Origin of the sequence: Planococcus maritimus (assembly GCF_001687625.2) — a bacterium.
Classification (GTDB): domain Bacteria; phylum Bacillota; class Bacilli; order Bacillales_A; family Planococcaceae; genus Planococcus; species Planococcus maritimus.
Window position 1 is genome coordinate 1,250,952 of record NZ_CP016538.2, and the last position, 57,671, is coordinate 1,308,622.

Sequence of the window (57,671 nt, forward strand, 5' to 3'; positions counted from 1 at the left end):
GGCTCCTTATAACCATATTCCACACTTGGTCAGTCCAGTCATCACTGACGTTAAGGCTGCTACAGCTTCATTGAAGTGGGCAGTGGAAGAAATGGAACGCCGTTACCAGCTGTTTGCGCACACAGGGGTCCGTGATTTGGATCGTTACAATAAAATGGTTCATGAAAAGGGACAGCCGGCACAGCATCTACCATATATCCTGATCGTCATAGACGAACTGGCTGACTTGATGATGATGTCACCATCGGATGTAGAAGATTCTATTTGCCGCATTGCACAAAAAGCACGTGCTTGCGGAATCCATTTAGTTATCGCTACCCAGCGTCCGTCGGTGGATGTTATTACTGGATTGATCAAGTCCAATATTCCAACGCGTATTGCTTTCTCGGTATCGTCTCAAGTCGACAGCCGGACAATCCTGGATACTCAAGGGGCAGAACGGCTTCTTGGACGCGGAGATATGCTTTACTTAGGAAATGGCATGGCTGCACCTAGCCGCTTGCAAGGAACGTTTGTAACAGATGATGAAATCGAAAAAGTCATCAATCATGTCCGTGCACAAGGTCAACCGGAGTATATCTTCAAAGAAGAGGAATTAATGCAGCGCAGCCAGTCTCCTTCTGAGCAAGATGATTTGTTTGAAGAAGCCTGCCGTTTCATCATGTCACAAGGAAGCGCCTCGACTTCCTTGCTGCAGCGGAAATTCCATATTGGTTATAACCGAGCAGCGCGCTTGATGGACCTGATCGAAGAATATGGTTTCATTTCAGAACAGAACGGCAGTAAAGCAAGAACGGTGCTAATTACGGAAAGCGATATTGAAGAAGTGTTCCGTTAAACCTAGCTGTCTCTGAAATTACAGGAATTATTGATTATTTCAGTGCCTCCCCACTTTGTGATATAATCGGAGCATTGTGAAAAACCACTCGGCTATTGATTCCGCACAGGCGGTTTGACTAGACTAATTTTCCACTCCCACAGGAGGTTCATTTATGACAGTATTACATTTTACGGGCATTAAAGGCTCGGGCATGAGCGCGCTCGCCCAAATCATGCACGATATGGGCGAATCGGTGCAAGGCTCTGATATCGCGCAACATTTCTTCACAGAAGAACGGCTGCGCGAAAGAGGCATTACGATTTTGCCTTTCGATCCCGAAAATATTTCGAAAGAGATGACGATTATTGCGGGGAATGCGTTTAACGACGAGCATCCAGAGCTGGTCAAAGCCCGTGAAAGCGGAGCGACTATCATTAGATATCATCAATTCCTTGGCGACTTGATGAAGCAATACGTCTCAGTTGCCATTACAGGAGCACATGGTAAAACTTCGACGACCGGATTGATGGCACATGTTCTAAACGGCTATAAACCCGTCTCATATCTGATTGGAGACGGTACAGGCTCAGGGCAGGAAGAATCCCATTTCTTCGTGGCAGAGGCGTGTGAATACCGCCGTCATTTCCTGGCGTATCACCCGGACTATGCCATCATGACCAATATCGATTTTGACCACCCTGATTATTTCGGGAGCGTTGATGATGTTTTCAAAGCGTTCCAAGAAATGGCGCAACAAGTGAAAAAATGCATTATCGCTTGTGGAGATGATGAATACCTTCAGCAAATTCAAGCGCCAGTGCCTGTTGTCTACTATGGCTTCGGCGAAGAAAATGATTTCCAAGCACGCAATATCGTCAAATCGACAGAAGGAACAACATTTGACGTAGTCATCCGCAATGAGTTTTTCCATACTTTCACTATTCCGATGTACGGGGATCATGCTGTTCAGAATGCCTTGGCAGTTATTTCACTGTGCCAATATGAAAGCATTCCGGCAGATATTATTCAAGGCCAATTTCTCAGCTACGAAGGAGTTAAACGCCGCTTTACGGAAACTATTATTGATGATCGCGTACTAATTGACGATTACGCACATCACCCGACAGAAATTCGCGCGACTTTGCAATCGGCAAGCCAGAAATATCCGGATCGCGAACTGATTGCGATTTTCCAACCGCATACTTTCAGCCGTACCCAGACATTCCTTCAGGAGTTTGCTGATTGTCTGCAAGAAGCAGACCATGTCTATTTATGCGATATTTTTGGTTCTGCGAGAGAAGAAGCGGGCACATTGACGATTCGGGACCTTCAAGAGAAAATTGACAGCAGCCAGCTATTGTCACTAGAAGATGTTGAGAAGCTAACGAAACATAATAATGCAGTATATCTTTTCATGGGAGCTGGAGATGTAACGAAATTTCAGCAAGCGTATGAAGAAGTTTTAACAACGCCTAAAAAAGCCTAACCATCACGTATGGTTAGGCTTTTCCTTTGAATACGACAAGAAATAAGAAAAAAATTACGGATAGGGAAGGGCATTTAAAAGCTTTTGCCGAATAATATTAGAGGCGTGTTTAAACCCATATAGGGCAGGGTAGAAACAGGTATACGAAATTTAACAAAACCGAAGGAGGAAACAGAATGGATTGGTCAATTTTGCTTTACATTGCCGCGATTGTAGCCGCTGTTGGATTTTTAGTTCTATGTATAGCGCTGGCAATGACTTTGAACTCACTCAAGAATACATTAAAAGAGGTTTCTGGAACTGTTTCAGGGCTGGAGAACCAATTGCAGGGAGTTACGTTGGAGACAACAAACCTTTTGCATAAGACGAATGAATTGGCAGAAGACATTTCTGTTAAATCAGAGAAACTGAATGGTGTCGTCGATGCAGTCAAAGGTGTCGGAAACTCAGTGACGGACTTGAACTCTACGGTCCGCAGCATCACTTCACGCGTTGGCGTGCAAGTCGAAGAGAACGAAGACAAAATTGCCCAAGTAGTTCAGTGGAGCAATGTTGCCATGGGCATTGCAGACAAATGGAAAGAACGCAAAGCCTATCAAACACGCAGCACTGAACAATACGCGCCGGTTCCTGGACAGAAGAAATTGCCAGGCAGCAGCGATCAATATTAAAACAATGAAATCATAAACATAATGGAGGAATGGACAATGGGAAAAAACAAAAACACGTATTCAAAACCTGACTATAACGAATCCCAATATAATGGCGAGTATTACACGCAAGGTGGCAAATATAGCGACCAAGGCGGACAGTACGAACAAAGCCAGTATGTGCCTCAATCATACGGTTCATCAAGCCGTTATGACGACCTATATGATTACGAAGAGTCAACTGGTGGATCTGGCTTCCTAACGGGCATGATCGTAGGCGGCTTAGTAGGTGCGGCAGCAGCATTGTTTTTCGCTCCTAAAGCCGGTAGAGAACTGCAAGCAGATCTGAAGACACAAGCTAATACCATTAAAGAAAAAGCGCAACAGTCGAGAGAATCAGGCGATTCAAACGACGGCCAAGGCTTCACGCAACAATTGAAAGAACAATCGACGAAAGTAGTCGACAAAGTAAAAAATCTTAAAGCTAGCAATTCCCCGATGGATGACGGCACGGCTTCGTCTGAGGGCGAAGAAAGTGTAGAATTGCTCGAAACTGTACAAAACAAAGTCGATAGCGGTGACAAAGCCGGTAACGATGCGTTTACATCTACAGCCAATGCATTGAAAGAAGCGGTTGAAGAAGTGAAAGAAGAAAACAAATCGAGCCATAACGATTCGAAGACATCTGCAGCGACGAATGCCGCCGCAAACTCTCAAGGTTCGGCCGATTCGACTTCTTCATCAAACGCTAAAAGCTCTTCAGCGGCTAAGGGATCTTCAAATTCACAAGGCAATCAAAACAAAAAGAATTAATTTTGGGAGCGGTTAAAATGGAAAATTTTGTACATGTGAGAAACTTGGATGAGCTTAAGCAAGCGGTAGGCAACGAGCAGCATTATTGGTTGCTCAAGCACAGCAGCACTTGCCCAATCTCAGCAGGCGCTTGGAAAGAATACGCTGAGTATGCATCATTGCACCCCCAGCAAGTATTTCTTTACCTAGTCGTCCAGGAAGACAAGGAACTTTCGACGGCTATGCAGGAAATTACGGGAATTCGCCATGAATCTCCTCAACTTTTCCATTTTGCCAGCGAACAAGTTGATTGGCATGCGAGCCACAATAAAATTAAAAACGAAGCGATGAAGGAATTCATTGCTTAATTAGAAAGTGCGGATGGAGTGATTCCATCCGCTTTTTCTATGCAAAAAATTATTTTGTGAAAAAGCTATATGTCCCGCCACGTGTACATTCCGGCCTTCATTTTATGAGTGAAAACGCTTTAGCGCGTTGAATCGCTAAACATATTTCGTGACTTTGCTGAATAGTTTGCTTATAATGGTCATATCGTGTTAATATGACAGCTATTATAGCGTCACTCTTGAAAGGGGAAGTTGAGAATGAGTCAGACAGAATTAGAACAGCTTAGAGAACAAGTGGATGCAGTGAACCTGCAAATTCTATCTCTTATCAATGAGAGAGCTTCCGTGATCCAAGAGATCGGAAAGATTAAGGAAAAACAAGGTGCAACGAAATACGATCCATTGCGCGAGCGCCACATGTTGAATCTATTAAAAGAAAATAACAAAGGCCCACTCGATCAAAAGACCGTTGATCATATTTTCAAGGAAATTTTCAAATCTGCACTTGATATGCAGGAAGAAGATAGCCGCAAAGCACTTCTCGTTTCACGCAAGAAAAAGGCAGAAGACACGATCGTTTCTGTTAATGGCGAAAAAATCGGCGAAGGCGCACCATCGTTCATCTTTGGTCCGTGTGCAGTAGAGTCCCAAGAGCAAGTCGACCAAGTAGCACAGGCCATTAGCGATAAAGGCTTGAAATTGATCCGCGGCGGCGCATACAAGCCACGTACATCGCCATATGACTTCCAAGGGCTAGGCTTAGAAGGATTGAAGATGCTCAAAAAAGCAGCAGATCAATACAAGCTCGGAGTTGTTTCTGAAATTGTCACACCTCATCATTTGGAAGAAGCGCTTGATTACGTAGACGTTGTTCAAGTTGGCGCACGTAATATGCAGAACTTCGAACTATTAAAAGCGGTTGGACAGATCAACAAACCGGTGCTCTTGAAGCGCGGCATGTCTGCCACTGTTGATGAGTTCATTAAAGCAGCTGAATATATTATCGCGAACGGAAACGACCAGATTATCCTTTGCGAGCGTGGCATCCGCACATATGAAAAAGCGACACGCAACACGCTTGATATTTCTGCCGTGCCAATCTTGAAACAAGAAACGCATTTGCCGGTATTCGTAGATGTTACGCATTCTACAGGACGCCGCGATCTTTTATTGCCTGCTGCTAAAGCAGCAATCGCGATCGGAGCTGACGGCGTGATGGCGGAGGTCCACCCGGATCCTGCAGTCGCACTGTCTGATGCTCAGCAGCAAATGAGTTTGCCGCAATTCGATGAATACTACGATTCATTGATGAAATTCATGAAGCAGTATGAATTGAAAATATAAGAAAAAGCCGGACGCGTTCCGGCTTTTTTTATTGTTCATAAGCAGTAAGCGATAAGGGCATGAAAACGTCCGAAAGATGGACAGTTTCATGAACTTTCCCTGTAAGCGCTGCAACAATACATAATAAGAGTTGATATTCATAAAGCGGTTATCGTATCATTGAATGAAAGAATGGAACAGGAGGGCGCAAAATGACCGTTACGATTTATGATGTGGCACGTGAGGCAAACGTTTCCATGGCTACCGTATCCCGTGTAGTGAATGGCAACCAAAATGTAAAACCGGCCACAAGAAAAAAAGTACTGAAAGTGATTGAAGAACTCGGCTATCGTCCGAATGCCGTAGCTCGCGGATTGGCGAGCAAAAAAACCACAACGGTCGGCGTCATTTTACCAGATATCTCAAACAGTTCGTATTCTGAACTGGCACGGGGCATCGAAGATATTGCGACGATGTATCGCTACAATATCATCTTGTCCAACTCCGATCAAAATCCAAACAAAGAATTGCAATTACTTGAAACAATGCTTGGCAAGCAAGTGGATGGCATCGTATTCATGAGCGATGTGATTTCTGATGAATTGCGCAAGGAAATGGAGCGATCGCCTACACCGATCGTTTTAGCAGGGTCGCTTGATGATACGGCAACGATTGCTTCTGTAAACATTGATTATTATGCGGCGGCATATGAAGCGGTGCAAAAATTCATCGACAGCGGCCATAAGAAAATCGCTTATATTTCGGGACCCTTGTCCTCTGAAATTAATCGTGAACACAAGTTGAAAGCCTATCAGGATGCTTTGAAAGAAGCGGGCCTTGGCTATGATGAGCGGTTGGTCGTCGAATGCAATAACACATACGAGGAAGGCTTAGCGGCTGTGCGTACATTGGAAACGGTTGAACCGACGGCGTATTTTGTCAGCAATGACGAAATGTCGATCGGTGTTATCCATGCAGTGGAAGCACTCGGCAAAAAGATTCCTGAAGATGTGGAAGTCATCACTTACGAAAACTCGAAACTTGCCCGTATGGCGCGTCCAATGTTAACTGCTGTGGCTCTGCCGCTATACGATATCGGTGCTGTCGCGATGCGCTTGTTAACAAAGTATATGAATGACGAAGAAATTGAAGAAAATCAAGTCGTGCTGCCTTATCGTTTGGAAGAACGGCAGTCAACAAAAAACGAGTAATCGGCTAATACTATAAAAAACGCCCTTGCATTAGGATTGAATTCAATCCCGTTGCAAGGGCGTTTTTTTAGCTGAGGAATATTCCGAACTAATAAGGTGCAATTTATTGATTGCGGATCATGTAAAGAGCTTTATCGAGCATTTGCTGATTTTTTTCCGTGATTTCTGTCTTCCTTGGAATGGGCTTATACATGTTTTCGGGATCTGACCAGGTCTCGATTAAAGGGACAGGAGATTCTGCTTGCCAACGCTTGAGCCATGCTTCAGGCAGTTTCCCGTGCGGCAAAGGCTGACTGTTCATTTCCATCCATAGCATTGACCAGGCGCGCGGTACGACCCGCCAGATGTCATACCCGCCGCCACCGACCGCTATCCATTTGCCATCGCAGAATTCATGCGCCAGTTCATGGGCGATTTTGGGGATTTCGCGGTAGATTTCCATTGTGCTGCTCAAGTGAGTCAAGGGATCTAGATAATGTGCATCTGCGCCGTTCTGGCTTAAAATGACATCGGGCTTGAAATGCTCGATGATTTCGCGCATAGCGGTCCGGTAAATGTCCAGAAACGATTCGTCCTCCGTGAACGCGTCGATCGGGAAGTTGAATGAAGTGCCATAGCCTTGGCCGCTTCCGCGCTCATTGATATTGCCAGTGCCAGGGAACAGGTAGCGGCCAGTTTCATGAATAGATACCGTACAGACGTCGGGGTCGTCGTAAAAACACCATTGCACTCCGTCTCCGTGATGTGCGTCCGTGTCGATGTACAAAACGCGTGCGCCGTATTTCTGTTTCAAATAATGGATGGCGACTGAGCTATCATTATAGATGCAAAAACCCGATGCCTTCCCGCGAAAGCCATGATGAAGACCGCCACCAAGGTTTAATGCATGTTCGGCTTTGCCCTCCATTACTTGGTCAACCGCAGTCAAAGTGCCGCCGACCAAGCGGGCACTCGCTTCGTGCATATTTTCGAAAATCGGCGTATCTTCTGTCCCGATGCCATAACCTTCGCCGGCTTCCGGTGTGACTTCGCCGCGGCTCGCTTTTTTGACGATGTCGATATAGCGCTGGTCGTGCGCGAGCAATAATTCTTCATCTGTTGCAGTCCGTGCAGGCACAATCAAATCCTCTGGAAGGGCTTTCATTTCCCTCAGCAAGTCAATCGTTAAAATGAGCCGTTTTTGGTTGAACGGATGCGTTTCAGAAAATTTATACCCCAATTGATCTTCTGAATAGATGAAGACTGCGTGTTTTTTCATTCCTGTAAGAGATTCGGCCATAGGACATCGAAACCTTCTTTTCGCAAATCTTCAATAATGGAAATGGGGTTCATCGTTTTGATACGGAAAGCCAATATCTTATTTGCATTGTCTTCCCGGTCCGGATAGACGAGGACGCTTAATACATTAACTTTATGCTCATAAAACACTTTGCTCACTTCGTATAGAGCACCAGAGCGGTTGGGCACTTTAATTTCGATTTGAGACCCGGGTTGATGCGCACCAGTCAACTCGATATACGTATATAACAAGTCGGTCTCTGTTAGAAAGCCCACAAGTTCATTTTGGCTGACGACCGGCAAGCAGCCGATTTTTTGCTCATAGAACAATAAAGCAACCTCCTCTACGAAGTCTAACGGGTGAGCGATCATCGGATCCTTTGTCATAATTTCGGATACTTTCTTTTTATACGGTTCGCCTTTTGGGGAGACCGTAAACATGGAAGGCATCGCGTCTTTTAAATCACGATCGGTGACGATGCCGACAACTTTTCCATCGTCAACGATGGGGGCGTGGCGAATTCGTTTTTCTTCAAACAAATCCAGCACGTCTTGGACGGTCTGGTCTGAACGCAGCGTGAATACGTCTTTCTTCATGATTTCTTCTATCAGCATACAAACACCCCTTTAGTAATCAGTACATATAGCGGTTCATGAAACGCAGCTGGTCGAACTGTTGGATCGAGTCTGTATCGACACGCGAACCGATGCGTGCCATTAGCGTATTGGCTGGATGTGAGCTAATTTCTGGATCGTCGGTAGCGAAATATTCAAGTCCACCCGCTTGCATCATTTTTTCCATGATTTTACGGTACTCCCAAACATTCAGTCCAGTACCTTTTAAATCCCAATGCCAATAATATTCTGTCGTGATGACGATAAAATCGTTGAAAGCATCGTCCATCATCGACACTTGCAACAGCGCTTTGCCGACTCCGGCGCCCCGATACTTCGGGATGACTTCGATTGCCCCGAGCTCAATCAAATTTTCCATTTTCCCTTCAGACCAACGCTCGAGCGGATCGGGGTAGAGGTATGTGACATACCCAACAATCATATTCTGGTCACGCGCAATCAAGATGCGCCCTTCTGGCAAATCAGCAATATCTGTAATGGCTTTGTGCTGCTGTTCTGGAGGCCGGAAAGCCGTCAAGTCTTCATGGAAATCGAGCTCTTTTAACTCTCTAGAAGGGACTGGCCCTTCGATGATGATACGTCCGTGTTTCGTTTTTAATTCCATCGCATTATACGTCTTCTTATGTTCCATCATTTCACCGCCTGTGGTTGCAATTAGCTTTATTATACATGAAGGGGGAAAGGAAAAGAAAGTTGCTTGGATAAATACACCGTATTTTCTAAAGAATTAAAATTATTAGCATTTCCCTTCCAGCTTGATGTAGAATATAGAGAAACAATAGGAAAGGATGATTTATGTGAGAGTGGAAGCGTTACCAGCAAAACCAGGAAAGCATCATTTACATAATTACGAAGAGCAGTCAGCGAATTTTGACTGGTCCGAAGTTGAAAAAGAGTTCAGCTGGTCGAAAACCGGGAAAATCAATATGGCCCACGAGGCGATTGATCGCCATGCTGAATCGGACCGTAAAAACAAAGTTGCTCTCTATTATAAAGATCAATACCGCAATGAAACCTATACATTTTATGAAATGAAACGCATGACGAACCGTGCAGCAAATCTATTGAAATCACATTCCGACTTGGAAAAAGGGGACCGTATCTTTATCTTTATGCCCCGTTCTCCTGAATTATACTTCCTTATGTTCGGCGCGTTGAAGATGGGTTTGATTGTCGGACCTTTATTCGAAGCATTTATGGAAGGGGCCATTTACGATCGTCTTGAAGATAGTAATGCCAAAGCGATTATTACGACACCGGAATTGCTTCCGCGCATTCCGAAAGATCGCCTTCCTAATTTGAAAACGATCTTCCTCGTCGGGGAAGAAGGGGCAGAAGAAACGGATGGCCATGTCGACGTCTTGAAGCATCTGGATTCCTGCTCGGATCAATTCGATGTAGAGTGGCTGGAAAAAGAAGATGGCTTAGTGCTTCATTATACTTCCGGCTCTACCGGCAAACCTAAGGGTGTCTTGCATGCGCAATATGCCATGGTGCAACAGTATCAAACCGGTAAATGGGTACTGGATTTTCAAGAGCAGGATATCTACTGGTGCACAGCTGACCCCGGATGGGTAACCGGCACAGCATATGGCGTGTTCTCTCCATGGCTCAATGGTGTCACAACCGTTATTCTAGGCGGACGCTTTTCTCCTGATGCTTGGTACCAAGCTATTGAAGATTACGGCGTTACGGTCTGGTATAGCGCACCTACAGCATTCCGTATGCTGATGGGAGCAGGAGACGCTTTAGTGAAAGAATACAATCTTTCAACTTTGCGCCACGTCTTGTCTGTTGGGGAACCGCTAAATCCAGAAGTCGTCAAATGGGGCGCGCAAGTTTTCGATAAACGCATCCACGATACGTGGTGGATGACGGAAACAGGCGGACAAGTCATTTGCAATTACCCGTCGATGGCAATCAAGCCAGGTTCAATGGGCAAACCGATCCCTGGGATTCAAGCAGCGATCGTTGACGATCAAGGCACGGAATTGCCAGCCAACCAAATGGGCAATCTGGCGATCAAAAAAGGATGGCCGTCCATGATGCGGCAAATCTGGAACAATCCGCAGAAATACGACTCCTATTTCTTGAATGATGAGTGGTATGTGTCCGGCGACTCGGCCTATATGGATGAAGACGGGTATTTCTGGTTCCAGGGCAGAGTCGATGATGTCATCATGACTTCTGGCGAACGGGTCGGCCCGTTTGAAGTAGAAAGCAAACTGCTGGAGCATCCAGCGGTAGCCGAGGCAGGTGTCATCGGAAAACCAGATCCAGTACGCGGAGAAATCATCAAAGCCTTCGTTGCGCTCGTAGAAGGCTATGAACCGTCCGATGAATTGATTGAAGAAATCCGTCAGTTCGTTAAAAAAGAACTGGCTGCACACGCAGCACCGCGTGAAATCGAATTTAAAGACAAGCTTCCGAAAACACGAAGCGGCAAAATCATGCGCCGCGTCTTGAAAGCGTGGGAATTGGATCTGCCAACTGGTGATTTGTCCACAATGGAAGACTAGTAAAAGCCCCTCTGCTAAATGCAGAGGGGCTTTTGTTATGCTGCGTCTTCTTCACTTTCAGGAGCTTCAGTGTCTGGTTCTGAAGGTTCTTCTGGTTGCTCTGGTTGCTCTGGTTCTTCGGGTTCTTCTTCTTCCTCTTCTTCTTCAGGTTCTTCTTCAGGTTCCTCCGGTTCCTCTGGTTCTTCTGGAGCAGGAGTTTCTTCGGCCGGCTTTTCTTCCGGTTCCGGTTCTTCTTCTGGTTCTGGTCTTTCAGTTTCTTGAGGTGGAGCTTGTTCTTTTTCCGGTTCCGGCTCAGGAGCTGGTTCCGGTTTTGGCGCTTCGATCGTTACGCCGTTGGAAGCAGCCGATTGACGGCCTGTAATGTCCACTGCGACAACTGTATACGTTCCAGGGCCAGGCGCACTATAGGAGTTGCTGCTCGATTCTGACACAGAAGAAACTCTACTGCCGTTTCGGAATACACGGTAACCGACGACATCATTGGAAGCGGAGTCGCTCCACGTGATGGTGCGCCCGTTGATCGACGTTCCAACCGGGGCAGGGGCTGCACTGTCTGCATCAAATGTGGCACTTGAAACGACGTTGCTGAATCGTGAACTGCCCGGGAATAATTTCCCTGCATCTCCACCAAATGGAGCGAGCATGCGGTCAACATATTCCTCAGACACGCCGAGGCCACCACCAGATATAAATTCACTTGGTGTACTTGATAAGGCAGCATAGCGCTTGCCATTGATGGTCGTATACGATCCACTGCTCAAGCTGTCATCGCCAGCTTTTGGCGTCATGATATCCGCGATGAACAAATCGGAACGGACCAAGCCGGCTTTTTTACAAGCATCGTTTGGCGCAAATCCGGAGATGCCGCAGAATGAGCGGGAGACGACGCCTTCAGGTTCTTTAAATGTATCACCAGAACCAATTGCATCTGGTGCCACATCATAAGTTGTGTTCATTAAGTTTGCCCACAATTGATTGACGCGGACGGATGGCTGTAAGTTTTGGTTTCGGAAGTTATCCAAAGAGTATTTTTCTTTGTCGTAGCCAAGCCAAACACCCATTGTGATGTTCGGGTTATAGCCGACGAGCCAAACGTCTCGTGTTTCTTGGGTCGTTCCTGTTTTGCCTGCGAAGTCTGCGTTGAATTTCAACATGCCGTTCGCACGGCTGGCCGTTCCGCGGTCCGTTTTGAAAACATCACGCAGCATATCGGTCAATACATACGATGCTTGTGGCGTGAAAACGTCTTTTGCTTCGGCTTCGTGTTCATAGATGACATTGCCATCTGCATCTTCAATTTTATCGATCATGGTCGTTTCCATATGCTTGCCGCCATTGGCGAGTGCGGCATAAGCGTTCGCAACTTCTTCAACAGAACCTTCGATACCGCCGCCGAGTGCTGAAGAAACGACGCCATCGTTTTCCTCTACGCGCGAGAAGCCATTGTCGATCAAATATTGAATCGGCATATCGTCACGCATTTGCGCAAACAAACGCAATGCGGGAAGGTTTTGCGATTGCGCAAGGGCGTCACGCGCCGGCATGATGCCTTGCTCGCTTGTCGGGATGAAGTTTGTCGGTTCATAACTGTCGCCGTTGTCATTCATCGTGAACTTCACATCGACCACTGGGCTGCCAGCGCCGATCAAGCCATTTTCTAAGGCCGGGCCATAAACAAGTAAAGGCTTAACCGTCGATCCGATCGATCGGTAGGCTTGTGTTGCGTGGTTCAGTTTTTCAATTTCGTGATCACGCCCGCCGACAAAGCTCAAGATGCGGCCGGTGTCGTTTTCCAAGGTGACACTGCCGACTTGTACAGGCAATTGGCGGGTTTTGGTTTCGCCGTTTTCATCAATATAGTCCTCGGACAAGGTCGTGCCGTATCCTTGGTACGCTTTTTGTGCTTTATCTTGTGCGATGTACAGGTCTTTATTGATACTCGAATGGATACGGTAGCCATTCGACCGCACTGCACGGTTAGCTAAAATCGCATATTCTTCGTATAAGTTTTGGTCTTGGTCAAGTGTTTCAGGGTCGACGCCGTTTTGTTCCGCCAACACATCCATAATGATACGAGTTGCACGTTTTTCCAACTCAGTCGTCACGAAAGGATGGTCTTCGTATGAACGGGTTTCGCCCGTTCTAAAGTCTGCGACGATGTCGTAATCCAGCGCTTCTTGGTATTCAGCTTCTGTGATATAGCCTGTTTCAAGCATGCGGTAGAGCACCGTTTTCATACGGTTGAGACCAGGTTCCAAAGCCTCCCCTTTTTTAGGGACCCCACCTGCCGCATAAGGCGTATAGCTAAATGGCGCTTTCGGGATGCCGGCGATGAATGCCGCTTGCGGCAAGTTCAAGTCGCTCGCTGGCACATTGAATATGCCTTTTGCCGCAGTCTCGATCCCGGCAATGTTCATGCCAGCTGAATTTCGGCCATATGGAATGATGTTCAAATAGGCTTCCATGATTTCTTCTTTGGTCATGAACTTTTCGAGGCGCATCGCCAAGAGAATTTCTTTTGCTTTACGTTCGTAGGAGACTTCGTTTGTCAGAATTTGGTTTTTAATCAATTGCTGAGTTAACGTGGATCCTCCTGATTGGCTGTCAGAATTAGAGACATCCTGGAACAATCCGCGCATGATCGCTTTCGGGACAATGCCTTCATGTTCGAAGAAATATTCGTCTTCGGTAGCTAGTACCGCGTCGATAGCAACATCAGACACATCTTCTAATGTCGTTTCTTCACGGTCAAGGTCGGTCTGCAATTTGCCAAGGTAGGTATTGTCGGCAAAATACAATTGAGAAGTTTCCTCGTAGCTGTAAATGTCTGACAGCATTTCTTCCTCGGTCCGCAGCTTTTCTTCGTCCACGAGGGAAGCGAAATAGCCAGCTCCTGCCGATGCAGCGAATACGCCACCTGCCACCAAAATAATCGCTAGAATGATTGCCAAATTCCAAATGACTCCCGTGGTGATTTTGAATCGTTTAAACCATTTGTGGGACGTCCATTTATCGGTTGTTTCTTCTGCTTTCAATAACCATCTTCTGAGTTTATCTTGCACATTATCCCCCTCCTAAAAATCTTTTCTATTATAGCATAATCCGATAATTGAAACGAAAGATATTGACAATCTTTAGGATTCAAGTACACTACAATATAGAATCTTTATAATCAAGCGAAGAAAGGTCCGCAGTAGGGCATGCAGTTTTGAAATCAGAGAGCCGGTGGGAGGTGCGAACCGGCCAAAACGCATGCCACGAATTACAGGCCTGGAGTTTGCGGAAGTGCCCCGTCTGGCACATTCGAGTGGGAGGCTCCGTCCTCCAAGCTGGGTGGTACCGCGCATATGCGTCCCTGCATGAATTTCATGCAGGGACTTTTTTGTGCCCCGGCAATAAGGTGAAACAGCAAAAAGGAGGAAATTTATATGACAAATGCATTAATCGAAGACTTGAACTGGCGCGGGCTTCTGTACCAACAGACGGATGAAGAAGGAATGGCAAGTGTACTGGACCAGGAAAAAATCTCATTATATTGCGGCGTTGACCCGACAGCTGACAGCATGCACATTGGACACATTGTCCCGCTGTTAACATTGCGCCGCTTCCAGCTGCACGGACACCGGCCGATCCTGTTAGTGGGCGGGGCCACTGGTATGATTGGAGATCCATCCGGTCGCAACGAAGAACGTCAATTGCAGACGACAGAACAGATCGATCGCAATGTCGATTCCATCAAAAAGCAAATGGAACAGATCTTTGATTTCCAGACCGAGAACGGGGCGAAAATGGTTAACAACCGCGACTGGATCGACGGCATGAGCGTCATCGAATTTCTGCGCGATTTCGGTAAATTGATTTCTGTCAATTACATGCTGGCAAAAGATTCGGTGGCATCGCGTCTTGAAGGCGGGATTTCATTTACGGAGTTCTCCTACACCTTAATCCAAGCCATTGACTTTAACCATTTGTACAATGAATACAATTGCCGCGTACAGATTGGCGGATCGGACCAGTGGGGCAATATCACATCCGGTCTAGAAGTAATTCGCAAAACACACGAAGAAGAAGCGAAAGCGTTCGGCATCACAATCCCGCTTGTGACAAAAGCGGACGGCACGAAATTTGGCAAAACGGCTGGCGGTGCTGTTTGGCTCGATGCGAAAAAAACTTCTCCTTATGAGTTTTACCAGTTCTGGATTAATACAGCGGATGCGGACGTTGTTAAATACTTGAAGATTTTCACTTTCCTTGAAAAGGAACAAATTGAAGCACTTGCTGAAAGTGTAGAGACGGAAGCGCATCTTAGAAAAGCGCAAACGGTTTTAGCGGAAGAAATGACCAAGCTCATTCACGGCGAAGAAGCACTTCTTGACGCACAGCGTATTACGAAAGCTTTGTTCAGCGGTGATCTGAAAAGCTTGAGCGCGGATGAAATGAAAGCGGCTTTTAAAGACGTTCCTTCTGTCGAAATGGCGAAACAAGCGAAGCCGATCGTCGATTTGATTGTCGACAGCAAAGTATCCCCTTCAAAACGACAAGCGCGCGAAGATATCACGAACGGTGCCATTTCCATCAATGGTGAAAAAATTCGAGACCTTGAATACGTAGTCGATGAAAAAGACCGCTTGGACGATGAGTTTGCCATTGTCCGCCGCGGCAAGAAAAAATATCATATGATTCATTTTGTTTAAACACAAAAGCCGCTTGCTGATGCAGGCGGCTTTTCAAGTGCAAGCACAGGTTTAACACCCCTTTGACAGGGAAAGACAATCTTAGATACATAAACCAGTATGCGAACTCATACAAGGGAGGACGAAGGACATGTCACGAGTAGTCGGGTCATACGGAACGGAAATGGAAGCAGTGGAAGTTATCGAGGATCTTCAGCGGCAAGGCTACCGAGATGAAGACATTTCGGTTCTTAGTAAAGATAAAAAAGACGTGGAGCGTGTAACCGAAGAAACCGGAACCCAGGCTAGTGAAGGCGCGGCAGCTGGCGCGGCTACTGGTGGAGCGCTTGGCGGCCTTGGAGGTGTGTTAGCAGGCCTTGGGGCGCTGGCGATCCCTGGGATTGGACCAATTGTCGCAGCGGGTCCAATTGCAGCTGGCCTGACTGGCGCAGTAGCTGGCGCGGGCGTTGGCGGAATTGCGGGGGCTTTAATCGGCCTAGGCGTGCCGGAAGATGAAGCGAAAAGTTACGAAGAGCAATTCAAAGAAGGACGCATTCTTGTGTTAGTGGAGGAAGATAAAACAAAGCAATCCGAGCCAAGCGACGTGAACCGCTTGAAAGAAGACGAAGATCCATTGATTGGAACACAAGGCTCAACGAATATTCGTGGAGATGCTGAGCCGGAACGCAACCGGCATTAAAAGAAAAAATCCAGCGGCGCTTTCATTGCGCCGCTGGATTTTTTGCGTGTCGATCCTATACATTGGATTGCTTTTCCTTGATAAAAGAAGGAAGCGGAAAATCTTCGAACGCTTGTGGGTGAACAAGTTTGCCGAGCTTAATAGCGCCTTCGATTAATCTAGGGGACGGCCGGCAAAATAAAGCCTCTTCCATGACGTGGATATGGTCGATCGCTTTCATCGATTGCCAGTCAGGCCGTTTTAATACCAATTCTGGTTTGACCTTCGAAGTCATGATGCCGACCCAAGCAAGTAAAATAAAGTCTGGCTCTCGTTGCCTAACTGCATCCCAATCGGTTTGGATGTTCGCGGTCTCTTCATCTTCGAAACAATTGCGGGCGCCGACTAACCGGCTAATTTCGCTGAGCCAGTTGACACCTCCGGGAGTGAATACCGGTTTAGGCCACCATTCCCAGTACAGGGAAGGGGAGGAGCTTGTGCTGTCGCCGCGTTTTGTCAATTCGGTAATCGCCGCATCATATTCTTCGAGGACTGCTGAGCTGTCAAAGTTTATGGCATCAGCCACTGTCTTTAAATCGCTTCGGATGTCAGTGAGCGATTGTGGATCGAGTATAAGGTGGGGAATCTTGCGCTTTTCAAGCTCTTCAATGTTTTTCTCCATGCCGGGCACGCTGAGTGACGCCAAGACAAGATCCGGTGAAAGAGCTTCTACTTCGTCCATACGAATGGATAAATCCGGTCCGAGGCGTGGCAGCCCTTCAATGCTTTTCGGCCAGTCAGAATAATCATCGATACCGACCAGCAAATGATCGGCATTTAAAAAAGCGAGCAACTCGGTATTGCTTGGGCAAATGGATACGATTCGCATTAAAACGCCTCCTTTATGGAACCAGTTTAGCATAGTCCGGGCAAGGAATCGACGAAACCAAGAGAGGAGGCAAATTTCGCGAGACCTATAAAAGGCTGACAAATGACGGCATAGAAAAAACCCTCCAAGTAAACCTGGAGGGTTTTGGTCAATCGATTAACGTGAGTAGAACTCAACGATCAATTGTTCGTTGATTTCAGCAGACAATTCGCTGCGCTCTGGGAGACGGACGAATGTGCCTTCTTTTTTGTCAGCGTCGATTGAAACGTATTCTGGAACGAAGCTGTTCACTTCGATCGCTTCGTTAACAACATCAAGGTTGTTGGACTTTTCGCGGAAAGCGATTGTTTGTCCTGGTTTCACGCTATAAGACGGGATGTCTACGCGTTTGCCATCAACAAGGATGTGTCCGTGGTTTACCAATTGACGAGCTTGGCGGCGAGTGCGCGCAAGGCCGAGGCGGTAAACAACGTTGTCAAGGCGTGTTTCAAGCAAGATCATGAAGTTCTCACCATGTTTGCCATCCATTTTACCAGCTTTGATGAACATTGTTTTGAACTGACGTTCGTTCACTCCGTACATAAAGCGTAGTTTTTGTTTTTCTTGCAATTGCAAGCCGTATTCAGAAACTTTACGGCGTTGGTTAGCACCGTGTTGACCTGGTGCGTAAGGGCGTTTTTCGAGTTCTTTACCTGTGCCGCTCAAAGAAATTCCAAGGCGACGTGACAGTTTCCATGCTGGACCTGTATAACGAGACATAATGAGTCTCCTCCTCTAATTTGGTTTTTAGAGTAAAATAAAAACCAGATGCATTCATGCTGCAAGCCATTTTGTTTTCATGTACCTTCGCTCAGCAGCCTAGAGTTACGCGATACACCTCCGCAGAGGAACAAAATGGACAAACCCGCACATACAACTGCTGCGATTATTTTACACAAAGGCTAGTATACCCGATAGCGGATGCATCAGTCAATGGATACACGGCAATATACTAAGAAATGAAGCTTTCTTTTTCGCCTATCTCGGAGTAAAATGGAGATAGTTGTAAATGTAAGCGCTTTCTATAATTGGTGAGGGGTGTATGAATGATGAAACAAAAACACAAGTTTGAGACAGCGATAATTCACAAGGGCTATGACAGCAAAGTGCATCACGACAGCTTGGCGACTCCACTTTATCAGACGTCTACTTTTTCGTTCGCAAATGCGCAACAAGGAGAAGCCCGTTTTGCAGGGGAGCAGGACGGAAACATCTACTCGCGCCTCGGCAATCCGACAGTGCGTGTATTAGAAGAGCGGATGGCGGAGATCGAAGGTGGGTCTGGTGCACTGGCATTCGGATCAGGGATGGCTGCAGTCAGTACGATTCTGGTACATTTGACGAAAGCGGGCGACCATGTGCTGTGCTCGCGTGGCATCTATGGTTGCACATTCGGCTTACTGTCAATTATGGAAGAAAAGTATGGCATCACACATTCACTCATTGCGATGACCGACGAACAACAAATCGAGCAGGCGCTCCGTCCTGAGACGAAAGTGATCTATGTGGAGACACCCATCAATCCGACAATGGAGCTCGTTAATTTACGGGCGGTTGAAGCCGTGGCCAAGAAACATGGCTTGCGGGTGGTGGTGGACAATACGTTCAGTTCGCCGTATCTACAAAATCCGATTGAGTATGGTGCTGATTTTGTACTCCATAGTGCCACCAAGTATTTGAACGGCCATGGCGATATTGTCGGTGGGATATTGGTCGGAGCAGATGCGGATGAAATGCAGTTAATCCGTATGACTGTCCAAAAGGATTTCGGTGGCATTATGTCGCCGTTTGATGCGTGGCTGTTGATTCGCGGCTTGAAAACATTGCATGTGCGCATGGACCGCCATATCGATAACGCAGAAAAAATTGTCGAGTTTCTCCAAGGCGAACAAGCAGTGACCCGTATTTTGTATCCATTTGATGCAGGACACCCTCAAATGGCGCTGGCTAAAGAACAGATGCGCCGTGGTGGCGGGCTGATTTCATTCGAACTTGAAGGCGGCAAAAAGCAAGCACAGGAATTTTTGAATGCATTATCCCTAATCAAAATTGCTGTCAGCCTTGGCGATGCGGAAACATTGATTCAGCATCCGGCAACGATGACACATGCCGTCGTGCCACCAGAAGAACGGGAAAAGATGGGCATCAGCGATTCGCTCGTGCGCTTGTCGGTCGGGCTTGAAAATGTTGAAGATTTATTAGTGGACCTTGAGCAGGCGTTTGCGCAAATCAAATCTAATTTGCAGGAAATCTAAAAAAGATCCCGGCAGTCTGCCGGGATCTTTTGGTGTTTAGATATGCTTCAATAACGTGTTTGCAAACTTTTCAAGCCCGCTGCGGTCTTCTTCGGTAAATCGCGCAAGCTCCGGGCTGTCGATATCGAGTACGCCAATGGCTTCGCCGTCTTTGACAAGTGGAATGACGATCTCTGAACGAGAAGCGGCATCGCAGGCAATATGGCCAGGGAAGGCATGAACATCATCGATAAGCATGGTTTCATTTTTGTCGATGGCTGTACCGCATACGCCTTTGCCGACTGGAATTCGGACGCAAGCCGGCATTCCTTGGAATGGGCCGAGGACGAGCTCGCCCTCTTCCATTAAATAAAAGCCGACCCAGTTGATGCGGTCGAGGAATTGGCCAAGGAGGGCAGAAGCGTTCGACAAATTAGCGATGCGGTTCGGTTCACCCGCAAGCAAAGCGTCAAGTTGTTTATTGAGCAGATTGTATTGCTCTTCGCGTGTGCCGCTGTAAGAAGTTGTAGCAAACATGGAATCATCTCATTTCTAATAGTTTCTATTTAATAGTGTTCAGTATAAAAGTGTTCTGCGTATTTGTGCAAGCCTTCTGTACTATGGGCATCCGAACCGAAAACAAGCGGAACGCCAAGTTCGCGTGCATAGGCGATATAAGGCTCAGGCGGGTAGAATTCCTGGCAGCCGGGTTTGGATAGCCCTGCGGAATTGACGTCGAGCTCATAGCCCTGTTTTTTGATCAGCTGTAAAATATTTCGGATGCGTGCATCATCATCGATTTGCTCCCCGTGGACATGCTGGAATTTATGGCACAGCGTTGGGTGGCCGATGCGCTTTGGTTTGTAAGGGCCGAGGTCAGCTAGAATAGAGGCTTCGACTGTATCGTAATACAAATCGTAGACTGCCTGGACAGAACCCATGTCATTTGCGAGTTGCATAAACACCTCTGCACTGAAATCGCAACAGATAAAACGGTCCTGATAACGCAAGAAGTGGACCGAAAGAATGGCGTCTTCCAGATAAGGGCCGACTTGTTCCAATAGATGGGACGTTTGTTTTTCAAAGCCTTGGATAAAATCCACTTCCAGCCCGCTGCGAATGCGCATATTGGGGTAGTTTGGCTTTACTTCGTTGAGCGCGTTGAAATAGGCTGACATTTCATTATTATTCATGCCGCTGTCTTGTGCAGGGGTTGTATCCATAAAACCTGCAGGTAACGGGGCGTGTTCCGTGAAACTAATGTCGGTAAATCCGGATTTTTCTGCCTTGTCCACATAAGCGTGAAGCGGGTCGCTTGTACCATGAGGGCAAAACGGGGTGTGAATGTGGCCATCTCGTTTATTCATAAAGTTCACCATCTTTTCAATTTGATAAAATTATTCCCTGTTTTCTTCTAATTTGGCAAACAAAAGAGTAGAATACATGTTAAAATAAAAGAATCATTAAACATACTTATGTAACCGGTAATGTATTTGGAACAGGGGGCTAAATGACTTATGATGGAGTATATCATCATTGCGGTCATCATTCTATTGGCGCTGCTTATCATCGGCATGATGTTTCGAAAAAAACACAATGCGGAAATCGAGCGTCTGGAACAACTGAAACTGCAACTAAAAAAGAAACCAATTATGGAAGAACTTACTAAAGTGAAACAATTGAACTTGAATGGCCAGACAGAAGAAATGTTTGAACGCTGGCGCAATAAATGGGACGAAATCATGGATGTCGACATCCCCAAAATAGACGCAACACTCTATGATGCAGAAGAATCGATCAAGCGCTTTAACTTTCCGAAAGCTTCCAAGCTTGAAAAACAAGCGGAAGTGAAAATAGATGACGCTGACCAGCAAATCGCGGTCATTTTCGCGGAACTGGACGAACTGATCGGCAGCGAAGAAAAAAACCGCAGCGAAATGGATTTAATCCAAGACAAATATGTCCGTGCCCGCAAAAACCTATTGGCACATAAAGCTTCCTACGGGGCGGCTGCAGAACCTCTCGAAAAGCGTTTAGAATCATTTGTTCAGCGTTTTGAAGAGTACGATCAGCTGACGGACGAAGGCAATTATCTCAGAGCGCGTGAAATGGTCATCAATTTATCTGCAGACAGCACGCAAGCATTCATGCTTGTGGACGATATCCCGATGATGTTAACGGAAATTGATGATAAGATTCCACAGGACTTAGCACAGTTGCGCTCAGGTAAACAAGAGATGGAAGAGCAGTCTTACTACCTAAACCATCTCGGCTTGACCGAAAAAATTGAAGAAATCGAACAAGAACTAGTTGTATTGAAAAAACAATTGGATTCCTTGGAAGTTTCCGATAGCAAAAACCAAGTCGACCAAATTAAAGACCGAATCGATGCGATGTACGAGCTATTGGAAAAAGAAGTGGCAGCTAAGCATTATATCGACCAGCATCTCATGGATACGGAGCGCCACCTTCAAGTAGTAGCCCGCGACACACAAGAACTGGAAGAAGAAAGCCGTTATGTTCAACATAGCTATAAAATCACCGACCAGGAAGCGGCAATTCCGAAGACTTGCCTAGAAAAAGTAGAACAATTGGCAAAGCGCTTCGAATTACTGTCGACGCGCTTAGAGGAAGACCAATCTGCTTATTCGAGCCTTCAGGACGAATTGATGCACATTCGTGAAGATTTATCCATCGTCGATTCGACGCAGATGGACTTCACTGATGCGCTGAAAAACCTAAGAGTCGAGGAAAACAAAGCCCGCATACATGTGGAAGAATTGAGGCGCCGCCTTCAAGAAACTGACCGCATGTTGCATAAAGCGAATATCCCGGGAATTCCGGAAGATATGGATGTCCGTCTCGAAGAAGCGGAAGAGCATTTGTTTGTCGCGATGCGTGCGCTTCGAGAAGTGCCCCTTAATATGAAGCTAGTCGATAATTACATGGAACAGGCAGAAACAAGCATTACCGATGTAGAGATCAAAGCAAAAGAAATGGTTGAAAATGTCTTGCTTGTAGAACGTATCATTCAATACGGAAACCGTTACCGGAAGACGAATCCCCAGCTTCACGCCCATCTATTGGAAGCCGAAGAGTCATTCCGCCAAATGCGCTATACGAAGGCTTTGGAAGAAGCGGCGACAGCCGTGGAAAATTTTGAACCTGGCTCGATGAAACGCATTGAAGTTCTCGTAAAAGATCAAGACTAAGATAATAACGAAACCACCAGCAGATGAGCTGGTGGTTTTCTTTTCGGAGGGATAGCAATGATATATTTGGATAATAGTGCAACGACCGAACCGGACCCGCAGGTGCTAGAAACTTTTGTAAAGGCAAGCAACCGTTATTTTGCGAATCCGGCATCGCTGCACCGCTTAGGAAATGAAGCGGAAGATCTACTTGAATCCGCACGCAGCCAGATTAAAGGCTTACTTGGCTATGAGCAAATCGTTTTTACATCAGGCGGGACTGAAGCGAATAACTTGGCGATCCGCGGGGTGGCTTACGCCAATCAGGAAAAAGGACGCCACATCATCTCCTGCAAAACCGAACATCCATCGGTTTTGGAACCGTTGAAGCAACTGGCACAAGAAGGCTTTGACATCACTTTGCTTTCTGTGAATCGGTCGGGAGCAATTGATCTAGAAGAGCTGCGGGAGGCACTTCGCGACGAAACAATTCTCGTAAGCCTCATGCAAGTCAATAACGAAGTCGGCACGATTCATCCACTGGCTGAAATTCGCAGCATCGTGAAACATCACCGGGCGTTGTTTCACGTCGATGCTGTGCAAGGTGCCGGCAAATTGCCGCTCGGTAAAGAGGAGCAGCCAGATTTACTGACAATCTCTGCCCATAAATTGCACGGCTTGAAAAATAGCGGTCTATTGGCTATAAACAAAGCGGCAATCGAACCCATCCTCTTTGGAGGCGGACAAGAAAATGGGCTTCGCAGCGGCACCGTGTCGGTTCCGAACGCCGCTGCGATGGCAAAAGCATTGCGCCTTGCCAGACCAATAGCGGATCATCTAGAATGGAATGCGGAATTGCGCTCTTTTTTTGCCGGATACCAAGATATTTATATTGTCAGCCCGGATGGCGCGGCACCGCATATTTTGGCTTTGGCCATAAAGAATGTACGAGGTGAGACCTTGGTCGGCGCTTTGGGGCAAGAAGGCGTCATCGTCTCGACTTCGAGTGCCTGTTCTTCTAAGAATAAACAAGCAAGCCATGTGATCGAAGCGATCGGGTTGCCGCGCGAATATCGCGACGGCACAATTCGCATCAGCTTCGGTGCCAATACGACACAAGAAGACATTACCGAACTGAAAAAACGTTTCCATAAAGCGCATCAATTGATCAAAGGAGTCGAATCATCATGAAAACCAATCAAATTCTCATCCGCTATGGTGAGCTGTCAACAAAGGGACGCAACCGGCAAGCCTTTATTTCGCGGCTCCGAAACAACATTCAAACATTATTCGCCGGCATCCCGACATTGCGCATTAAAGCTGAGCGTGACCGCATGTTCTTATTCTGTGATGATGAACAAGGCATGGAGGACATCTTAAAACGGCTGCCTTATGTGTTTGGCATCCAGTCATTCAGCCCAGTCACGCAGACTAGCCTGGAACTGGACGAGATGAAGCGTACCGCGTTATCGATTGTCAGCAAAATGGACACTCAAGACAAAAGCTTTAAAGTGTCTGTTAAACGGCCCTTTAAAGAATTTCCTTATGAAAAGCCAGAAATCATGCGGACCATCGGCGGCTATGTGCTCGGCAATACGCCGGAATTGACCGTCGCGATGAAAAAGCCCGACATCGATTTGCATGTCGAAATCCGTCAAGATGCCGCCTATATGATGGCCGAAACAATTAAAGGCGCAGCAGGTTTGCCGATTGGCGCGGGAGGCAGAGGATTATTGATGCTGTCTGGCGGTATCGACAGCCCAGTTGCGGGATATCATATGTTAAAACGGGGCGTTAGACTTGAGTTGATTCATTTCTTCAGTCCGCCCTTCACAACCGAGCGCGCAAAAGAAAAAGTGCTCGACTTGGCGGAGAAATTGAGCGGCTTTGGCTCGCCTGTCACCTTGCACATCATTCCATTCACTGAAATCCAGCAGGAAGTCCATAAGCAAGTTCCGGATAATATGACGATGACGTCGACGCGCCGGATGATGATGCGCATAGCGGATGCTGTGCGAGCGAAGACCGATGCGAAAGCTATTATCACCGGTGAAAGCCTCGGCCAAGTGGCGAGCCAGACATTAGAAAGTCTGCAGGCAATCAATGCCGTGACCAATACGCCGATTTTGCGCCCATTGATCGCGCAAGATAAACTCGAAATCATCGAAACGGCACAAGCGATCGGTACTTACGATATTTCCATCCGGCCATATGAGGATTGTTGCACGATTTTCACGCCGGCCAATCCGAAAACGAAACCGAAAACAGACAAAGTGGAGCATTACGAAAGCTTTGTATCATTCGATGATATGATCGACCAAGCGGTAGCAGAGCGTGAGATTATTGAATTTCCGAGAAAGAAAGAACAGCGATTTGAAGATTTGCTATAAGTTTAAATTGACTAGCCCGGTCAGGAACTCAAACCAAGTTTCTGGCGGGGCTTTTGTGATGAAGTTATTCGCTATTGCATGAGAACAATAATGTGTAATTTGCTGTTCAATGAAGCTGACAGAATTCAATAAAATTCTCTTTTATAATTATTTTGAATAATTAAATAGTTGTTGTATAATGATACAAGAATAATAATAGTTCATGGGCAAAGGGGAGATTGGGATGAAACGCGAGCAATTATTAGCACCTGAAAACTATAACTTGGTAGAAGAGTTCGAACGATTTGCCGGCGGAGATGGACGCAAGGCAATTATTTGGGAAAATGACAAAGGGGAAAAGAAAGACCTTACATACGATGAATTGATCAAACAAGCGAATCAGGCAGCGAATAGCTTCGAAGCGGCAGGACTTCAAAAAGGGGATGTTGTGCTAGTCATGGTGCCACGGCTCATCGAAGCCTATATTGTTTATGTCGGGGCATTGAAAGCAGGGCTGGTGGTGATTCCAAGTTCTGAGATGTTGCGAGCGAAAGATATTTCTTACCGTTTGAATCATAGCGAAGCAAAAGCGGTCATCGCTTATGAGCCGTTTTTAAGTCAATTTGAAGGCGTGGATGAAATGGATGCATTGACGAATTTTGTCATCGGCCAAGGACCGGATTCGTGGCTTTCGTTGACGGATGAAATGGCAGCGGCTTCCGATCATTACGAAGCGGCGCAAACCAAAAACGACGATATGGCATTTCTGTCGTACACGTCTGGGACAACTGGCAATCCGAAAGGCGTTGTCCACAGCCATGGCTGGGCATATGCGCATCTACGAACTTCTGCAGAGCATTGGCTCGGTGCGGAACAAGGCGATTTGGTTTGGGCAACAGCAAGTCCAGGTTGGCAAAAATGGATTTGGAGCCCGTTTCTTGCAACGCTCGGAAGCGGCGCGACGGCGTTTGTCTACAATGGCAAGTTTGATCCGGCCGTTTACCTGGAATTGCTTGAACAGCGTAAGATTAATGTATTGTGCTGCACGCCGACCGAATACCGGTTGATGGCAAAACAGAAAGATTTAGCGAAATACGATCTAAGTTCGCTTCATAGTGCGGTATCAGCAGGTGAGCCTTTAAATGCGGAAGTGATCGATGTCTTCAAAAGGCATTTTGAGTTAGATGTTCGCGACGGCTATGGGCAGACCGAAAATACATTGCTTGTCGGTACCATGAAAGGGATGGAGGGCCGCACGGGCTCAATGGGCAAACCGACACCAGGCAACCGGGTGGACATTATCAATGATAACGGAGAGCCTTGTAAAGTAGGAGAAGTCGGCGACATCGCCGTACACATCGAGACGCCAGCACTCTTTAAGGAATATTTCAAAGATGCGGAGCGTACTCAAATGCAATTCCGTGGCGATTACTATGTCACAGGCGATAAGGCATCAAAAGACGACGACGGGTTCTTCTGGTTTGAAGGACGAGGCGACGATATCATCATTTCCTCTGGCTATACGATCGGGCCATTCGAAGTGGAAGATGCGCTCGTCAAACATCCAGCCGTGCAGGAATGCGCCGTCGTTGGTTCACCGGATGAAATCCGCGGAACGATCGTCAAAGCTTTTGTGGTTTTAACTGAAGGCTACGAAATCGGCGACGAGCTGATTAAAGAACTGCAGCAACACGTCAAGGAATTGACAGCGCCATATAAATATCCACGAGCTATCGAGTTTCGCTCGGAGTTACCGAAAACCGCATCAGGAAAGATCCGCCGTGTTGAACTTCGACAAGCGGAAATCGCAAAAAAATAATATTTTCTTCAAAAGCCCCCGCTCATACCGGGGGCTTTTGCTGTATTTACTTTCCAATATGGCAGGCATATAATGGGTCTATTATTTCGTGAATAAAAATACTTGAAGAATGGTGCGCGATGCGAAGATGACTGAAGAGAAAAAAGGAACCTTGCTGACGATACTAACTTATACGATTTGGGGATTTCTCCCGATATTTTGGAAACAAGTCGACCATGTGCCCGCCGATGAGTTGTTGGCCGGGCGTATTTTTTGGGCGTTTTGGCTGACACTCGGCTTTATCGTCCTGACAGGGGGCGGCAGGCAGTTTATGGATGACGTCAAGTCATTGTGGAAATCGAAGAAAACTTTTTTTCTGCTGATGCTGGCTTCGTTTCTCATTTCGGCAAACTGGTTTTTCTATATTTACGCGGTGACCAACGACCGAATTGTTGAAACCAGCCTCGGTTATTACATTAATCCATTGATTTCCGTTTTGCTCGGTTCGTTCTTTTTAAAAGAGAAGCTATCGCCTGCTGTTAAAATCGCATTTGTCCTTGCGGCGATCGGCGTATCGGTCATTACGATTTCGTATGGCACGTTGCCTTGGCTAGCACTGGGCATGGCGTTCAGTTTTGCCTTTTACGGATTGATCAAAAAGACCATCCGTTTAAATGCACTGAGGGGACTCGCAATCGAAACGATGTTCGTCTTGCCGTTTGCGACCGCTTATTACGTCTATTTGTTTTCGATCGACCGCGCAGCATTTCTTCATAGCGGTGTCTCGACCGATTTACTCGTTATTCTTAGTGGATTGTTGACGGCTGTGCCGCTGCTATTATTCGCCATGGGCGCGCCGTTGATTCCGTTATACATGATTGGCTTTTTGCAATACATCGCTCCAAGCTTGATGCTATTGATCGGCGTCTTTCTCTATGGGGAAGCGTTTGGCCTAGTGTCGATTATTTCCTTCTCCTTTATCTGGAGTGCTTTGATCTTGTTCACGGGCTCGAAAATCATGGAGGCGAGGCGAACGAAAAGAAATCGCCGCTTAGTTGGCGCTGAATTTAGCGGAAAGTGAAACATTTTGAGGTCTATACCGTATAGTTAACTGGAATACTTAAGGAGGGAATAGAAACATGATGAATAAAAAACGATGGATTGCCTTGCTTGCCGCTGCCATTTTGCTTGCGATATCACTCGTCATTAACTCGGCATTCACAATACTGCAGTCAGATTTTACTTCGGGATTTGACGATTGGACGGGGACCGAACAGACAGCCTTGAGCGAACACGTAGTAGAGTCAGGCAACGGATCTAATCGAATTGCCGTATTAAATGTGGACGGGGCGATTCAAGATACTGGAGAGGCGTCTCTATTTTCCGCTGCAGGTTACAACCATGATTTGTTCATGGAACAACTACAGGCTATTAAAGAAGACAGCAGCGTCAAAGGTGTTGTCTTGAAAGTCAATTCTCCGGGCGGAGGAGTCGTTGAATCGGCACAGATCCATGACAAGATTAAAGAGATTCAAGATGAGACCGGAAAACCGCTTTACGTATCGATGGGGGCAATCGCTGCTTCTGGAGGTTACTATATTGCGGCGCCTGCTGAAAAGATTTTCGTCAGCGAAGAAACTTTGACAGGCTCGATTGGCGTTATTATGCAAAGCGTCAATTACGGTGAATTGGCAGAGCGCTATGGCGTGGATTTCGTCACCATCAAATCGGGTCCATATAAAGACATCATGAGCCCGACACGCGAAATGACGGATGACGAGCGTGCGCTCTTGCAAGAGATGCTCGATAGTTCCTATGAAGAGTTCGTCGATGTAATCGAAGAAGGACGCGACATGACCGAAGCGGAAGTTAAAGAATACGCAGACGGCCGCATTATGAATGGCCGCCAAGCAGTCGAAGCGAACCTTGCGGATGATTTCGGCTTTGAAGAAGATGTCATCCAGGCGATGCAGGATGACTTTGATTTAGCGGGCGGCGAAGTGTTCGAATACGGTGCTAGCGAGGACTGGTCATCACTGTTTGCAATGAAAGCCGGTTCATTCTTTGGCATGGACATGGAAACCAAGTTCATCTCGGATATGCTGTCCCAAAACAGCGGACCGCGCATGATGTATCTATACGGTGAAAATTAAGGAGGTGGAGAAGCATGACTGATCACGTCACGAACGAATCGGCAGAACGGGCGGCTGCAACTCCGCCGGCCCGGCCGGAAAATGATCAAATTCTATTTTATGAACGTAAGCCGGCAGGGTTTTGGATGCGCTTTTGGGCGTATTTAATCGATCTTCTAGCCATCTCGGCGGTGTCTTCTATTCTGATACGGCCACTGTTTGCGCTATTCGGATGGGAAACGGCTGAAACTGTGTGGTATGCGCCATATGCGATTTTGACCGCGTTTGTTTTTTATGGTTATTTTGTGTTGATGACTAAGTTTTTTGCACAGACACTCGGGAAGATGGTATTTGGCCTGCGCGTCGTTTCGTTGAAAACGGAGCGTTTATCTTGGTCGACCTTATTGTTTCGCGAATGGATCGGCCGCTTTATTTCGGTAACGATTTTGCCTTTGTATTGGATCGTCGGATTCACTGCTTTAAAGCAAGGTGTCCATGATTTCATTGCAGATACGACGGTTGTCCACGAGGACGCTTACCGCAAACAGCAAATGGCGAGAAAGCGGCTGGAAGGGTCTCGGTTGCAAGAAAGCGAAAGCATTTAGTATGATAAAGGTAATCTGAAAGGGAGGCGTTGCAATTTGGTACAAATCACATTCAAGCAAAACCCTGTAACATTGCCAGGCAATGAAGTGAAAGTAGGCGATCAGGCACCGGACTTCACGGCGTTATCGAACAGCCTGGAACCGAAGTCTTTGGAGGATTTCAAAGGCAAAGTGCTATTGGTTAGTGTCGTGCCATCACTTGATACAGGAGTATGTTCCGATCAGACAAAACGCTTCAGCGATGAAGCGGCATCACTAGGTCAAGACGTCGAAGTGTTGACGGTTTCTTGTGACTTGCCATTCGCACAGAAGCGCTGGACCGAAATTAACGGTGTAGACTCCATCACAACATTGTCCGATCATCGCGACTTGTCGTTTGGTGAAGCGTACGGCTTGACGATGCAAGAACTGCGCTTGTTGGCACGTTCCATTTTTGTAGTCGACAAAGACGGCAAAGTGGCATACGTGGAATATGTGTCAGAAGGTACCGATCACCCTGATTACGACAAAGCACTTGAAGCAGTTAAGAAACTGACAAACTAATACCAAGAAACCCACTCTTGCCGAGTGGGTTTCCTTATTGAGGACGGAGATTTATGAATTCATCTATGGAAAGTATTTTTACGGCGATTGACAATGAAACGGTGTCGATCCAAAAACAGGAAGAAACTTCCTATTTAGAAAGTTTGCTCACGACGACTGAGCGCTGGCTGGATGGGCAATTGAGCATCGCAGAAGATGCATCAAAAGAAGATATGCGAAAAGCGCTGCAATTGTCGATATTAAAAGGCATGAAAGAGCATGTTCAGCCCCATCACCAAATGACGCCGGATGCACTCGGTTTATTAATCGGCTACCTGGTGGAGCTATTTGTCAAAGAACAGCAAGCGACTGTTCTGGACCCCGCAGCCGGAACGGGTAATTTATTGTTTACTGTGATGAATTATTTGGACGGCCGCATGAGCGGGACTGCTGTCGAACTCGATGATTTGTTAATCCGACTGGCTTCGAATATCGGCAATTTGATCGAGCAGCCAGTGACGTTTTATTTGCAAGATGCCCTGCAACCGCTATTGATCGACCCGGTCGATTGCGTCGTTTCTGACTTGCCGGTCGGTTATTATCCGGACGAAGCAACTGCCTCAAATTATGAGTTGAAAGCGGAAGAAGGCATGTCCTATGCCCATCATTTGTTCATCGAGCAATCGTTGAAGCATACAAAAGCAGGCGGCTATTTGTTCTTTGTCATCCCAAGAAATATTTTCGAATCACCAATGGCGGGACAATTGCACAGCTTCCTGAAACATCAAGCGCATATCCAGGCGGTCATGGAACTGCCGGAGAACATCTTTAAAAACGCTCAGCATGCTAAGGCAGTGTTGGTTTTGCAGAAAAAACAAGATGGCTTGAAAGCACCGAAAGAAGTGCTCCTTGCCCGCGTCCCAAATATGTCGAAGCCCGAAACGATGGCGAAATTCTTTACACAAGTCAATGGATGGTTCAAAGAAAATAAATAAAGGCATAAACCGGTTCTATTCGTAGAGGGCCGGTTTTTTCGTTCCTGGAAAAAGGCAGGAACTTTTCAGGGGACGGCGAATAGCGTTAAGTAGACAAAAGAATGATCATCTTGAAAGGAGTGGAAGTATGTATCAGAACATTCTACTGGCTGTCGACGGTTCCGAAAATTCGGCTCGTGCAGCTAAAGAGGCCGTGAAGATTGCTAGTTTGGTTGATGGAGCGGAAGTGACGGTTGTCTATGTGTCCGATTACAAAGAAGATGCAAATGAAGTGATTCATGACGCTGCGGCGATGGAATTCGATTTGGCCAGAAAGAAAAAGATCCAGCCAGTCGCCGAGCTGCTGGATAGGGAACAAATATTCCACCAAGTCGAAGTGTTGCATGGCATTCCAGGCCCCGCAATCGTCAAGATGACCAAGGAAAAGCAATACGATTTAGTGGTCATTGGGAGTCGTGGATTGTCGCCGATCCGTGAAGTAATGCTTGGCAGCGTTAGCCACAAAGTCGTCAATCATGCAGAATGCCCCGTTCTTGTAGTCAGGTGATCCAGCTTGCGGTGATTTGGTATACTAAGCATAGCGTGAATTAGGGGAGATGAGAAAAACATGGTGGAGTTGCCGAATTGCCCACAATGCGGTTGTGAGTACACGTATGAAGATGCCGGAATGGTGGTGTGCCCAGAGTGTGCACATGAATGGAATCCGACTGAACAACTGCAAGAGGAAGCGGTGCGCGATGCGGTTGGAAACATTTTAGCGGATGGGGACGCTGTCACGGTGATCAAAAATTTGAAAGTAAAAGGCAGTTCGAATACCTTGAAAATCGGAACGAAAGTCAAAAGCATCCGACTTGTAGACGGTGACCATAATATTGATTGCAAAATCGATGGCTTCGGTGCAATGCAGTTGAAATCGGAATTTGTGAAAAAAGCCTGAGGTCGATGCAAGCAAAAACCCGGTCAGTTCGCCAGAAATAGCGAACCGACCGGGTTTTATACTTGAGTTAAACTCCGCGTTTATTTCCCCATAACAGGGTGTGCAGCTGAGGCAGTACTTTGGCGTCGTTTAGTGGAGCGGATGTTAAATGTCTGTCGATCAGCCATTGATAACGTCCAAGCAGATGCTGGACCAGCTGTTCATCGTCTGTCGTTTGTGTGTCGTCATTGCCGACTTGTAAAAAGAATGGAAATGCTGGATAGCGCAAGTGAAGCTGTTCTGCAAAAAAGAAATCAGCTTCATCAAATACGACCACTTTCAAACTCGCTTGAGCCGCAGATAGCCTGCCAAGCATCGCATCGAGTTTGGAGTAATCCAAAATCATGCCTGAACTTGGAGGTTTCGGCGACACAGTGACATCATCGATTTCAGTGAGCCAGTCCTGCCAAATGCTGCCTTGAGTTTCGACCGCAGTTCGCCAGCCGTTTTCACGGCACAACGCGACCAGTTCTGCTATTCCTTTATGGAGAGCTGGATTGCCACCTGAAATGGTGACGTGGGAAAAGGCATCTTTCCCGAGCTGTTTTAACTGAGTGACAATGTCATCAGGTGCCATCGCCGTACTTTTGCCAGTACCATCCCATGTAAACTTAGAATCGCACCAGGAACAGGAATAATCGCATCCAGCTGTCCGGACGAACATCGTTTTCTGTCCCATGACCATGCCTTCGCCTTGAATGGTCGGTCCGAAGACTTCCATAACAGGGATTTTCATGATGACACCTTCTTCGGTCGGTAGATCACATAGCTTGTCGGCGTTTCGCGGACGATGACTTGCAAGCATTCCGGTTGGTTATCCGTTTGGTTAAGCTTTTCTTGAATCAGCGTATGGATTTGTTTGGCGAGCAATTCGGTCGTAGGAAAGGTGTGGCTGAATTCCGGATGGTCATTCAATACGCTATGGTCATAGCGTTTATGCACCAGGTCTTTCAAGTGTTTAAAGTCGATCAGAAAGCCAGTGTCATTCAATTGGTCACCGGCAATCGTTAGATTCAGATGATAGGTATGGCCGTGCATTTTAGCGCATTTCCCGGCTTCGTCGGCAGGGATATAGTGAGCCGCGGAAAAATGCATATCTTTGTTTAATTCAAAGCAATACGGATGCGAAACCGTTGGATAAAATTGCTGCATCATGACTTTGCACCTGCCTTTTGAGAAAGGTAAGTCTGCAAGCCTTCGTTTCGCAGCCTACAGGATGGGCATGTGCCGCAGCCTTCTGCTGGAATGCCATGATAGCAAGTCAAGGTTTCTTTTTGTACAAAATCGAATGCGCCGAGTTGGTCGGACAACTCCCAGACGCCTGCCTTATCTAGCCACATAAGCGGCGTGTGGATAACAAATTGCTTATCCATCGACAAATTGAGTGTGACATTCAGCGACCGGATGAAAGTATCTCGGCAATCCGGATAGCCGCTGAAATCCGTCTCGCTGACGCCCGTTATCAAATGTCGCGCACCAAATGCGTCGGCGTAAATTGCGGCAAAAGAAAGGAATAATAAATTGCGTCCCGGCACAAATGTAGATGGCAGGCCATCACTTTGTTCTTCGACTTCGATCGAGTCGCGCGTCAAAGCATTGGCGGATAATTGATTGATGAGTCCCATATCGAGTACTTGCAATGTGACGCCAAGTGTTTCTGCGATGTGTTTGGCATGTTCAATTTCCTGCACATGACGCTGGCCGTAATCAAAAGTAACGGCGAGCACTTCGCTGAATTGTTCTAACGCCCAAAATAGGCAAGTGGTGCTATCTTGTCCACCGCTGAACACTACGACGGCTTTTTCATTTTTCATGTAACTACAGCTCCTTAGTTTTTTTGAGAGGGAGTTTGCGAACCTCTTTTATGAAACAGTTACCATAATAGCATAATTAGGCGAGTTCCTGTGTTTTTTCATGTGTAGCGAAAATGTTGTCAGGGTATACAGTGGATAAAAGGGAGGAGTGGCTGCAGATGAAAGCAATAGTCATTGATCAGTACGGAGGAAAAGAGCAACTAAAAGAACGGGAAGTGGAAACGCCAGCCATTTCAGCGCATCAAGTGTTGGTAGAAGTCCACGCGACTTCAATCAATCCGATTGATTGGAAGTTGAGGGAAGGCTATTTAAAAGAAATGCTGCCATGGGAGTTCCCGATTATTCTTGGCTGGGATGTCGCTGGAGTCGTAAAAGAAGTGGGCGATGAGGTCAGACATTATCATCCAGGCGACCGGGTTTTCGCGCGTCCAGCTACAACGCGTCAAGGAACCTATGCTGAATTCGTCCCAGTTGATGAGAATTTGCTGGCGCGCATGCCTGAAAGCATGAGTTTTGAAGAAGGCGCAGCCATTCCATTAACCGGGCTGACAGCGTGGCAATGTTTAGTAGAGACCGGCCAGATTAAGAAAGGCGATAAAGTGCTCATCCATGCAGGCGCTGGCGGCGTCGGCAGCATGGCAATTCAAATTGCCAACAGCATCGGCTGCTACGTAGCAACGACTGCAAGTGATAAAAACGATGAACTCGTCACTTCACTTGGCGCAAACCGCGTCATTGATTATCGGGAAGAGGATTTCTCGGAAGTGCTGGAGAATTTTGATTTTGTTTTGGACACAATGGGCGGCGAAACGCTCGACAAAAGCTATAGCGTCTTAAAACGGGGCGGCAAGCTGGTCAGCATAGCCGGTCAGCCAGATGAAGAAAAAGCGGGACAGTTCGGAATCGAAGCTAGTAGTTATTGGCTTGAGCCAAATGGCCAGCAACTGAAAAAATTGGGCGATCTCTTCGTTAGCGGGGAAGTAAAGCCAGAAGTTGGGCACATTTATCCGCTGACAGAACAAGGTGTACGAGATGCGCATGAGTTAAGCGAATCTCATCACGCCAGAGGCAAAATCGTTCTCAAAGTAAAAGGATGACAGATAAAAGCACGCAGCCATCAGGCTGCGTGCTTTTATCTATTATTCCGATTTGCCGGAACGTTCTTCTGAATAATAATCGTCGGGTGCATCGCTTTGTGCTTCGTCTGTCCGAACAACGAGCACGTCGCATTTAGAGGAGCGAACGATATGTTCTGAAACACTGCCGATGAGGAAACGTTCAACAGCATTCAAGCCGGTAGCTCCGCAAATGATCAAATCGGCTTCGACTCTCTTAGCCAGTTCGCGGGGAATCATCGTTTTAGGCGAACCGTAATCGACCACGATATTGACGTTTTCAACACCGCCAGCTTCGGCTTCTTTTTTGTAATCGCCCAACAAATCTTCAGCGAATTTTTGGGCACGGTCCGCAATTGAACGGTCGTATGCCTCAATGGCAGCAAATGAACGCGTATCGATTACATTTACCAGGTTTAAGGTTGCGTGGTTTCTGGTGGCGATGCCGATGGACTTTTTAAACGCCCATTCCGCTTCTTTCGATCCGTCGACAGCTACCAGAATTTGACTATACTTTAATGTCATCTCTACATTCCTCCTTTGTCTATAATATACCTTTCGAGACATAGGCAATTTGTTCCTCCTTTAAGAAGGATAATTATCGAAATTATTTGCCAACTATTTTTCTTTAAATATACTGGTATATCATTCGTCTCATTTGTAAGCGCTTATATCTTGTCTGTTTGCCATTCAAAAATTATCATTTAAAAAGATAATTTAATGGAGCAATATGAAATGGAATCTGTTAGAATGGATGTGGTTTCAAATGCTTTTAGTTTCATCTATTTTATTATTCCAGACACAATATATTGGAGGGTTTTGTAATGCGCATTGGGGTACCTACTGAAGTGAAGAACAATGAAAACCGTGTGGCAATGACACCAGCAGGAGTAGTGAACTTGGCACTTTTCGGCCATGAAGTTTTCATCCAATCTGGCGCAGGGCTCGGATCAGGTTTTACGGACACTGATTACGAAGCGGCAGGCGCTGTCATTGTTGCCGATGCTGATCAAGCTTGGGCGCAGGACATGGTCATGAAAGTGAAAGAGCCGGTAGCGAGCGAGTACAAGCATTTCCGTGAAGGCCAAGTCCTCTTCACTTATTTGCACTTGGCTCCGGAAGTAGAATTGACGAATGCATTGATCGAATCGAAAGTGACCGGTGTCGCATATGAGACGGTTCAGCTTCCAAACAATTCCTTGCCGCTTCTGACGCCAATGAGTGAAGTAGCAGGCCGCATGTCAACGCAGATCGGTGCGCAGTTCCTTGAGAAAATCCATGGTGGCGGCGGCATCTTGCTCGGTGGCATCCCAGGCGTTTCCCGAGGGAAAGTAACGGTGGTCGGCGGAGGTGTCGCCGGTACGAACGCTGCTAAAGTGGCTATCGGAATGGGCGCTGACGTAACCATCCTCGATTTGAATCCAGAGCGCTTACGCCAATTGGATGACTTGTTCGGCAAAGATGTGCAAACATTGATCTCGAACCCGTTGAATATCGCCCAATCCGTCGAAAAATCGGATCTGGTCATCGGTGCTGTATTGATTCCAGGAGCGAAAGCACCGAAATTGATCACGGAAGACATGATCAAATCGATGAAGCCGGGTTCTGTCGTGGTCGATATTGCCATCGATCAAGGCGGTATTTTCGAAACAAGCGACCGCATCACGACACACGATGCACCGACATACGTAAAGCATGATGTTGTTCACTATGCGGTAGCGAACATGCCAGGCGCTGTTCCGCGCACATCGACGATCGGCTTGACGAATGTAACGGTCCCATACGCAGTGCAAATCGCCAATAAAGGACTCAAGCAAGCAGTTCTTGATAACGAAGCATTGAAAAAAGGCGTTAATACAATGGACGGCTATGTTACGTACAAAGCGGTAGCTGACGATCAAGGCCTCGAATACAAAGCGATTGACGAATTGCTGCTATAAGCAAAAAAAGAGCGGTCCCGCGAAAATCCATCTGATGGATTTTCGGGGCTGCTCTTTTTTCCTTACCGGTTGATGATCGTCAGTTCTTTCGGGAATTTGGTCAGTACTTCGTAGCCGTTTTCAGTGACGACCAAATCGTCTTCGATGCGCACGCCGACTTGGTCAGTGACATAAATGCCGGGTTCGATCGTAAACACCATGCCCGCTTCGAGCGGCATGTCGTTACTGCCGTGGATTGATGGGAATTCATGGACAGAAATCCCAAGTCCGTGGCCGAGGCGATGTGTGAAATAGTCGCCGTACCCTGCATCTTCAATGGTTTTGCGGGCGATCCCGTCGAGCTCAGCCGCTGTGACGCCAGGACGCACGGCGTCAAGTGCTGCTTGTTCTGAACGTTTGACGATATCGTATACTTTTTTCGCTTGCTCACTCGGTTCACCAAAAGCGAGCGTACGGGTGATGTCCGAGCAATAGCCCTCATAGATAACGCCGAGGTCCATCAATACGAGGTCGCCGAGTTCAATTTTGCGTTGCCCAGTTTTACCGTGTGGAGATGCGGCTTTAGGGCCCGTCAGCACGGTCGTGTCAAATGACATATGAGTGATGCCGCGCTTTTTCAAGGCCGTCTCGATTTCCGTCATCAACTCGATTTCTTTCATGCCTTCTTGCATGACGTCCGCTGCTACTTCAATGGCATAATCCGCAAGCGATGCAGCGTGACGCAAAATGTCGAGTTCGGCGGCGTCTTTGATAACGCGCATGGCGTTCATCTGTCCGTCGATGGAATGAATCTCGGGCGACTGAAAGAAGTGGTTGACGGCGTCGTAGCGCTCAACGATCATGTGCGCTTTCTCGATGGCGATGCGTTTCATCGGCTGGTTTCGGGTGGCGGCTGTGTCATACAAAACTTGCATGGCATCTTGTGTATCGGCGTGTCCCGAGATCTCACCGGTCCAACCAGCCGCTTTCGCATCACTGGCTTCCATTGCCGGGCAGATCAAAAACGGTTCTGCATCGGCAAATACCATAACGGCGAGCAACCGCTCTTTTGGATCGCTGTTAAAACCCGTCAAATAGAAAACGTTATGCGGATCGGTGATGAGCGCCGCATCAAGTTGTTGCTGTTTCAAAAACCTCTGTAAATTCGTTAATTTGGTCATCTGTATTCCTCCCCTTCATGTGTAGCATATCAAAATTCAGGGTATAAAACAGCAGAAAGCCAAGAGTCAAAACTCTATTGGAGGGATAACATGAAAATTTCATTTCACGGACATTCAGTGGTGAAAATCCACACCGGCGGCAAAACAATTCTCATCGATCCATTCATTAACGGAAACGAATTGACCGACCTGATTGCAAATGAAGAAAAGCCAGATGCGATCCTGTTGACGCATGCGCATAACGACCATGTGGGTGACACTGTGGCAATCGCAAAATCCTGCGGGGCTGTCGTTGTAGCACCCGTCGAGCTGGCGAATTATTTAAGTGGGCAAGGCTTGGATGCGGTCGGCATGAACCTCGGCGGTGCTAAAGAGTTCGAATTCGGGAAGGTGAAATATACAAAAGCGTTCCACAGCTCGTCTTATACGACAGATGAGGGGGAAGTCATTTACGGTGGTATGCCAGCCGGAATTCTTTTTGAAGCGGAAGGCAAGACCGTCTATCACGCAGGGGATACAGAAGTTTTCGGAGATATGGAAATCATCGGCAAGCGACATTCAATCGATTTGGCGTTTGTGCCAATCGGCGATTTCTTTACGATGGGGCCGGAAGATGCGGCTTATGCGGTAGAACTGCTACATCCGAAGACCGTAGTGCCAATTCACTACAACACCTTCCCACCGATCAAACAAGATCCGGAACAATTCAAGCAAGTAGTCAAGCAGGCGGAAGTTCAAATAATGGAACCTGGAGACAGCATCGAATTATAAGCAACAACACTGTATGCAAACGGGCAAAAGGGAGAAGTATTCCTTTTGTCCGTTTTTTTGTTGATGGGGAGGCGAAAGTCGTTCGAGCTGCTCTTGCCGAGTTGTCGACTTCCCTTTGGATTATGATAAACTAGGGAGTAGAGGATAGCAGAAAGAATGGTGAAACCATGGCAACGAAACACGAACAGATTTTGGACTATATCGAGACTTTGGCTGTAGGAGAGAAAATCTCCGTTCGCCGGATTGCCAAAGAGCTTCAAGTTTCAGAAGGCACCGCTTACCGGGCCATTAAAGAAGCGGAAAACAAGCGGTTGGTGTCAACGATTGAACGGGTTGGCACCATTCGCATCGAGCGCAAGAAAAAAGAGAACATCGAGCGGTTGACTTATGCGGAAATTGTCAAAGTCGTCGATGGCCAAGTGCTCGGGGGACGGGCAGGACTCCATAAATCGCTCAATAAATTCGTCATCGGTGCGATGCAGCTTGAAGACATGATGCGCTATACGGAAGCGGGCAATTTGCTGATTGTCGGCAATCGCTACAAAGCTCACGAGTATGCCTTGCAAGCAGGAGCTGCTGTACTTGTCACCGGAGGCTTTGACGCCTCGGACCAAGTGAAGAAGCTCGCCGACGAACTGGAACTGCCAGTAATCTCCACCAGTTACGATACATTTACTGTGGCGACAATGATTAACCGGGCAATTTACGATCAATTAATTAAAAAAGAGATTTTGCTCATTGAAGATATCTTAATCCCGCTTGAAAACACGCATTTTCTGCACGTCAAGGATCCAATCAGCCGCTATAATGAATTAAATAACGAAACGACGCATGGTGGATTTCCGGTCGTCGACAGCAACGGCCGGCTGGTCGGCATCGTCACTTCGCGTGACGTCATCGGTGCATCTGATACGGAAGCAATCGACAAAGTGATGACCAAAGATCCAATTACTGTTTCACTGCAGACGAGTGTCGCAGCAGCAGGCCACCGGATGATTTGGGAAGGCATCGACTTGCTGCCGATTACAGACGACCATCACAATTTGATGGGCATCATCAGTCGACAAGATGTGTTGAAAGCGATTCAAACAGCCCAGCGCCAGCCACAACAAGGCGAAACGATCGATGATATTATCAAAAGCCAATTAAACCTGGTACAAGAAGACAAACTCAGTTTGGAATTTCGTGTCACGCCTCAAATGACCAATGCGTACGGCTCTTTGTCTTATGGGGCTTATACGATGGTGCTGACAGAAGCAGCGGCGACAGCACTCAAGACGAAAAACCGTAAAGACAGCGTGCTAGAAAACATGACAGTTTATTTCCTAAAGCCTGTGCAATTGGACGCCGCATTGATCATCCGGCCGACAATTTTGGACATTAGCCGTAAGTCAGCAAAAGTTGATGTGGAAGTATTTTACGATCAGCAAGTAATCGGCAAATCGATGTTGACATTCCAATTGCTCGACCGTTAAAGATTGCTGTCTTCATACAGAAGAAGTGAAAAACGCCAAAAAAAAACCTCTCCACATGGGAGGGGCTGTTTTATGGATTCAAGCGGGTTTCTTCGTCTAGAAATGCTTGGTAATGGCGGTTTGCCTTGTAATTATGAACAATCAGCACCAAGCCCAGGACGATGAAAATCCCTGCGATGATATAAGTGACAGCAGTTTGGAAGATAAACAGCTGGTTGACGCCGAAAAAGGCAATAAAGCTGCCGAGCGCAATTTGGGCGCGGCTAGCATACCAGTTTTTACGCACCGGCAGACGTGTGCGGATTTGTTTCGTTTTATAATAAAGATAAAATGCAGCTGAAACGATAATCAAAAATATAAATATAAGCATGGGGAACCTCCTGTTATGCAAATCTATTTCCATTGTAATGGGGATGATCTGAAAATGCGAATGGATTTCCCTGCCTACTGGAGGATTAAAGCAATGTATAGTCAAATCATCGACACAATTAAACAATTCGATACCATCATCATTCACCGCCATGTACGACCTGACCCCGATGCATACGGTTCCCAAATCGGCTTAAAATACATAATCAGCCACAACTACCCAAACAAGCGCGTGCTTGCGGCGGGAGAACATGATTACACAATGGATTTCCTTGATTTTCCCGATACGGTTGAAGACGCAGATTTTGAAGGGGCTTTGGTCATCGTTACAGACACGGCCAATACAGACCGCATCGATGAGCAGCGCTATCTAAAAGGAGCGAAGTTGGTGAAAATCGACCATCACCCGAATGATGATAATTATGGGGATATTTGTTATGTCGATACTAAAGCCAGCTCTTCTTCTGAAATGATTTACGAATTGTTTGCATGTGGGCAAGCGGAAGAAAACTGGACCATGCCCGATAAAGGGGCAAGACTGCTCTATGCTGGGATTATTGGCGATACCGGGCGTTTCTTGTTTCCGAGTACCACCCAAAAAACATTCGACGTGGCTGGCGAGTTGATTAAATTTGATTTCGACCGCAATGAGCTCCATAACGGCATGTACGAAATGGATCGCAAATTGCTTCATTTGCAGGGGTATATGTATCAAAATTTCCAAATGAATGAGAATGGTGCAGCTTTTGTGAAAATCACACGAGATATTTTGGCGAAATTCGAAGTAACGGCAACCGATACCTCATTATTGGTCGGCTCCCTCGGCAATGTGAAAGGCATCAGAGCTTGGGTTATCCTAATAGAAGAAGATGCTGAAATTCGCGTTCGGCTGCGTTCTAAAGGACCCGTCATCAATACGCTTGCAAAAGAATTTGGGGGCGGGGCCATCCGATGGCCTCTGGCGCCGTCGCATATTCCTGGGAGGAAGCTGACCGTGTCATTGGGCGCCTGGAGGAAATTTGCGCGAAGGCATAAGGAAAGAAGGTGTTGAAATGGTCTATCCGCATATCGTGACGGCGGCTGATCCGCTCCAAAGCACGATTCGCCTTGAAGAATTATTCGGAGTTCTCATAGAACAAGGCGCTGGAGCGGCAGCTCTGGTCAATTCTAAATTATATGGCGTTCTTCCTTTTTGGGACGCATGCAAAAAGGCCGGCATCCACGGGGTGCTCGGCCTTTCCGTGCCTGTTGATTTTGATGGTGCCGCGCTGCCTGTTGTGCTTTATGCACAGAACAACACCGGTTACCATATGTTATTAAAACTAAGCAGTGCTTTAGCCACACGAGATGTGGAAGCAATCCCGCAAAAATGGCTAGTTGCATATCAGGAAGGTTTATTCTGTGTGATTCCCGATCATGCCATGTGGGTGTTGACAGATCGTAGTGAAGCGTTCGGCATTCTGTCGCGTTTATTTGGGGAGCGCTTGATTGCTAGTATCGAGCGGCCTGGTGGCATGATCAAAGAAACCGAAAGCGCATTTATCGACAGCTGTTCATCATTTGGGCTCCAATTCATGGCGAGCCATGAATGCCGTTATATAAAAGAGCAAGATGCTTTCGCTTATGAAGTAGCAAGTGCAATCGGCGACGGCTTTAAGCTTAGCGATCCCGAACGGGGGAAACCTGAGCATTCATCGGCTTTTGTGCCAACGAAAAGCCAATGGGCGGAATGGTTTTCAGACCATCCAGAATGGTTGGAGCAAAGCCGTACGTTGCTTATGAGCTGCCGTGTCACCATCTCCTTGAATCGACAATTGCTGCCAAAATATCCGGTAAAAGAAGGTAGCGATAAACACGATGTCATCCGTTCACTTTGTTTGAATGGCTTACAAGAACGTGTCGGGGAATTGCAACAAACTTATTCGGATAGACTCGATTACGAACTGGGCGTCATTTCGTCCATGGGCTATATCGATTACTTTCTCATCGTGTCCGACTTTATGGCCTTTGCCAGAAAAAAAGGCATCTTGACCGGGCCGGGCCGTGGATCTTCTGCCGGTTCACTCGTGGCCTTTGCACTGCGCATTACGGACGTAGACCCGCTTGCACACGGCTTGTTATTCGAACGGTTCCTGAATCCAGAGCGTGTCACTTTGCCGGATATCGATATTGATTTCGCAGATCACCGCCGCCATGAAGTCGTCGAATATGTTGCGAAAAAATATGGCGCCTTGCAAACGGCACAAATCATTACTTTCGGAACATTGTCAGCAAAAGCGGTTGCGAGAGATACAGCAAGGGTATTTGGGTTTGAGGCTGAAGAACTTGAGAAAATTTCAAAACTTATCCCGAGTCGACCAGGCATCACTTTGCGCGAAGCACTTCGCGAATCGAAAGCTCTAGAAGAATGGATTATCGGCAATGAAACCCGTGAACGTTGGTTCAAAACTGCGCTCCGGCTGGAAGGCCTTCCCCGCAATTCTTCTATTCATGCCGCAGGCGTCATTTTGAGCCCGGGCCCGTTAGTGGATTACGTACCAATTGAAAAAGGCAATGACGATATATTCATCACCCAATGGCCTATGCAGGAACTTGAAGCGATCGGCTTATTGAAAATGGATTTTCTTGGGCTGCGCAATTTAACCATTTTGGAAAACATGGCGCATATGCTAAAACGCGACCGAAACATGACAATAGATTACCGAAACTTGCCGTTCGACGATCAAGCAAGCTTTAGCCTACTGGCAAAAGGCGATACAGCGGGCATTTTTCAGTTAGAATCACCGGGCATGCGGCGAGCTTTGATGCTCATTAAACCGAATGCATTTGGTGATATTGTCGCGGTTAATGCCTTGTACCGCCCAGGCCCGATGGAATTTATCCCGCTTTATGCGCGGCGCAAGCACGCAGAAGAGGCGGTCACCTATATTCATCCCGTACTAGAGCCGATTTTATCGGAAACATATGGCGTCATCGTCTATCAGGAGCAAATCATGAAAATTGCTGCTGACATGGCGGGCTTTAGTCTAGGCGAAGCCGATCTATTGCGCCGAGCTGTCAGCAAAAAAAGTCGCCAAATACTTGATGAAGAGCGTGAGCATTTTGTTGGCGGTGCTACGGAGAAAGGCTATACCGCTAAAGAAGCAGGGGATGTTTATGACTTGATTGTGCGGTTTGCCGATTATGGCTTTCCGAAAAGCCATGCAGTCGCCTATAGCATGATTTCTTATCAACTGGCGTATATGAAAGCCCATTACCCTGTGCAGTTTTATGCTGCCCTATTATCGAACAGCCAAGGCAATAATGAGAAAACGGCTCAATTCATGCGGGAAATGAAAGATCGTGGAATTGCCCTTGCCGCGCCTTGTATACGAAACAGCCGCTATGGATTTTCATCGGAGGGCCAACAAGTTCGTGCAGGATTGAGCACTGTAAAAGGCGTTCCTGGCACAGCAGTGAAAGCCATTCTGGCAGCTAGAAAAAATGGCCCCTTTGAAAGCCTCTTTAATATTGCTGAACGCATATCAGCCGTGCATTTCACTCGCAAAGCGCTTGAGCCATTGATCAAAGCGGGCGCATTGGATGAGCTTGGCAAAGATCGTGCTGTGCTGCTCGCATCTCTAGACAGCGCAATCAAGCATGCAGAACTGGTTAAGCCCAATGAAGAACCTGGTTTGTTCGATGAAATGGGATCTAGCTTTATGAAACCGAAATACACAAAAGCTGAACCAATGCCCGACGGACTCAAGCTCGACTTTGAAAAAGAAGCACTTGGATTTTATTTGAGTACCCATCCTGTGGAACGTGAAAAAGAACAGCGAAATAAAACGTATACAGCGCTCAACGACATGCCGAAGAAAAAGGACCGCGAGCGTGTAGAAGTGCTGGGACTGGTAGAAGATGTGCGCCGCATCCGTACAAAAAAAGGCGATGCAATGGCTTTTGTAACCTTACAGGACGAAACCGGCGTCGCATCGGTTACGCTGTTCCCAAAAGAGTATGCACAGTACAACGAAATGCTGGATAAGGATGCCTTGCTAGAAATCCAAGGAACAGCTGAAACCCGCCAAGGCAAGACGACCATCATCTGCAAAAACATCGTATGAAGGTACGGAATAAATCACATTCGTATAAAATAATCGACATTGGACTGCATTTCTTAAAAAGAAAGGTAGTCTCAGAGTGTTGAAGAAGTCTATTATCCTCAATTAATGAAAAGAGCGGGAGACTATTCGACAATGAAAAATCAACGAACTCTCTAAGTATTTGAAGAAGTGTTAGCTCGACTCCAGTGGTAAAGCGAGACGACCGAGACCCCGCAAGACGCGAAGCGGCTGAGGAGGCTTGGGCGCGAGCCCACGGAGTCGTGCGATAAGCTTCGGAAAATACGACTTTTCACCTTTCTCGACAACCTGGACTGCATTTCTTAAAAAGAAATGCAGTTTTTTCTTTACGGCAGCGGAAATTTTTTGTAAGGTATAGAAGGATTAGTGGTCAGACCACTTTCAAAAAAATGGAAACAAAAGGAGTTTTCATGACTCAACCAAAGCGTTATTTAAATATTGTAAGTGAAATGCGGGATATGATTCGGGAACAGAATATTCGTCCGGGTGACCGGATTCCATCAGAACGGGAGCTGGCTGAAAAGTTGGCAGTCGGCCGTTCGACGATCCGCGAAGCGCTCCGAAGCTTGGAATTGCTCGGGCTTATCGAAACGCGTCGCGGGGAAGGGACATTTTTGACTGACCCTGGGAAACATCGCCTCGTTGAATTGCTGGCGACTTTCATCTTGCAAGATACAAAAACTCTAGAAGATATACGCGAAACGATGTGCATTCACGAAACTGCGGCAATCCAGGCTATTTGTTCAAGTGAAGCTTGGAAACTACCGGTCTGGGAGAGTTTGCGTGAGCGGCTCGACGGGCATGAATTTATCAGGGAAGATTTCGTCCGCGAGTTAATGGTATTGTCCGGCAACCGGTTATCGCTGAAAATTTGGTTCTTATTAAAGCAGTACGGGGGCAATCCTTACGACGGCGAAGCAAGCCTTGAAGAAAAAGCCTTATTGAAGAACATCCTGCTGGCCATTGAACAACAGGATGGCCCAACAGCCATCCGCGAATTCAAAACTTGGAGCAGCGTCTTAATTAAAGGAGAGAATGCATAATGGCAATGATAAGAGATATATTCAAGCGAAAACGAGATGAAAAAGAAGCGACAATTCCGTCCAAAGCGGCTAAAGACGTGCCTGAAGGCTTGATGACCAAATGTCCGAACTGCAAACACATCACTTTAACAAAAGAATTGGAGAATTTGGGAAAAGTATGCCCGAAATGCGATCATCATTTTAAAATGACAGCACGCGAACGGATTGTTCATCTATTGGACGAAGCGAGTTTTGAATCAGTAGACGATCATTTGAAATCTGAGAACCCGTTAAATTTCCCAGGATACAGTGAAAAAGTTCAAGCTGACTGCGAAAAAACTGGTTTAAACGAAGCGGTGCTAACAGGAACAGGGGCGATTAAAGGACAACAAGTAGTCGTGGCTGTTATGGATTCACATTTTCGCATGGGCTCGATGGGCTCGGTAGTAGGCGAAAAAATCACGCGTGCTGTGGAATTGGCCACCAAGTTAAAAGTGCCATTTTTAATCTTTACAGCGAGTGGCGGGGCACGCATGCAAGAAGGCGTATTGTCGCTTATGCAAATGGCAAAAACAAGTGTTGCACTTAAACGCCATTCGAACGAGGGCTTGTTGTTCGTGTCGATTTTGACGCATCCGACAACTGGCGGCGTGTCCGCGAGTTTTGCATCTGTCGGCGACATCAATTTGGCGGAACCAAAGGCATTGATCGGCTTTGCCGGACGCCGCGTCATCGAACAAACGGTCCGTGAAAAATTGCCGGAAGACTTCCAAACGGCAGAATTTTTACTGGCTCATGGACAGCTGGATGCGGTCGTACATCGGTCGAAAATGCGTGAGACATTATCGACGATTGTGCAACTGCACGTGAAAGGAGCTGAATCCAATGTCTAAAAAGAAAATGAAGACAATGGCGTTTGAAGAACCTTTAATTGAGTTGAGAAAAAAGATTTCTGAACTGAAGGAATATACAAAAACAGCAGATGTTGATCTCAGTTCAGAAATTACTTCTCTAGAAGAGCGGTTTGCAAAACTCGAGGAAGAAATATATGAAAACATGAAGCCTTGGGATCGTGTTCAAGTGGCGCGCCACCCGGAACGTCCGACGACTTTGGATTACTTGCCACTTGTTTTCAATGATTTCATCGAGCTGCACGGAGATCGAGTTTATGGAGACGATGAGGCAATCATCGGCGGTATCGGCAGCTTTGAAGGGCAAGCGGTAACCATCATCGGTCATCAGCGCGGCAAGGACACGAAAGAAAATGTCCGCCGCAATTTCGGGATGCCGCATCCAGAAGGCTACCGGAAAGCGCTGCGCTTGATGAAACAAGCAGAAAAATTTGGACGCCCAGTCATTTGCCTGATTGATACAAAAGGCGCATACCCAGGCAGGGCCGCTGAAGAGCGCGGACAAAGCGAAGCGATTGCCCGCAACTTAGTCGAAATGGCAGGTCTCGAAGTGCCAGTGCTGTCAATCGTTATCGGCGAAGGCGGCAGCGGCGGGGCATTAGCGCTTGGTGTCGGCAACCAGATTTTGATGCTTGAGAATTCGACGTTCTCGGTCATTTCACCGGAAGGGGCAGCGTCGATTTTGTGGAAAGATTCGGCACTTGCGAAAACGGCGGCGGAAGCGATGAAAATAACTGCACCTGATCTATTAAATATGGGCATTATCGAGCACATGATTCCGGAAGTGCGCGGTGGGGCGCATCACGATACGACTCGACAAGCACAGTTAATCAGTGGCGCTATCCGTCACTCCTTGAAGGAACTAGGAAGTTTAAGTCCTCAACAATTGATTGAACAACGCTACGAAAAATTCCGGGCGATCGGAGTTTTCACTGAATAATACTCAGGCCGCGTAATGCGGTCTTTTTATTTTTCATTATTTATCAAAAAACGCCCGCAGAGCAGAAGTTGTGGACTGACAGCACACGCCCTGCGTGGTAAGGTGGATAAAGTAAAAAGGAAGTGCAGGAGGCGGTTCTGATGAAAAAGATTGGAGTATTAACAAGTGGCGGTGATTCGCCCGGGATGAATGCGGCGGTTCGCGCAGTTGTCCGGAAAGGCATTTTTCATGGCGTTGAAGTAGCTGGCGTCTATTATGGCTACCAAGGCTTGATTAATGGAGATATCAAAGACCTGCAAGCAGGAGATGTCGGCGATATCATCCAGCGCGGAGGCACAAAACTTTATTCTGCCCGTTGCGACGAGTTCCGGACAGAAGCAGGACAATTAAAGGCGATCGAACAAATGAAGAAAAATGGCATTGAAGGCCTAGTAGTCATTGGCGGAGACGGTTCATACCGCGGCGCGATGGCTTTGACTAAAAGAGGGTTTCCGAGTATCGGGGTTCCCGGGACGATCGATAACGATATTCCCGGAACGGATTACACAATCGGTTTCGATACGGCCTTGAACACCGTCATTGAAGCAATCGATAAGATTCGCGACACGGCGACTAGTCACGAGCGGACATTCATCATCGAAGTGATGGGCAGAGATGCTGGCGATTTAGCTGTATGGGCAGGGCTAGCCGGCGGTGCCGAGACTATCCTGATCCCTGAAGCACCATTTGATATCGAGGATATGCTCGAACGCCTCGAAAGCGGCCGCAAGCGCGGCAAGAAACACAGCATTATCATCGTTGCTGAAGGCGTCATGAGCGGCGGGGAATTAGCTGAGCAGATCTCCGGCAAGACCAATGTGGAAACGCGTGTCTCTGTTCTTGGCCATATCCAACGCGGCGGTACGCCAACTGCCCGCGACCGTGTGCTTGGGAGCTTGTTCGGCGCACGGGCTGTAGAAGTGCTGCTTGAAGGAAAAGGCGGCCTGGCTATTGGCATGAAAAATCATCAGGTGGTAGACTATGATATGACAACGGCATTCGAAAAAGATCACGATGCCGATATGAGCTTGTACGAACTTTCTAAAGAGTTATCAATTTAAATAGTTAAATGGAGTGAGTCTATTGAGAAAAACGAAAATCGTCTGCACAATCGGTCCGGCAAGTGAATCACCGGAAGTATTAGAACAATTGATGAAGGCGGGCATGAACGTTGCGCGCTTGAACTTCTCGCACGGGGACCACGAGGAGCATGCCTTACGCATTAAGCGTATTCGCGAAGCTTCTGAAAAAACCGGCATTACAGTAGGTATTCTCTTAGATACCAAAGGTCCGGAGATCAGAACACACAAAATGGAAAATGATTCCATTGAACTTGATACCAATCAAGAAATCACGATTTCCATGACAGAAGTGTTGGGCACGAAAGAAATGTTTTCAATCACATACGATAAGTTAATTGAAGATGTCCACGAAGGCTCTACAATTCTGTTGGATGATGGCTTGATTGAATTGCGCGTAACAAGCATTGATAAAAAGCAAGGGCAAATTCATACAATCGTTGAAAACGCCGGCACGTTGAAAACGAAAAAAGGCGTTAACGTTCCAGGAGTTTCGGTGCAATTACCGGGAATTACGGAAAAAGACGCAGCTGATTTATTGTTCGGCATCGAGCAGGATGTCGATTTTGTCGCTGCATCTTTTGTCCGCAGACGTTCAGATGTAATGGAAATCCGCAGTTTATTGGAAAAGAATGGCGGATCACATATCCAAATCATTCCGAAAATCGAAAACCAGGAAGGCGTCGATAACTTGGATGAAATCCTTGTCGTTTCAGACGGCCTGATGGTGGCGCGTGGAGACCTTGGGGTAGAAATCCCTGCGGAAGAAGTGCCAATCGTTCAAAAATCGATGATCAATAAATGCAATAGCGCAGGAAAGCCGGTTATCACAGCGACACAGATGCTGGACTCGATGCAACGCAATCCGCGTCCGACACGCGCAGAAGCAAGTGATGTGGCAAATGCCATCTTTGACGGCACCGATGCCATCATGTTGTCAGGCGAAACCGCAGCAGGGCTTTATCCGGTCGAGTCAGTTGAGACAATGCACCGTATTGCTGAGACGACAGAAGCTGCGCTAAACCATAAGCAAATCGTTTCCAACCGCCGCAAAGAAAAAGAATCGAACATGACAGAAGCGATTGGTCAAGCGGTCGCTTATACAGCTCTTAATCTGCGTGTTCAAGCAATTCTGGCGCCGACTGAAAGTGGCCATACGGCAAAAATGATTTCCAAATACCGCCCGGGTTCTCCGGTTATAGCAGTTACATCAACGACTCGTACTGCGCGCAAATTGACCTTGATCTGGGGCGTTCAGCCGATTGTCGGAACACGCGTTGAATCAACAGATCAAATGCTTGAAGTAGCAGTGGAAGAAGCGCTTAAGCATGGCTTGATCAAACATGGCGACCTAGTCATCATTACAGCTGGAGTACCAGTCGGTGAAGCTGGGACAACCAATTTGATGAAGTTGCGTGTAATTGGTGATATCTTGGCTAAAGGCCAAGGCATCGGCAAAAATGTTGGTTTTGGTGAAGCGGTCGTCGTTCGCAACGCTGAAGAAGCTTTGGCGGTCGACACAGAAGGCAAAATCATTGTCACTTACGGTACTGATCGCGATATGATGGATGCCATCAATAATTGTGCAGGAATTGTGACAGAAGAAGGCGGTTTAACAAGCCACGCAGCAGTTGTTGGCTTGAGCCTTGGAATTCCAGTTATCGTCGGCGTTAAAGAGGCGATGACAAAAGTGGAGTCTGGACAGGAAATCACGATTGATGCAGATGCAGGTGTCATTTACCACGGGCACGCAAGCGTTCTGTAACGAAAATTTGGAGGTCGATTGACTATGATGAAGTGGATCTTTTTAGCATTAATAATCGTACCGACTCTTGAGCTTGCGATTTTAATCTGGGCAGGCGGGCAGATTGGTTTCTTCTGGACACTGGCCTTGATTTTGGCGACTGGTTTGCTCGGGGCTTACTTGGCAAAACGCCAAGGCTTAAAAGCGATCCGCGACATCCAATCGAGCATGAACCAAATGCAGCCTCCGGGAGACCGCTTGATTGGTGCAGCCTTTATCCTAGTCGGCGGTACATTGCTGCTGACACCTGGATTTATTTCGGATGCCGTCGGATTTAGTTTATTGTTCACCCCGACACAAAAGCTATACAAGCCCTTGGTTTATCGGATGCTACAGAAAAAGATGAAAAATACCCGGATTATCGTTGGATAATACCGGGTTCATTCATCAAAAAAGCAAGAGGTTTTAAATTTTACCAATCGTTTTCATTCACAAATTCTACAAAGTTGATTATAATGACTAGGTAAGTCCATTTACGGAAAAGTGCATGAAAGCAGATGGCTCATTATTCTGTTTTTTTTTTGGAATGATGAAGTAGATTCTAGAAGGAGAGATTTACATGACATCATCAAAAGGTTTAGAAGGTGTAGTCGCAACTCAATCGGCGATCAGTTCGATCATCGACGATACCCTTACATACGTCGGCTACAATATCGACGATCTGGCGGACAACGCCAGCTTCGAAGAAGTGATCTACCTGCTTTGGCATCAACGTTTGCCTAAAGCAAACGAACTCGCAGAGCTCAAGCAACAGCTTGCTGACAACATGGCGGTGCCGCAAGCGGTACTCGACCACTTCAAGACATACGACATTAAAAACGTTCACCCGATGGCGGCACTTCGCACAGCGGTTTCTATGCTTGGCCTCTTCGACGAAGAAGCGGAAGTAATGGAAGATGCAGCGAACTACCGCAAAGCGATCAAAATCCAGGCGAAGATCTCGACGCTTGTGACGGCATTCGGCCGCATTCGCGCCGGCAAAGAACCGATCCAGCCGAAAACGGATTACAGCTTTGCAGCAAACTTCCTGTACATGTTGTCTGGCGAAGAGCCAAAAGACATCGAAGTCGAAGCGTTCAACAAAGCGCTCGTACTTCATGCTGACCACGAATTGAACGCTTCAACGTTCACAGCGCGTGTTGCAGTCGCAACATTGTCTGACGTCTATTCAGGCGTAACGGCAGCAATTGGTGCTTTGAAAGGCCCACTTCACGGCGGCGCTAACGAGCAAGTGATGAAGATGTTGACAGAAATCGGTTCTGTCGATAATGTTGAGCCGGTCATCAACGAAAAACTGGCGAACAAAGAAAAAATCATGGGCTTTGGCCACCGTGTATACCAACAAGGCGACCCACGTGCGAAGCATTTGCGCGAAATGTCGAAAAAGCTCACTGAGCTTCGCGGCGAATCGAAATGGTACGACATGTCCGTGAAAATCGAAGAAATGGTGACAAGCGCCAAACCGCTTCCACCAAACGTCGATTTCTATTCGGCTTCGGTTTATCATTCCTTGAACATCGAGCATGATTTGTTCACGCCGATCTTCGCAGTGTCCCGTGCATCGGGCTGGCTCGCGCATATCTTGGAGCAATACTCGAACAACCGCTTGATCCGTCCGCGTGCGGAATACATCGGGCCTGGCATGCAAACTTACGTGCCAGTTGAAGAACGTTAATTTAGGCAAAACAATAAAATTTGATGGGGCTGACACATAGTGCAGCCCTATGACTTTGAACACAGGAGGAATTTTAAAATGGCTAACGGTGAAAAAATTACAACAAATAACGGCGTATTAAACGTCCCTAACAATGCAGTCATTCCATACATTATCGGTGACGGAACTGGACCTGACATCTGGAACGCAGCTTCACGCGTACTTGAAGAGTCGGTAAACAAAGCTTATAACGGCGAAAAATCAATCGTTTGGAAAGAAGTTTTAGCTGGTCAAAAAGCATTCGACGAAACTGGCGAATGGCTTCCGGAAGAAACGCTTAACGTTATTCGCGAATACTTGATCGCTATCAAAGGACCACTTACTACGCCAATCGGCGGCGGTATCCGTTCATTGAACGTGGCACTTCGCCAAGAGCTAGATCTTTACACTTGCTTGCGCCCAGTACGTTATTTCGAAGGCGTGCCTTCACCGGTTAAACGCCCTGAAGATACAGACATGGTCATCTTCCGTGAAAACACTGAAGATATTTATGCGGGTATCGAATATGCTAACGGCAGCGACGAAGTGAAAAAATTGATCTCATTCCTTACAGACGAAATGGGCGTTAAAAACATCCGCTTCCCTGAATCATCAGGTATCGGTATCAAACCAATTTCTGAAGAAGGCACTAAACGCTTAGTACGCGCTGCAATCAACTACGCGTTGACTGAAGGCCGCGACTCTGTGACACTTGTTCACAAAGGGAACATCATGAAGTTCACTGAAGGAGCTTTCAAAAACTGGGGCTATGAAGTGGCTGAGCAAGAGTTCGGCGACAAAGTCTTCACATGGAACGAATACGATGCAATCAAAGACGAAAAAGGAACAGATGCTGCGAACAAAGCGCAAGAAGATGCTTTGGCTTCAGGCAAAATCCTTGTTAAAGATTCCATCGCTGATATCTTCCTTCAGCAAATCCTTACACGCCCGAGCGAGTTCGATGTTGTAGCAACAATGAACTTGAACGGCGACTATATTTCTGATGCACTTGCTGCACAAGTCGGCGGAATCGGAATCGCGCCAGGCGCGAACATCAACTACGACACAGGGCATGCAATCTTTGAGGCGACTCACGGAACGGCTCCAAAATATGCTGGCCTTGATAAAGTAAACCCATCTTCTGTTATCCTTTCAGGCGTCTTGATGCTTGAGCACCTTGGCTGGACAGAAGCAGCTAAATTGATTTCCCAGTCTATGGAAAAAACTATCGCGTCTAAAGTTGTCACTTATGACTTCGCCCGCCTAATGGACGGAGCGACAGAAGTGAAAACATCTGAATTCGCTGATGAACTAATTAAAAACATGTAAAATGAAAGAGGAGGCTTTTGCCTCCTCTTTGTTGTATCATCCGATGGAAAGGGGAGTTTTGCATGACATTCAAACGGAAAAAGATTTCGGTAATCGGTTCTGGATTCACAGGCGCGACGACAGCATTCCTGCTCGCGCAAAAGGAATTGGGGGATGTGGTCATAGTCGATATTCCCGCAATGGAAGACCCGGCCAAAGGGAAAGCGCTGGATATGGCAGAAGCAGCGCCTGTCTTAAACTTTGACGCCCATATTACCGGCACTTCGGATTACGGGGACACGAAAGGCTCCGACCTCGTGATCATCACTGCCGGCGTGGCGCGAAAACCCGGCATGAGCCGGGACGATTTAGTGCAGACCAACCAGAAAGTTATGAAGTCCGTCACCAAAGAAATTGTCGAGCATTCGCCAGAAGCGACTATAGTTGTGCTGACGAACCCGGTAGATGCAATGACATACACTGTTTTCAAGGAATCTGGATTCCCGAAAGAACGCGTTATCGGACAGTCAGGTGTACTGGATTCCGCACGCTTCCGAAGCTTTGTTGCGCAAGAACTCAATCTTTCTGTTAAAGACATCACAGGCTTTGTGTTGGGTGGGCACGGGGATGATATGGTGCCGCTCGTTCGTTATTCTTCCGCTGGAGGTGTGCCGCTCGAAACCCTTATCTCGAAAGAGCGCTTGGGCCAAATTGTTGAACGTACGCGAAAAGGCGGCGCGGAAATTGTCAATTTACTAGGGAACGGCTCGGCTTATTATGCCCCTGCCGCTTCTTTAGTTGAAATGGCGGAAGCGATTCTACTCGACCAAAAACGAGTCTTGCCATCGATCGCTTATTTGCAAGGCGAATATGGCATGGACGGAATCTATCTAGGTGTACCGGCTGTGCTCGGTGCATCTGGAATTGAAAAGATTATTGAAATCGAGTTGAATGAAGAAGAAAAACGGGCGCTAGACAAGTCTGCTGCTTCAGTGAAAGCAGTCATGGACGTATTGGCGTAATCTCAGAGCCAGGCAGAACAAGCTGCCTGGCTTTTTTTATACATAAAATTAACTCAGTGAAAACTTTATTCATTTGCTGCCACAGCAAGTGAGCTTGCACTTGTGCTCATGAAATTGATACTATAAGGATATGAACCACTTAGGGGAGGGAACGCCCGTGTTACTCGGGAAAAAACGTAAATTAGGCAGAAAGATTGAAGATATCACAGTTGGCGAGAAATTGAAGTTGACGGAAAAGATTGAAGACAAGGATTTGCTCTTGTACCTCGGTCTTACAAATGACGGTAACCCGTTATATATCCAGCACGATTTTGCTTCAACTACTAGTTTTGAAAAGCCAGTGGTGCCAAACATCATGCTGACGGGTATCGTCACATCCGCAGTATCCAAATATATGCCAGGACCAGGTTCGTATATTTGTGAACAGCAATTGGTCTTCAAAAAACCGGTCTACCATTATGCCACGGTCGATTTTCTCTTGGAAGTCGTGGACGTGGATGTAAGAGCTAATCTGGCAACAATTCGCGTAGAAGGCACGGATGAAGAAGGTGCGATTTGCATTGAAGGAAAAATCGTGGCGCAGCCGCCGAAGACATCAAGTAAATTGACGACGCAGGCGATGGAGAATTTCTAAAGCGATTTGGAATGGGGGTTCCAAATTGAGTGTGGAGGATGTAAAATGCCGAAGAAACTTTTGATTATTGAAGACGAACATTCGATTGCGACACTGTTATCTTATAATTTGGTGCAAGCTGGGTACGAAACAATCATAGCGAATGATGGGAAACAGGGCTATGACCTTGCGATGAGCGAAAAGCCTGATTTGATTGTTCTCGATTTGATGTTGCCATCGATGGATGGTGTGGAAGTATGCAAATCGCTGCGCCAGCAGAAAGTGAACACGCCAATTATTATGTTAACGGCAAAAGGGGATGAATTCGATAAAGTTCTCGGCCTAGAGCTTGGTGCGGATGATTACATGACGAAGCCATTTAGCCCGCGGGAAGTGGTGGCTCGCATCAAGGCGGTACTGCGCAGGGCAGAAACCAGCCCTGTCATTCAGCAGGAAGGGGCTGCCGCATACGTATTTGGCAAATTGCAGATTTTCCCGGAACGCTTTGAAGTGTTTTTGGATGACAAGCAATTGGAGTTTACACCAAAAGAATTCGAACTGCTTGTCTATTTGGTGGAAAATAAAAATAGAGTATTGACTCGCGATCAATTATTGAGTGCGGTCTGGAAATACGATTTTGCTGGAGATACGCGAATTGTCGATGTCCATGTCAGCCATTTACGAGAGAAAATAGAAGTTAATACACGCAAACCGATATTTATTAAAACGATTCGGGGATTGGGATATAAATTCGAGGAGCCGAAAAGTCCATGACCTTTCGTCGCCGCTTGTTGCTTTCCCTACTGCTTTGGATCGGTACGCTGCTTGTCGGTCTTTATTTGATTGTTCTTCAGTTTCTTCCTTTGTATGCGGTGGAAGGAAACAAGTCTGCTGTCTGGGTGGCGATGGGACTGGTTTTCCTTATTGGCTTTGGCGCATCAGCAGTTATTGGAAATCGCATTATTCGTCTGCAAGTGGAACCGATAGAGAATGCGACAGCAACCGCAGTAGAATTGGTAAAAGGAAATTATCGTGCGCGGGCCTATGAATCCGATGCCCAGGGCAGCCTGGAACTGAACAAAACGATCAACGTACTGGCCCGTAATTTGCAGGAAGTCTCTACTGTTCGCCAAATGGAGCAGGAGCGATTGAAAACACTCATTGAGAATATGGGAAGTGCACTGGTCATGATTGACCGTCAAGGGACGATCTCATTGGTCAACCGGGCGTTTCTGGAAGAAACAGCTTTGAGCAGTGAAACGGTTCTTGGCAGTTTGTACCGAGAAATTAATATCGCACCGGAGTTGAAATCATTCATTGAAACCGTATTTATGACGGAGAATCGATCACGCGACCAAATCGAGTTTGCCGACGGGCTGAAAATGAAAAATCTGGATGTATACGGTGCGCCGGTCATCGGTGAGCATGAGCGATGGCTCGGTGTGGTCATCGTCTTTCACGATATTACCGAGTTGAAAAAGTTGGAGCAAGTGCGCAAAGATTTTGTGGCGAATGTCTCCCATGAGTTGCGCACCCCTGTTACATCGATTAAAGGTTTTTCTGAAACCTTACTAGACGGGGCTTATCAGGATAAGGAAACCTTATTATCTTTTTTGGAGATCATCCAGACAGAAAGTAATCGTTTGGAAATGCTAATCAATGATTTGCTGAACCTGTCGAATATGGAACGTTCTGCCTTTCATATTGAACTCGAGCCGACGGATATGAAAGCAGTTATCGAACGTGCAATCGAAACGGTGCATCCGAAACTTGCAGAAAAGAATATCGGCCTTGAGCTAAACCTGAAACCGACCATGGTCAAGGGAGATGGCAACCGCCTCATTCAAGTGATCGTCAATTTATTGATCAATGCCGCCACCTATTCACAGGAAAACACCTTGGTGTCATTAAAGCTCTATAGTGAAGGAAATATGGCCGTCGTGGAAGTGGTGGATCAGGGAATCGGGATCGAAGCTTCTGAAATTGGCCGATTGTTTGAGCGTTTCTACCGGGTTGACCGTGCCCGCAGCCGAAATTCGGGTGGTACGGGATTAGGGCTGTCGATTGTTAAACATATCATTGAAGCGCATCATGGCAATGTCGAAGTAACAAGCGAAGTCGGCATAGGGACGACTTTTACCGTTTATTTGCCGCTTGCGGAAGAATTTTAGGAGGAACATATGGAAACCAATCACCCATTTTTGCCGATCATTGTCGGCACTGATATGAATGCTTATAATATGGCGATTTCATTTCATGAAGCATACGGAATTAAGCCGATCTTGATCGGAAAAGAGCCTTTATCCTT

The 57,671-nt window shown here is 46.9% G+C and carries 54 protein-coding genes, 1 pseudogene and 1 riboswitch (2 of these 56 cut by a window edge); of the genes and pseudogenes, 41 read left to right on the top strand and 14 right to left on the bottom strand.

Going from position 1 to position 57,671, the window contains the following annotated elements; all coding sequences use genetic code 11:
* The 7 genes from BBI11_RS06330 to ccpA form a co-directional block, all read left to right on the top strand.
* A protein-coding gene (locus BBI11_RS06330) for a DNA translocase FtsK (RefSeq protein WP_068461583.1) crosses the window boundary here: on the top strand, positions 1 to 838 show its 3' end. The gene continues 1,814 nt to the left of window position 1, outside the view; the window shows 838 of its 2,652 coding nt (coding positions 1,815-2,652); the start codon falls outside the window, past its left edge; it ends in the stop codon at positions 836 to 838.
* Positions 839 to 992: 154 nt separating this feature from the next.
* Positions 993 to 2,306, top strand: coding sequence for a UDP-N-acetylmuramate--L-alanine ligase (gene murC / locus BBI11_RS06335; protein ID WP_068461585.1), 1,314 nt, complete (start codon positions 993 to 995; stop codon positions 2,304 to 2,306).
* 176 nt (positions 2,307 to 2,482) lie between these two features.
* Positions 2,483 to 2,977: a DUF948 domain-containing protein gene (locus BBI11_RS06340; RefSeq protein ID WP_068461587.1), complete on the top strand. Its 495-nt coding sequence runs from the start codon at positions 2,483 to 2,485 to the stop codon at positions 2,975 to 2,977.
* A 36-nt stretch (positions 2,978 to 3,013) separates the two neighbouring features.
* Positions 3,014 to 3,769, top strand: coding sequence for a YtxH domain-containing protein (locus tag BBI11_RS06345; RefSeq protein WP_068461590.1), 756 nt, complete (start codon positions 3,014 to 3,016; stop codon positions 3,767 to 3,769).
* Between the two features lie 17 nt (positions 3,770 to 3,786).
* Positions 3,787 to 4,116, top strand: coding sequence for a bacillithiol system redox-active protein YtxJ (ytxJ, locus tag BBI11_RS06350; protein WP_068461591.1), 330 nt, complete (start codon positions 3,787 to 3,789; stop codon positions 4,114 to 4,116).
* 237 nt (positions 4,117 to 4,353) lie between these two features.
* Positions 4,354 to 5,439 (top strand): bifunctional 3-deoxy-7-phosphoheptulonate synthase/chorismate mutase, encoded by a 1,086-nt coding sequence (locus tag BBI11_RS06355; RefSeq protein ID WP_068461594.1) that lies wholly within the window; start codon positions 4,354 to 4,356, stop codon positions 5,437 to 5,439.
* Between the two features lie 191 nt (positions 5,440 to 5,630).
* A complete protein-coding gene (gene ccpA, locus BBI11_RS06360; protein ID WP_068461596.1) occupies positions 5,631 to 6,629 on the top strand; it encodes a catabolite control protein A in 999 nt (332 codons plus the stop codon).
* A gap of 103 nt (positions 6,630 to 6,732) precedes the next feature.
* On the opposite strand, the gene BBI11_RS06365 is transcribed toward ccpA, so the two are convergent.
* Genes BBI11_RS06365 through BBI11_RS06375 form a run of 3 tightly spaced genes read right to left on the bottom strand, consistent with a single transcriptional unit; the run spans position 6,733 to position 9,174 of the window.
* A complete protein-coding gene (locus BBI11_RS06365; RefSeq protein ID WP_418312512.1) occupies positions 6,733 to 7,908 on the bottom strand; it encodes an acetoin utilization protein AcuC in 1,176 nt (391 codons plus the stop codon).
* On the bottom strand, positions 7,884 to 8,522 hold the full coding sequence (locus BBI11_RS06370) for an acetoin utilization AcuB family protein (protein WP_068461598.1): 639 nt from the start codon (positions 8,520 to 8,522) through the stop codon (positions 7,884 to 7,886). The genes BBI11_RS06365 and BBI11_RS06370 overlap by 25 nt, the downstream gene beginning before the upstream one ends.
* 19 nt (positions 8,523 to 8,541) lie before the next feature.
* Complete coding sequence (locus BBI11_RS06375) at positions 8,542 to 9,174, bottom strand: GNAT family N-acetyltransferase (protein ID WP_068461600.1); 633 nt, start codon at positions 9,172 to 9,174, stop codon at positions 8,542 to 8,544.
* A gap of 166 nt (positions 9,175 to 9,340) precedes the next feature.
* Here BBI11_RS06375 and acsA point away from each other — a divergent pair, with 166 nt between their 5' ends.
* Positions 9,341 to 11,062: an acetate--CoA ligase gene (acsA, locus tag BBI11_RS06380; protein WP_068465638.1), complete on the top strand. Its 1,722-nt coding sequence runs from the start codon at positions 9,341 to 9,343 to the stop codon at positions 11,060 to 11,062.
* Positions 11,063 to 11,097: 35 nt separating this feature from the next.
* Here the strand turns inward: acsA and BBI11_RS06385 are convergent, their stop codons facing one another.
* Positions 11,098 to 14,124, bottom strand: a complete 3,027-nt coding sequence (locus BBI11_RS06385; RefSeq protein WP_068461602.1) for a transglycosylase domain-containing protein — start codon at positions 14,122 to 14,124, stop codon at positions 11,098 to 11,100.
* A 366-nt stretch (positions 14,125 to 14,490) separates the two neighbouring features.
* Between BBI11_RS06385 and tyrS the strand changes: the two genes are divergently transcribed.
* Both tyrS and BBI11_RS06395 read left to right on the top strand, forming a co-directional pair.
* On the top strand, positions 14,491 to 15,756 hold the full coding sequence (gene tyrS / locus BBI11_RS06390) for a tyrosine--tRNA ligase (RefSeq protein ID WP_068461604.1): 1,266 nt from the start codon (positions 14,491 to 14,493) through the stop codon (positions 15,754 to 15,756).
* Between the two features lie 130 nt (positions 15,757 to 15,886).
* Positions 15,887 to 16,435 carry a general stress protein gene (locus BBI11_RS06395; RefSeq protein ID WP_068461606.1) on the top strand — a complete coding sequence of 183 codons (549 nt, stop codon included), beginning with the start codon at positions 15,887 to 15,889 and terminating at the stop codon, positions 16,433 to 16,435.
* A 55-nt stretch (positions 16,436 to 16,490) separates the two neighbouring features.
* On the opposite strand, the gene BBI11_RS06400 is transcribed toward BBI11_RS06395, so the two are convergent.
* On the bottom strand, positions 16,491 to 17,303 hold the full coding sequence (locus BBI11_RS06400) for a helical backbone metal receptor (RefSeq protein WP_068461608.1): 813 nt from the start codon (positions 17,301 to 17,303) through the stop codon (positions 16,491 to 16,493).
* A 156-nt stretch (positions 17,304 to 17,459) separates the two neighbouring features.
* Positions 17,460 to 18,062: a 30S ribosomal protein S4 gene (gene rpsD, locus BBI11_RS06405; protein ID WP_068461610.1), complete on the bottom strand. Its 603-nt coding sequence runs from the start codon at positions 18,060 to 18,062 to the stop codon at positions 17,460 to 17,462.
* A 329-nt stretch (positions 18,063 to 18,391) separates the two neighbouring features.
* On the opposite strand from rpsD, the gene megL reads away from it, so the two are divergent.
* Positions 18,392 to 19,597 (top strand): methionine gamma-lyase, encoded by a 1,206-nt coding sequence (gene megL / locus BBI11_RS06410; protein WP_418312514.1) that lies wholly within the window; start codon positions 18,392 to 18,394, stop codon positions 19,595 to 19,597.
* Positions 19,598 to 19,633: 36 nt separating this feature from the next.
* On the opposite strand, the gene BBI11_RS06415 is transcribed toward megL, so the two are convergent.
* Complete coding sequence (locus BBI11_RS06415; protein WP_068461614.1) at positions 19,634 to 20,113, bottom strand: GAF domain-containing protein; 480 nt, start codon at positions 20,111 to 20,113, stop codon at positions 19,634 to 19,636.
* A gap of 29 nt (positions 20,114 to 20,142) precedes the next feature.
* The gene (gene hisJ / locus BBI11_RS06420; protein ID WP_068461617.1) at positions 20,143 to 20,943 is read right to left on the bottom strand and encodes a histidinol-phosphatase HisJ; all 801 of its coding nucleotides are present in this window, start codon (positions 20,941 to 20,943) and stop codon (positions 20,143 to 20,145) included.
* A gap of 150 nt (positions 20,944 to 21,093) precedes the next feature.
* Between hisJ and ezrA the strand changes: the two genes are divergently transcribed.
* From ezrA to BBI11_RS06475, 11 genes are all read left to right on the top strand, one after another.
* Positions 21,094 to 22,788, top strand: coding sequence for a septation ring formation regulator EzrA (gene ezrA, locus BBI11_RS06425; RefSeq protein ID WP_068461619.1), 1,695 nt, complete (start codon positions 21,094 to 21,096; stop codon positions 22,786 to 22,788).
* Positions 22,789 to 22,845: 57 nt separating this feature from the next.
* Positions 22,846 to 23,958 (top strand): cysteine desulfurase family protein, encoded by a 1,113-nt coding sequence (locus tag BBI11_RS06430; protein ID WP_068461620.1) that lies wholly within the window; start codon positions 22,846 to 22,848, stop codon positions 23,956 to 23,958.
* Complete coding sequence (thiI, locus tag BBI11_RS06435; RefSeq protein ID WP_068461622.1) at positions 23,955 to 25,157, top strand: tRNA uracil 4-sulfurtransferase ThiI; 1,203 nt, start codon at positions 23,955 to 23,957, stop codon at positions 25,155 to 25,157. Before BBI11_RS06430 ends, thiI begins: the two co-directional genes overlap by 4 nt.
* Positions 25,158 to 25,380: 223 nt before the next feature.
* Positions 25,381 to 26,955, top strand: coding sequence for an acyl-CoA synthetase MbcS (gene mbcS / locus BBI11_RS06440; protein ID WP_068461624.1), 1,575 nt, complete (start codon positions 25,381 to 25,383; stop codon positions 26,953 to 26,955).
* A gap of 127 nt (positions 26,956 to 27,082) precedes the next feature.
* The gene (gene rarD / locus BBI11_RS06445) at positions 27,083 to 28,015 is read left to right on the top strand and encodes an EamA family transporter RarD (RefSeq protein WP_068465640.1); all 933 of its coding nucleotides are present in this window, start codon (positions 27,083 to 27,085) and stop codon (positions 28,013 to 28,015) included.
* A gap of 61 nt (positions 28,016 to 28,076) precedes the next feature.
* Positions 28,077 to 29,087 (top strand): signal peptide peptidase SppA, encoded by a 1,011-nt coding sequence (gene sppA / locus BBI11_RS06450; RefSeq protein WP_068465642.1) that lies wholly within the window; start codon positions 28,077 to 28,079, stop codon positions 29,085 to 29,087.
* A 14-nt stretch (positions 29,088 to 29,101) separates the two neighbouring features.
* Positions 29,102 to 29,671 (top strand): RDD family protein, encoded by a 570-nt coding sequence (locus BBI11_RS06455; RefSeq protein WP_068461626.1) that lies wholly within the window; start codon positions 29,102 to 29,104, stop codon positions 29,669 to 29,671.
* Between the two features lie 36 nt (positions 29,672 to 29,707).
* Entirely contained in the window at positions 29,708 to 30,214 is a 507-nt protein-coding gene (gene tpx, locus BBI11_RS06460; protein ID WP_068461629.1) for a thiol peroxidase, read from the top strand.
* 53 nt (positions 30,215 to 30,267) lie between these two features.
* On the top strand, positions 30,268 to 31,188 hold the full coding sequence (locus tag BBI11_RS06465; protein WP_068461631.1) for a class I SAM-dependent methyltransferase: 921 nt from the start codon (positions 30,268 to 30,270) through the stop codon (positions 31,186 to 31,188).
* Positions 31,189 to 31,315: 127 nt separating this feature from the next.
* On the top strand, positions 31,316 to 31,735 hold the full coding sequence (locus BBI11_RS06470) for a universal stress protein (protein WP_068461633.1): 420 nt from the start codon (positions 31,316 to 31,318) through the stop codon (positions 31,733 to 31,735).
* Positions 31,736 to 31,795: 60 nt separating this feature from the next.
* Positions 31,796 to 32,125 carry a zinc ribbon domain-containing protein YjdM gene (locus tag BBI11_RS06475; protein ID WP_068461635.1) on the top strand — a complete coding sequence of 110 codons (330 nt, stop codon included), beginning with the start codon at positions 31,796 to 31,798 and terminating at the stop codon, positions 32,123 to 32,125.
* A 67-nt stretch (positions 32,126 to 32,192) separates the two neighbouring features.
* On the opposite strand, the gene queE is transcribed toward BBI11_RS06475, so the two are convergent.
* From queE to queC, 3 genes are read right to left on the bottom strand one after another with little or no spacing between them, the layout of a single operon-like run.
* A complete protein-coding gene (gene queE, locus BBI11_RS06480) occupies positions 32,193 to 32,903 on the bottom strand; it encodes a 7-carboxy-7-deazaguanine synthase QueE (RefSeq protein WP_208597204.1) in 711 nt (236 codons plus the stop codon).
* Positions 32,897 to 33,319: a 6-carboxytetrahydropterin synthase QueD gene (gene queD, locus BBI11_RS06485; protein ID WP_068461638.1), complete on the bottom strand. Its 423-nt coding sequence runs from the start codon at positions 33,317 to 33,319 to the stop codon at positions 32,897 to 32,899. The genes queE and queD overlap by 7 nt, the downstream gene beginning before the upstream one ends.
* Positions 33,316 to 33,978: a 7-cyano-7-deazaguanine synthase QueC gene (queC, locus tag BBI11_RS06490; RefSeq protein WP_068461639.1), complete on the bottom strand. Its 663-nt coding sequence runs from the start codon at positions 33,976 to 33,978 to the stop codon at positions 33,316 to 33,318. The genes queD and queC overlap by 4 nt, the downstream gene beginning before the upstream one ends.
* Before the next feature lie 8 nt (positions 33,979 to 33,986).
* Positions 33,987 to 34,030, bottom strand: a riboswitch (PreQ1 riboswitch).
* A 106-nt stretch (positions 34,031 to 34,136) separates the two neighbouring features.
* On the opposite strand from queC, the gene BBI11_RS06495 reads away from it, so the two are divergent.
* Positions 34,137 to 35,075: an NADP-dependent oxidoreductase gene (locus BBI11_RS06495; RefSeq protein ID WP_068461641.1), complete on the top strand. Its 939-nt coding sequence runs from the start codon at positions 34,137 to 34,139 to the stop codon at positions 35,073 to 35,075.
* A 42-nt stretch (positions 35,076 to 35,117) separates the two neighbouring features.
* Here the strand turns inward: BBI11_RS06495 and BBI11_RS06500 are convergent, their stop codons facing one another.
* Positions 35,118 to 35,618 (bottom strand): universal stress protein, encoded by a 501-nt coding sequence (locus tag BBI11_RS06500; protein ID WP_068461643.1) that lies wholly within the window; start codon positions 35,616 to 35,618, stop codon positions 35,118 to 35,120.
* A gap of 299 nt (positions 35,619 to 35,917) precedes the next feature.
* On the opposite strand from BBI11_RS06500, the gene ald reads away from it, so the two are divergent.
* Positions 35,918 to 37,033 (top strand): alanine dehydrogenase, encoded by a 1,116-nt coding sequence (gene ald, locus BBI11_RS06505; RefSeq protein ID WP_068461645.1) that lies wholly within the window; start codon positions 35,918 to 35,920, stop codon positions 37,031 to 37,033.
* A gap of 62 nt (positions 37,034 to 37,095) precedes the next feature.
* Here the strand turns inward: ald and BBI11_RS06510 are convergent, their stop codons facing one another.
* A complete protein-coding gene (locus BBI11_RS06510; RefSeq protein ID WP_068461648.1) occupies positions 37,096 to 38,193 on the bottom strand; it encodes a M24 family metallopeptidase in 1,098 nt (365 codons plus the stop codon).
* 90 nt (positions 38,194 to 38,283) lie between these two features.
* Between BBI11_RS06510 and BBI11_RS06515 the strand changes: the two genes are divergently transcribed.
* The gene (locus BBI11_RS06515) at positions 38,284 to 38,964 is read left to right on the top strand and encodes a metal-dependent hydrolase (protein WP_068461649.1); all 681 of its coding nucleotides are present in this window, start codon (positions 38,284 to 38,286) and stop codon (positions 38,962 to 38,964) included.
* A 167-nt stretch (positions 38,965 to 39,131) separates the two neighbouring features.
* On the top strand, positions 39,132 to 40,439 hold the full coding sequence (locus BBI11_RS06520; protein ID WP_068461651.1) for a DRTGG domain-containing protein: 1,308 nt from the start codon (positions 39,132 to 39,134) through the stop codon (positions 40,437 to 40,439).
* A 70-nt stretch (positions 40,440 to 40,509) separates the two neighbouring features.
* Here the strand turns inward: BBI11_RS06520 and BBI11_RS06525 are convergent, their stop codons facing one another.
* Positions 40,510 to 40,809 carry a YtpI family protein gene (locus BBI11_RS06525; protein ID WP_068461654.1) on the bottom strand — a complete coding sequence of 100 codons (300 nt, stop codon included), beginning with the start codon at positions 40,807 to 40,809 and terminating at the stop codon, positions 40,510 to 40,512.
* 93 nt (positions 40,810 to 40,902) lie between these two features.
* Here BBI11_RS06525 and BBI11_RS06530 point away from each other — a divergent pair.
* The 15 genes and pseudogenes from BBI11_RS06530 to BBI11_RS06600 all read left to right on the top strand — a co-directional run.
* A pseudogene (locus tag BBI11_RS06530) lies at positions 40,903 to 41,843 on the top strand (DHH family phosphoesterase).
* 17 nt (positions 41,844 to 41,860) lie between these two features.
* Entirely contained in the window at positions 41,861 to 44,914 is a 3,054-nt protein-coding gene (dnaE, locus tag BBI11_RS06535) for a DNA polymerase III subunit alpha (RefSeq protein ID WP_068461656.1), read from the top strand.
* 428 nt (positions 44,915 to 45,342) lie between these two features.
* Complete coding sequence (locus BBI11_RS06540) at positions 45,343 to 45,975, top strand: FadR/GntR family transcriptional regulator (RefSeq protein ID WP_167358150.1); 633 nt, start codon at positions 45,343 to 45,345, stop codon at positions 45,973 to 45,975.
* The gene (gene accD / locus BBI11_RS06545) at positions 45,975 to 46,847 is read left to right on the top strand and encodes an acetyl-CoA carboxylase, carboxyltransferase subunit beta (RefSeq protein WP_068461660.1); all 873 of its coding nucleotides are present in this window, start codon (positions 45,975 to 45,977) and stop codon (positions 46,845 to 46,847) included. Before BBI11_RS06540 ends, accD begins: the two co-directional genes overlap by 1 nt.
* Positions 46,840 to 47,805, top strand: coding sequence for an acetyl-CoA carboxylase carboxyltransferase subunit alpha (locus BBI11_RS06550; RefSeq protein ID WP_068461662.1), 966 nt, complete (start codon positions 46,840 to 46,842; stop codon positions 47,803 to 47,805). The genes accD and BBI11_RS06550 overlap by 8 nt, the downstream gene beginning before the upstream one ends.
* Positions 47,806 to 47,945: 140 nt before the next feature.
* On the top strand, positions 47,946 to 48,905 hold the full coding sequence (gene pfkA / locus BBI11_RS06555; RefSeq protein ID WP_068461664.1) for a 6-phosphofructokinase: 960 nt from the start codon (positions 47,946 to 47,948) through the stop codon (positions 48,903 to 48,905).
* A gap of 22 nt (positions 48,906 to 48,927) precedes the next feature.
* A complete protein-coding gene (gene pyk / locus BBI11_RS06560) occupies positions 48,928 to 50,688 on the top strand; it encodes a pyruvate kinase (protein ID WP_068461666.1) in 1,761 nt (586 codons plus the stop codon).
* Between the two features lie 24 nt (positions 50,689 to 50,712).
* Positions 50,713 to 51,099, top strand: coding sequence for an FxsA family protein (locus tag BBI11_RS06565; RefSeq protein ID WP_068461667.1), 387 nt, complete (start codon positions 50,713 to 50,715; stop codon positions 51,097 to 51,099).
* A gap of 187 nt (positions 51,100 to 51,286) precedes the next feature.
* Positions 51,287 to 52,402 carry a citrate synthase gene (gene citZ, locus BBI11_RS06570; protein ID WP_068461669.1) on the top strand — a complete coding sequence of 372 codons (1,116 nt, stop codon included), beginning with the start codon at positions 51,287 to 51,289 and terminating at the stop codon, positions 52,400 to 52,402.
* A 78-nt stretch (positions 52,403 to 52,480) separates the two neighbouring features.
* Positions 52,481 to 53,749 carry an NADP-dependent isocitrate dehydrogenase gene (icd, locus tag BBI11_RS06575; protein WP_068461671.1) on the top strand — a complete coding sequence of 423 codons (1,269 nt, stop codon included), beginning with the start codon at positions 52,481 to 52,483 and terminating at the stop codon, positions 53,747 to 53,749.
* Between the two features lie 62 nt (positions 53,750 to 53,811).
* Complete coding sequence (gene mdh, locus BBI11_RS06580) at positions 53,812 to 54,750, top strand: malate dehydrogenase (protein ID WP_068461674.1); 939 nt, start codon at positions 53,812 to 53,814, stop codon at positions 54,748 to 54,750.
* Positions 54,751 to 54,907: 157 nt separating this feature from the next.
* Positions 54,908 to 55,384 (top strand): MaoC/PaaZ C-terminal domain-containing protein, encoded by a 477-nt coding sequence (locus tag BBI11_RS06585; protein WP_068461675.1) that lies wholly within the window; start codon positions 54,908 to 54,910, stop codon positions 55,382 to 55,384.
* 45 nt (positions 55,385 to 55,429) lie between these two features.
* Positions 55,430 to 56,137: a response regulator transcription factor gene (locus tag BBI11_RS06590; RefSeq protein WP_068461677.1), complete on the top strand. Its 708-nt coding sequence runs from the start codon at positions 55,430 to 55,432 to the stop codon at positions 56,135 to 56,137.
* Complete coding sequence (pnpS, locus tag BBI11_RS06595) at positions 56,134 to 57,534, top strand: two-component system histidine kinase PnpS (RefSeq protein WP_068461679.1); 1,401 nt, start codon at positions 56,134 to 56,136, stop codon at positions 57,532 to 57,534. The genes BBI11_RS06590 and pnpS overlap by 4 nt, the downstream gene beginning before the upstream one ends.
* Positions 57,535 to 57,543: 9 nt before the next feature.
* A protein-coding gene (locus tag BBI11_RS06600; protein WP_068461682.1) for a carboxylate--amine ligase crosses the window boundary here: on the top strand, positions 57,544 to 57,671 show its start. 1,093 nt of this gene lie beyond the right edge of the window; 128 of the gene's 1,221 nt are visible here — the first part of the coding sequence; the start codon lies at positions 57,544 to 57,546; its stop codon lies off the right edge, out of view.

Coding starts and splice junctions, on each gene's coding strand:
- murC (WP_068461585.1), top strand. CDS start 993: ATGACAGTATTACATTTTACGGGCATTAAAGGCTCGGGCATGAGCGCG.
- BBI11_RS06340 (WP_068461587.1), top strand. CDS start 2,483: ATGGATTGGTCAATTTTGCTTTACATTGCCGCGATTGTAGCCGCTGTT.
- BBI11_RS06345 (WP_068461590.1), top strand. CDS start 3,014: ATGGGAAAAAACAAAAACACGTATTCAAAACCTGACTATAACGAATCC.
- ytxJ (WP_068461591.1), top strand. CDS start 3,787: ATGGAAAATTTTGTACATGTGAGAAACTTGGATGAGCTTAAGCAAGCG.
- BBI11_RS06355 (WP_068461594.1), top strand. CDS start 4,354: ATGAGTCAGACAGAATTAGAACAGCTTAGAGAACAAGTGGATGCAGTG.
- ccpA (WP_068461596.1), top strand. CDS start 5,631: ATGACCGTTACGATTTATGATGTGGCACGTGAGGCAAACGTTTCCATG.
- BBI11_RS06365 (WP_418312512.1), bottom strand. CDS start 7,908: ATGGCCGAATCTCTTACAGGAATGAAAAAACACGCAGTCTTCATCTAT.
- BBI11_RS06370 (WP_068461598.1), bottom strand. CDS start 8,522: ATGCTGATAGAAGAAATCATGAAGAAAGACGTATTCACGCTGCGTTCA.
- BBI11_RS06375 (WP_068461600.1), bottom strand. CDS start 9,174: ATGGAACATAAGAAGACGTATAATGCGATGGAATTAAAAACGAAACAC.
- tyrS (WP_068461604.1), top strand. CDS start 14,491: ATGACAAATGCATTAATCGAAGACTTGAACTGGCGCGGGCTTCTGTAC.
- BBI11_RS06395 (WP_068461606.1), top strand. CDS start 15,887: ATGTCACGAGTAGTCGGGTCATACGGAACGGAAATGGAAGCAGTGGAA.
- BBI11_RS06400 (WP_068461608.1), bottom strand. CDS start 17,303: ATGCGAATCGTATCCATTTGCCCAAGCAATACCGAGTTGCTCGCTTTT.
- rpsD (WP_068461610.1), bottom strand. CDS start 18,062: ATGTCTCGTTATACAGGTCCAGCATGGAAACTGTCACGTCGCCTTGGA.
- megL (WP_418312514.1), top strand. CDS start 18,392: ATGAAACAAAAACACAAGTTTGAGACAGCGATAATTCACAAGGGCTAT.
- BBI11_RS06415 (WP_068461614.1), bottom strand. CDS start 20,113: ATGTTTGCTACAACTTCTTACAGCGGCACACGCGAAGAGCAATACAAT.
- hisJ (WP_068461617.1), bottom strand. CDS start 20,943: ATGAATAAACGAGATGGCCACATTCACACCCCGTTTTGCCCTCATGGT.
- ezrA (WP_068461619.1), top strand. CDS start 21,094: ATGATGGAGTATATCATCATTGCGGTCATCATTCTATTGGCGCTGCTT.
- BBI11_RS06430 (WP_068461620.1), top strand. CDS start 22,846: ATGATATATTTGGATAATAGTGCAACGACCGAACCGGACCCGCAGGTG.
- thiI (WP_068461622.1), top strand. CDS start 23,955: ATGAAAACCAATCAAATTCTCATCCGCTATGGTGAGCTGTCAACAAAG.
- mbcS (WP_068461624.1), top strand. CDS start 25,381: ATGAAACGCGAGCAATTATTAGCACCTGAAAACTATAACTTGGTAGAA.
- rarD (WP_068465640.1), top strand. CDS start 27,083: ATGACTGAAGAGAAAAAAGGAACCTTGCTGACGATACTAACTTATACG.
- sppA (WP_068465642.1), top strand. CDS start 28,077: ATGAATAAAAAACGATGGATTGCCTTGCTTGCCGCTGCCATTTTGCTT.
- BBI11_RS06455 (WP_068461626.1), top strand. CDS start 29,102: ATGACTGATCACGTCACGAACGAATCGGCAGAACGGGCGGCTGCAACT.
- BBI11_RS06465 (WP_068461631.1), top strand. CDS start 30,268: ATGAATTCATCTATGGAAAGTATTTTTACGGCGATTGACAATGAAACG.
- BBI11_RS06470 (WP_068461633.1), top strand. CDS start 31,316: ATGTATCAGAACATTCTACTGGCTGTCGACGGTTCCGAAAATTCGGCT.
- BBI11_RS06475 (WP_068461635.1), top strand. CDS start 31,796: ATGGTGGAGTTGCCGAATTGCCCACAATGCGGTTGTGAGTACACGTAT.
- queD (WP_068461638.1), bottom strand. CDS start 33,319: ATGATGCAGCAATTTTATCCAACGGTTTCGCATCCGTATTGCTTTGAA.
- queC (WP_068461639.1), bottom strand. CDS start 33,978: ATGAAAAATGAAAAAGCCGTCGTAGTGTTCAGCGGTGGACAAGATAGC.
- BBI11_RS06495 (WP_068461641.1), top strand. CDS start 34,137: ATGAAAGCAATAGTCATTGATCAGTACGGAGGAAAAGAGCAACTAAAA.
- BBI11_RS06500 (WP_068461643.1), bottom strand. CDS start 35,618: ATGACATTAAAGTATAGTCAAATTCTGGTAGCTGTCGACGGATCGAAA.
- ald (WP_068461645.1), top strand. CDS start 35,918: ATGCGCATTGGGGTACCTACTGAAGTGAAGAACAATGAAAACCGTGTG.
- BBI11_RS06510 (WP_068461648.1), bottom strand. CDS start 38,193: ATGACCAAATTAACGAATTTACAGAGGTTTTTGAAACAGCAACAACTT.
- BBI11_RS06515 (WP_068461649.1), top strand. CDS start 38,284: ATGAAAATTTCATTTCACGGACATTCAGTGGTGAAAATCCACACCGGC.
- BBI11_RS06520 (WP_068461651.1), top strand. CDS start 39,132: ATGGCAACGAAACACGAACAGATTTTGGACTATATCGAGACTTTGGCT.
- BBI11_RS06525 (WP_068461654.1), bottom strand. CDS start 40,809: ATGCTTATATTTATATTTTTGATTATCGTTTCAGCTGCATTTTATCTT.
- dnaE (WP_068461656.1), top strand. CDS start 41,861: ATGGTCTATCCGCATATCGTGACGGCGGCTGATCCGCTCCAAAGCACG.
- BBI11_RS06540 (WP_167358150.1), top strand. CDS start 45,343: ATGACTCAACCAAAGCGTTATTTAAATATTGTAAGTGAAATGCGGGAT.
- accD (WP_068461660.1), top strand. CDS start 45,975: ATGGCAATGATAAGAGATATATTCAAGCGAAAACGAGATGAAAAAGAA.
- BBI11_RS06550 (WP_068461662.1), top strand. CDS start 46,840: ATGTCTAAAAAGAAAATGAAGACAATGGCGTTTGAAGAACCTTTAATT.
- pfkA (WP_068461664.1), top strand. CDS start 47,946: ATGAAAAAGATTGGAGTATTAACAAGTGGCGGTGATTCGCCCGGGATG.
- BBI11_RS06565 (WP_068461667.1), top strand. CDS start 50,713: ATGATGAAGTGGATCTTTTTAGCATTAATAATCGTACCGACTCTTGAG.
- citZ (WP_068461669.1), top strand. CDS start 51,287: ATGACATCATCAAAAGGTTTAGAAGGTGTAGTCGCAACTCAATCGGCG.
- icd (WP_068461671.1), top strand. CDS start 52,481: ATGGCTAACGGTGAAAAAATTACAACAAATAACGGCGTATTAAACGTC.
- mdh (WP_068461674.1), top strand. CDS start 53,812: ATGACATTCAAACGGAAAAAGATTTCGGTAATCGGTTCTGGATTCACA.
- BBI11_RS06590 (WP_068461677.1), top strand. CDS start 55,430: ATGCCGAAGAAACTTTTGATTATTGAAGACGAACATTCGATTGCGACA.
- pnpS (WP_068461679.1), top strand. CDS start 56,134: ATGACCTTTCGTCGCCGCTTGTTGCTTTCCCTACTGCTTTGGATCGGT.